General features: G+C 56.9%; 56 protein-coding genes (1 of these 56 only partly in view). 27 read left to right on the plus strand and 29 right to left on the minus strand.

The annotated features are described in order from the left end of the window. Positions 1 to 793: 793 nt before the first annotated feature. Entirely contained in the window at positions 794 to 1,771 is a 978-nt protein-coding gene (gene galE / locus ACY692_RS03905) for a UDP-glucose 4-epimerase GalE (RefSeq protein WP_462324031.1), read from the minus strand. Between the two features lie 472 nt (positions 1,772 to 2,243). On the opposite strand from galE, the gene ACY692_RS03910 reads away from it, so the two are divergent. Both ACY692_RS03910 and mgtE read left to right on the plus strand, forming a co-directional pair. After that, positions 2,244 to 5,144: an insulinase family protein gene (locus ACY692_RS03910; RefSeq protein WP_462324032.1), complete on the plus strand. Its 2,901-nt coding sequence runs from the start codon at positions 2,244 to 2,246 to the stop codon at positions 5,142 to 5,144. Between the two features lie 139 nt (positions 5,145 to 5,283). Further along, a complete protein-coding gene (gene mgtE / locus ACY692_RS03915) occupies positions 5,284 to 6,609 on the plus strand; it encodes a magnesium transporter (protein WP_462324033.1) in 1,326 nt (441 codons plus the stop codon). A 130-nt stretch (positions 6,610 to 6,739) separates the two neighbouring features. Here the strand turns inward: mgtE and ACY692_RS03920 are convergent, their stop codons facing one another. Next, positions 6,740 to 7,168, minus strand: a complete 429-nt coding sequence (locus tag ACY692_RS03920; RefSeq protein ID WP_462324034.1) for a CBS domain-containing protein — start codon at positions 7,166 to 7,168, stop codon at positions 6,740 to 6,742. Positions 7,169 to 7,376: 208 nt separating this feature from the next. Here ACY692_RS03920 and ACY692_RS03925 point away from each other — a divergent pair, with 208 nt between their 5' ends. The 11 genes from ACY692_RS03925 to ACY692_RS03975 all read left to right on the plus strand — a co-directional run bounded on the left by ACY692_RS03925 (position 7,377) and on the right by ACY692_RS03975 (position 15,842). After that, entirely contained in the window at positions 7,377 to 8,051 is a 675-nt protein-coding gene (locus tag ACY692_RS03925; protein WP_462324035.1) for a protein-L-isoaspartate(D-aspartate) O-methyltransferase, read from the plus strand. Positions 8,052 to 8,063: 12 nt separating this feature from the next. Continuing rightward, positions 8,064 to 8,648, plus strand: coding sequence for a YqaA family protein (locus ACY692_RS03930; protein WP_462324036.1), 585 nt, complete (start codon positions 8,064 to 8,066; stop codon positions 8,646 to 8,648). Between the two features lie 140 nt (positions 8,649 to 8,788). Beyond that, a complete protein-coding gene (locus tag ACY692_RS03935) occupies positions 8,789 to 9,676 on the plus strand; it encodes a P-loop NTPase (RefSeq protein WP_462324037.1) in 888 nt (295 codons plus the stop codon). 35 nt (positions 9,677 to 9,711) lie between these two features. Next, positions 9,712 to 10,293 (plus strand): lytic transglycosylase domain-containing protein, encoded by a 582-nt coding sequence (locus tag ACY692_RS03940; protein ID WP_462324038.1) that lies wholly within the window; start codon positions 9,712 to 9,714, stop codon positions 10,291 to 10,293. Positions 10,294 to 10,450: 157 nt separating this feature from the next. After that, positions 10,451 to 10,990: a CDP-diacylglycerol--glycerol-3-phosphate 3-phosphatidyltransferase gene (gene pgsA, locus ACY692_RS03945; RefSeq protein ID WP_462324039.1), complete on the plus strand. Its 540-nt coding sequence runs from the start codon at positions 10,451 to 10,453 to the stop codon at positions 10,988 to 10,990. Between the two features lie 184 nt (positions 10,991 to 11,174). Next, positions 11,175 to 12,257, plus strand: coding sequence for a type IV pilus twitching motility protein PilT (locus ACY692_RS03950; protein WP_462324040.1), 1,083 nt, complete (start codon positions 11,175 to 11,177; stop codon positions 12,255 to 12,257). Between the two features lie 12 nt (positions 12,258 to 12,269). Then, positions 12,270 to 13,436 (plus strand): type IV pilus twitching motility protein PilT, encoded by a 1,167-nt coding sequence (locus ACY692_RS03955; RefSeq protein WP_462324041.1) that lies wholly within the window; start codon positions 12,270 to 12,272, stop codon positions 13,434 to 13,436. 45 nt (positions 13,437 to 13,481) lie between these two features. Further along, positions 13,482 to 14,117: a zinc ribbon domain-containing protein gene (locus ACY692_RS03960; RefSeq protein WP_462324042.1), complete on the plus strand. Its 636-nt coding sequence runs from the start codon at positions 13,482 to 13,484 to the stop codon at positions 14,115 to 14,117. 41 nt (positions 14,118 to 14,158) lie between these two features. Next, on the plus strand, positions 14,159 to 14,395 hold the full coding sequence (locus ACY692_RS03965) for a hypothetical protein (RefSeq protein ID WP_462324043.1): 237 nt from the start codon (positions 14,159 to 14,161) through the stop codon (positions 14,393 to 14,395). Between the two features lie 7 nt (positions 14,396 to 14,402). Further along, a complete protein-coding gene (locus tag ACY692_RS03970; protein WP_462324044.1) occupies positions 14,403 to 14,690 on the plus strand; it encodes an FtsB family cell division protein in 288 nt (95 codons plus the stop codon). Between the two features lie 96 nt (positions 14,691 to 14,786). Beyond that, positions 14,787 to 15,842: a tetratricopeptide repeat protein gene (locus ACY692_RS03975; protein ID WP_462324045.1), complete on the plus strand. Its 1,056-nt coding sequence runs from the start codon at positions 14,787 to 14,789 to the stop codon at positions 15,840 to 15,842. 232 nt (positions 15,843 to 16,074) lie between these two features. On the opposite strand, the gene ACY692_RS03980 is transcribed toward ACY692_RS03975, so the two are convergent. Together ACY692_RS03980 and ACY692_RS03985 are read right to left on the minus strand one after the other, a co-directional pair. After that, positions 16,075 to 16,281, minus strand: coding sequence for a hypothetical protein (locus ACY692_RS03980; RefSeq protein ID WP_462324046.1), 207 nt, complete (start codon positions 16,279 to 16,281; stop codon positions 16,075 to 16,077). A gap of 72 nt (positions 16,282 to 16,353) precedes the next feature. Continuing rightward, positions 16,354 to 16,779 (minus strand): hypothetical protein, encoded by a 426-nt coding sequence (locus ACY692_RS03985; RefSeq protein ID WP_462324047.1) that lies wholly within the window; start codon positions 16,777 to 16,779, stop codon positions 16,354 to 16,356. A 282-nt stretch (positions 16,780 to 17,061) separates the two neighbouring features. Here ACY692_RS03985 and ACY692_RS03990 point away from each other — a divergent pair, with 282 nt between their 5' ends. The 9 genes from ACY692_RS03990 (at position 17,062) to hcp (ending at position 27,324) form a co-directional block, all read left to right on the plus strand. Further along, positions 17,062 to 17,811, plus strand: a complete 750-nt coding sequence (locus ACY692_RS03990) for a hypothetical protein (RefSeq protein WP_462324048.1) — start codon at positions 17,062 to 17,064, stop codon at positions 17,809 to 17,811. A gap of 128 nt (positions 17,812 to 17,939) precedes the next feature. After that, on the plus strand, positions 17,940 to 18,962 hold the full coding sequence (gene fbp / locus ACY692_RS03995; RefSeq protein WP_462324049.1) for a class 1 fructose-bisphosphatase: 1,023 nt from the start codon (positions 17,940 to 17,942) through the stop codon (positions 18,960 to 18,962). Position 18,963: 1 nt separating this feature from the next. Then, positions 18,964 to 20,022, plus strand: coding sequence for a tRNA (adenosine(37)-N6)-threonylcarbamoyltransferase complex transferase subunit TsaD (gene tsaD / locus ACY692_RS04000; protein ID WP_462324050.1), 1,059 nt, complete (start codon positions 18,964 to 18,966; stop codon positions 20,020 to 20,022). 103 nt (positions 20,023 to 20,125) lie between these two features. After that, the gene (trxA, locus tag ACY692_RS04005) at positions 20,126 to 20,446 is read left to right on the plus strand and encodes a thioredoxin (RefSeq protein ID WP_462324051.1); all 321 of its coding nucleotides are present in this window, start codon (positions 20,126 to 20,128) and stop codon (positions 20,444 to 20,446) included. A 2-nt stretch (positions 20,447 to 20,448) separates the two neighbouring features. After that, on the plus strand, positions 20,449 to 21,372 hold the full coding sequence (locus tag ACY692_RS04010) for an NAD(P)/FAD-dependent oxidoreductase (protein ID WP_462324052.1): 924 nt from the start codon (positions 20,449 to 20,451) through the stop codon (positions 21,370 to 21,372). Continuing rightward, positions 21,365 to 22,096 (plus strand): outer membrane protein assembly factor BamD, encoded by a 732-nt coding sequence (locus ACY692_RS04015; protein WP_462324053.1) that lies wholly within the window; start codon positions 21,365 to 21,367, stop codon positions 22,094 to 22,096. Before ACY692_RS04010 ends, ACY692_RS04015 begins: the two co-directional genes overlap by 8 nt. 318 nt (positions 22,097 to 22,414) lie before the next feature. After that, entirely contained in the window at positions 22,415 to 23,314 is a 900-nt protein-coding gene (locus tag ACY692_RS04020; RefSeq protein WP_462324054.1) for a hypothetical protein, read from the plus strand. Then, on the plus strand, positions 23,289 to 25,340 hold the full coding sequence (fusA, locus tag ACY692_RS04025) for an elongation factor G (protein WP_462324091.1): 2,052 nt from the start codon (positions 23,289 to 23,291) through the stop codon (positions 25,338 to 25,340). Before ACY692_RS04020 ends, fusA begins: the two co-directional genes overlap by 26 nt. A gap of 331 nt (positions 25,341 to 25,671) precedes the next feature. Then, positions 25,672 to 27,324 (plus strand): hydroxylamine reductase, encoded by a 1,653-nt coding sequence (hcp, locus tag ACY692_RS04030; protein WP_462324055.1) that lies wholly within the window; start codon positions 25,672 to 25,674, stop codon positions 27,322 to 27,324. A gap of 260 nt (positions 27,325 to 27,584) precedes the next feature. Here the strand turns inward: hcp and ACY692_RS04035 are convergent, their stop codons facing one another. From ACY692_RS04035 to rplM, 4 genes are all read right to left on the minus strand, one after another. Next, positions 27,585 to 28,160: a DJ-1/PfpI family protein gene (locus ACY692_RS04035; RefSeq protein ID WP_462324056.1), complete on the minus strand. Its 576-nt coding sequence runs from the start codon at positions 28,158 to 28,160 to the stop codon at positions 27,585 to 27,587. 151 nt (positions 28,161 to 28,311) lie between these two features. Further along, positions 28,312 to 29,577: a radical SAM protein gene (locus ACY692_RS04040; RefSeq protein ID WP_462324057.1), complete on the minus strand. Its 1,266-nt coding sequence runs from the start codon at positions 29,575 to 29,577 to the stop codon at positions 28,312 to 28,314. Positions 29,578 to 29,852: 275 nt separating this feature from the next. Beyond that, positions 29,853 to 30,245, minus strand: coding sequence for a 30S ribosomal protein S9 (rpsI, locus tag ACY692_RS04045; protein ID WP_462324058.1), 393 nt, complete (start codon positions 30,243 to 30,245; stop codon positions 29,853 to 29,855). 24 nt (positions 30,246 to 30,269) lie between these two features. Beyond that, on the minus strand, positions 30,270 to 30,698 hold the full coding sequence (gene rplM, locus ACY692_RS04050; protein WP_462324059.1) for a 50S ribosomal protein L13: 429 nt from the start codon (positions 30,696 to 30,698) through the stop codon (positions 30,270 to 30,272). Between the two features lie 497 nt (positions 30,699 to 31,195). Between rplM and ACY692_RS04055 the strand changes: the two genes are divergently transcribed. Next, entirely contained in the window at positions 31,196 to 32,443 is a 1,248-nt protein-coding gene (locus ACY692_RS04055; protein ID WP_462324060.1) for an HD domain-containing protein, read from the plus strand. A 75-nt stretch (positions 32,444 to 32,518) separates the two neighbouring features. Next, positions 32,519 to 33,010 (plus strand): CBS domain-containing protein, encoded by a 492-nt coding sequence (locus ACY692_RS04060; RefSeq protein ID WP_462324061.1) that lies wholly within the window; start codon positions 32,519 to 32,521, stop codon positions 33,008 to 33,010. 311 nt (positions 33,011 to 33,321) lie between these two features. Here ACY692_RS04060 and lon read toward each other — a convergent pair whose 3' ends face one another. From lon to ACY692_RS04160, 20 genes are all read right to left on the minus strand, one after another. After that, a complete protein-coding gene (gene lon / locus ACY692_RS04065) occupies positions 33,322 to 35,751 on the minus strand; it encodes an endopeptidase La (RefSeq protein WP_462324062.1) in 2,430 nt (809 codons plus the stop codon). Between the two features lie 182 nt (positions 35,752 to 35,933). Next, on the minus strand, positions 35,934 to 36,209 hold the full coding sequence (locus ACY692_RS04070; protein ID WP_462324063.1) for an acylphosphatase: 276 nt from the start codon (positions 36,207 to 36,209) through the stop codon (positions 35,934 to 35,936). Between the two features lie 90 nt (positions 36,210 to 36,299). Continuing rightward, positions 36,300 to 36,986, minus strand: coding sequence for a RadC family protein (gene radC / locus ACY692_RS04075; RefSeq protein ID WP_462324064.1), 687 nt, complete (start codon positions 36,984 to 36,986; stop codon positions 36,300 to 36,302). A gap of 46 nt (positions 36,987 to 37,032) precedes the next feature. Then, a complete protein-coding gene (locus ACY692_RS04080; protein ID WP_462324065.1) occupies positions 37,033 to 38,025 on the minus strand; it encodes a DNA polymerase III subunit delta in 993 nt (330 codons plus the stop codon). Positions 38,026 to 38,373: 348 nt separating this feature from the next. Continuing rightward, on the minus strand, positions 38,374 to 38,796 hold the full coding sequence (gene lptE / locus ACY692_RS04085; RefSeq protein ID WP_462324066.1) for an LPS assembly lipoprotein LptE: 423 nt from the start codon (positions 38,794 to 38,796) through the stop codon (positions 38,374 to 38,376). A 64-nt stretch (positions 38,797 to 38,860) separates the two neighbouring features. Continuing rightward, positions 38,861 to 41,362 carry a leucine--tRNA ligase gene (gene leuS, locus ACY692_RS04090; RefSeq protein ID WP_462324067.1) on the minus strand — a complete coding sequence of 834 codons (2,502 nt, stop codon included), beginning with the start codon at positions 41,360 to 41,362 and terminating at the stop codon, positions 38,861 to 38,863. 188 nt (positions 41,363 to 41,550) lie between these two features. Continuing rightward, positions 41,551 to 42,009, minus strand: a complete 459-nt coding sequence (gene nusB / locus ACY692_RS04095) for a transcription antitermination factor NusB (protein WP_462324068.1) — start codon at positions 42,007 to 42,009, stop codon at positions 41,551 to 41,553. 3 nt (positions 42,010 to 42,012) lie between these two features. After that, positions 42,013 to 42,483 carry a 6,7-dimethyl-8-ribityllumazine synthase gene (ribH, locus tag ACY692_RS04100; RefSeq protein WP_462324069.1) on the minus strand — a complete coding sequence of 157 codons (471 nt, stop codon included), beginning with the start codon at positions 42,481 to 42,483 and terminating at the stop codon, positions 42,013 to 42,015. 135 nt (positions 42,484 to 42,618) lie between these two features. Continuing rightward, a complete protein-coding gene (locus tag ACY692_RS04105; RefSeq protein WP_462324070.1) occupies positions 42,619 to 43,872 on the minus strand; it encodes a bifunctional 3,4-dihydroxy-2-butanone-4-phosphate synthase/GTP cyclohydrolase II in 1,254 nt (417 codons plus the stop codon). A gap of 413 nt (positions 43,873 to 44,285) precedes the next feature. Further along, entirely contained in the window at positions 44,286 to 44,942 is a 657-nt protein-coding gene (locus ACY692_RS04110; protein ID WP_462324071.1) for a riboflavin synthase, read from the minus strand. 181 nt (positions 44,943 to 45,123) lie between these two features. Further along, positions 45,124 to 46,254, minus strand: coding sequence for a bifunctional diaminohydroxyphosphoribosylaminopyrimidine deaminase/5-amino-6-(5-phosphoribosylamino)uracil reductase RibD (gene ribD / locus ACY692_RS04115; RefSeq protein ID WP_462324072.1), 1,131 nt, complete (start codon positions 46,252 to 46,254; stop codon positions 45,124 to 45,126). After that, a complete protein-coding gene (locus ACY692_RS04120) occupies positions 46,251 to 46,736 on the minus strand; it encodes a deoxycytidylate deaminase (protein ID WP_462324073.1) in 486 nt (161 codons plus the stop codon). The genes ribD and ACY692_RS04120 overlap by 4 nt, the downstream gene beginning before the upstream one ends. Positions 46,737 to 46,837: 101 nt before the next feature. Beyond that, on the minus strand, positions 46,838 to 48,076 hold the full coding sequence (glyA, locus tag ACY692_RS04125) for a serine hydroxymethyltransferase (protein WP_462324074.1): 1,239 nt from the start codon (positions 48,074 to 48,076) through the stop codon (positions 46,838 to 46,840). A 205-nt stretch (positions 48,077 to 48,281) separates the two neighbouring features. Next, positions 48,282 to 49,526 carry a beta-ketoacyl-ACP synthase II gene (gene fabF, locus ACY692_RS04130; RefSeq protein ID WP_462324075.1) on the minus strand — a complete coding sequence of 415 codons (1,245 nt, stop codon included), beginning with the start codon at positions 49,524 to 49,526 and terminating at the stop codon, positions 48,282 to 48,284. A gap of 278 nt (positions 49,527 to 49,804) precedes the next feature. Then, positions 49,805 to 50,035 (minus strand): acyl carrier protein, encoded by a 231-nt coding sequence (gene acpP / locus ACY692_RS04135; protein ID WP_462324076.1) that lies wholly within the window; start codon positions 50,033 to 50,035, stop codon positions 49,805 to 49,807. 85 nt (positions 50,036 to 50,120) lie between these two features. After that, positions 50,121 to 50,864 (minus strand): 3-oxoacyl-[acyl-carrier-protein] reductase, encoded by a 744-nt coding sequence (gene fabG / locus ACY692_RS04140; protein WP_462324077.1) that lies wholly within the window; start codon positions 50,862 to 50,864, stop codon positions 50,121 to 50,123. Between the two features lie 26 nt (positions 50,865 to 50,890). Continuing rightward, positions 50,891 to 51,883, minus strand: coding sequence for a beta-ketoacyl-ACP synthase III (locus ACY692_RS04145; RefSeq protein ID WP_462324078.1), 993 nt, complete (start codon positions 51,881 to 51,883; stop codon positions 50,891 to 50,893). A 51-nt stretch (positions 51,884 to 51,934) separates the two neighbouring features. Then, positions 51,935 to 52,981, minus strand: a complete 1,047-nt coding sequence (gene plsX / locus ACY692_RS04150) for a phosphate acyltransferase PlsX (protein ID WP_462324079.1) — start codon at positions 52,979 to 52,981, stop codon at positions 51,935 to 51,937. After that, positions 52,974 to 53,156 carry a 50S ribosomal protein L32 gene (gene rpmF / locus ACY692_RS04155; protein WP_462324080.1) on the minus strand — a complete coding sequence of 61 codons (183 nt, stop codon included), beginning with the start codon at positions 53,154 to 53,156 and terminating at the stop codon, positions 52,974 to 52,976. The genes plsX and rpmF overlap by 8 nt, the downstream gene beginning before the upstream one ends. 244 nt (positions 53,157 to 53,400) lie before the next feature. After that, positions 53,401 to 53,925: a YceD family protein gene (locus tag ACY692_RS04160; protein ID WP_462324081.1), complete on the minus strand. Its 525-nt coding sequence runs from the start codon at positions 53,923 to 53,925 to the stop codon at positions 53,401 to 53,403. Between the two features lie 189 nt (positions 53,926 to 54,114). On the opposite strand from ACY692_RS04160, the gene rpmB reads away from it, so the two are divergent. The 3 genes from rpmB (at position 54,115) to ACY692_RS04175 (ending at position 56,162) form a co-directional block, all read left to right on the plus strand. Beyond that, positions 54,115 to 54,315 carry a 50S ribosomal protein L28 gene (gene rpmB / locus ACY692_RS04165; protein ID WP_462324082.1) on the plus strand — a complete coding sequence of 67 codons (201 nt, stop codon included), beginning with the start codon at positions 54,115 to 54,117 and terminating at the stop codon, positions 54,313 to 54,315. A gap of 263 nt (positions 54,316 to 54,578) precedes the next feature. Further along, the gene (locus tag ACY692_RS04170) at positions 54,579 to 55,931 is read left to right on the plus strand and encodes an MATE family efflux transporter (RefSeq protein ID WP_462324083.1); all 1,353 of its coding nucleotides are present in this window, start codon (positions 54,579 to 54,581) and stop codon (positions 55,929 to 55,931) included. A gap of 57 nt (positions 55,932 to 55,988) precedes the next feature. Continuing rightward, positions 55,989 to 56,162: a hypothetical protein gene (locus ACY692_RS04175; RefSeq protein WP_462324084.1), complete on the plus strand. Its 174-nt coding sequence runs from the start codon at positions 55,989 to 55,991 to the stop codon at positions 56,160 to 56,162. Between the two features lie 77 nt (positions 56,163 to 56,239). Here ACY692_RS04175 and ACY692_RS04180 read toward each other — a convergent pair whose 3' ends face one another. Then, a protein-coding gene (locus ACY692_RS04180; protein ID WP_462324085.1) for a THUMP domain-containing class I SAM-dependent RNA methyltransferase crosses the window boundary here: on the minus strand, positions 56,240 to 57,084 show its 3' portion. The gene runs 358 nt beyond the window's last position; only the last 845 of its 1,203 coding nucleotides appear in the window; the start codon falls outside the window, past its right edge; the stop codon is at positions 56,240 to 56,242.

Consider the following 57,084-nt stretch of genomic DNA (forward strand, 5'->3'; position numbering starts at 1 on the left):
AAACGGAGAAACGGAGAAACGGAGAAACGGAGAAACGGAGAAACGGAGAAACGGAGAAAGGGAAAAGGGAGGCAGGAGACACGGAGACAGGAGACAGGAGACGGGAAGGCGGGAGAATACACCCGTAGGGACGGCGCGCCGTGCCCTTCTCCCGATTCCAGGCAAATCCTGATGTTCCGGGAATCAAGAAATCCGTCATCCCGTCAAAATCCGCAATGCTGTCAGAACCCGCAATCCTGACAATACCCGTCATCCCGGCGAAGGCCGGGATCTTGAACGACATGTGGACTGCCCATGACGCTGTGTAATAGAACCACCCCTCAAGATCCCGGATCACGTCCGGGATGACATGGTTTTGTCGTGTTCCCGCCTCCCGGGGATCGGTCAAAAGGGCACGGCGCGCCGTGCCCCTACGGATATTTCCGCATATATTCCCTCACCTGTTGGGTGTTCTCCACCCTGTAGGGGCGATTCACGAATCGCCCATGTAACGAATTGGACGGTGATAACCGCATTGGGGATGCCATACCGTGTTGGATGCCGATGGTGATTTCGAATGCGGTTTGCTGGTGCCGGGGCGTTTGTTTTCCCGCACCTCCCGGGGCGTTTGTTTTCCCGCACCTCCCGGGGCGTTTGTTTTCCCGCACCTCCCGGGGCGCGGGAAAACGGGCGGATATGGAATCCGCCCCTACGGGGGACGGCGATGGGTTGGATGTTTTATGGGGTGTTGTTTGTCCTTGATCCTAAAACCTAAAACATAAAACCTAAAACCGTCTTTTCCCGTCTCCCTTCCTTACAACTTATTTTCCCACAAATACGCGGACAGCGCGATCTCCTCGATATCATCGTGTTCGGGCTGCCACTCCATGGTCTGCATGAGTTTGGCAGGGTTGGAGATCAGATTGGCCGGGTCGCCGGGTCTGCGGTCCACTTCCTTTGTTACGAAATCCACCTTGCTGACCTTTTTCACCGCATCCACGATTTCTCTGACCGTATAGCCTTGCCCGTAGCCGCAATTGAAGATGCCTGAAGGCTTGCCTGCCTCCAGGTGGTTCATGGCCAGGACATGGGCATCGGCCAGGTCGGTCACGTGGATGTAATCCCTGATGCAGGTGCCGTCCTTGGTGGGGTAGTCCGTGCCGAAGATTTTCAGATGGTCGCGGCGGCCCAGGGCGGTCTGGGAGGCCACCTTGATCAGGTGGGTGGCCTTGGGGGTGCTCTGGCCGATGCGGCCCTTGGGGTCGGCACCGGCCACATTGAAATAGCGCAGGATGACGAAGGAAAAACCGGGATGGGCCGCATTGGTATCCTGGATGACCCATTCACTCATCAGTTTGCTCCGGCCGTAGGGATTGATGGGGTCCAGGGGGGATTTTTCGGTCACGGGGACGATTTCTGGCATGCCGTAGACCGCGGCCGTGGAGGAGAAGATGAACCGGGGGATCTTGTGCTTGACGGCCAGACCGATGAGCTCGGTGGTGTTGTTGGTGTTGTTGATGTAGTATTTGATGGGATTGGTCACGGATTCCGGCACCACGATGGACCCGGCGAAATGGAGGATGCCGTCGAACCGTTCCCGGGCCATGAGGGCGGCAAGTTTGTCCGTCTCGGCCAGGTCCCCCACCTCGAGGCGCGCCGGGGGCAGAACCGCGTCGGCATGGCCCGTGGAGAGGTTGTCGTAGACCACGACGTCATAGCCCCTGGAACACAGGGCCAGGGTGGTGTGGGAGCCGATATAGCCGGCACCGCCGGTAACGAGGATCTTGGGCATGGATGCCTCCTGGATATGATGGTTGGAATAACGTCGGACAGCGGACACTCCGGTACCGTTTTAACATGGATCTGCCAAGCAAGAAGAGCGCCCAAACGGTCTTCGGTCTTGCCATTTACCGGGAATTTTGAAAGGTAGAACCGGTTTGCAGGCCTTTTTTGCATGGCTATTATCCCGTATCGTTGCAGGGGACTTCTTGTCCGTCATTCATGGACCTAATCCGGGGGGGTCCGGTGCTCGAATCCTCGTTGCCTCTTGGAGAGTGCCAAGGGTGCAAAAATCCCGGACTGTGCCGGGATGACGGCACGGGCCGGAGGAATCCGGCGGCTATCGGGGCCCGGCTTGCACGTTTTCACGATTACTCACCTATATATATGACCCCCTGCATTGTTGCACGGTTGGCTGCAAGCACGGTATCAAACGGCGTGTTCAGTCAGCAGGGGATTGTTCCGACCACAAGGAGGATACAACCGTGGCCCATGGATTTGTTCTCAAGGAAGAACGTCACATCGAAGAAATAGCCGCTGTCGCCTATATATACGAACACGAAAAAACCGGGGCCCGGGTGCTTTCCATTGTCAACGACGATGAAAACAAGGTCTTTGGGATCACCTTCCGGACCCCGCCCAAGGATTCCACAGGGGTGGCCCATATTCTGGAGCACTCGGTCTTGTGCGGTTCGCGCAAGTATCCTGTCAAGGAACCCTTTGTGGAGCTGCTCAAGGGGTCGTTGCAGACCTTTTTGAACGCCATGACCTTTCCGGACAAGACCTGCTATCCCGTGGCCAGTCAGAACGTCCAGGATTTCTATAATCTGGTCGACGTGTATCTGGACGCGGTGCTCTATCCCCGGATCACACCGGAGATCTTTGAGCAGGAAGGGTGGCATTACGAGTTGGAGAACCCGGACGATCCCCTTGCCTACAAGGGCGTGGTCTTTAACGAGATGAAAGGGGTCTATTCCTCTCCGGACAGCCTGCTCGGGGAATATTCCCAGCACGCGGTTTTTCCGGACACCCTGTATGGGCTGGAATCCGGGGGGCATCCCGAGCATATTCCCGAGCTGACCTATGGGGCGTTCAAGGAATTCCACTCTACCTATTATCATCCCTCCAATGCCTGGATCTATTTTTACGGGGATGACGATCCCGAGAAACGGCTGGAGATTCTAGCTGAATATCTGGACGATTTTTCCGCCAAGGAGGTTGCGTCCTCCATTCCCCTGCAACCGGTCAAAAAGGGCGGTGGTGTCCTTTGTTATCCCTTTGCCGCGGGCGAGGGCCAGGACAAGGGCATGACCACCCTGAACTGGCTTCTGTGTGAAACGACCGATGCCCGGGAGAATCTCACCCTGCGCATCCTGGAGTATATCCTGGTGGGCATGTCCGGGTCTCCCCTGCGCAAGGCCCTGATCGATTCCGGTCTCGGAGAGGATATGGCCGGTGGAGGGCTTGAGGACGAACTCCGTCAGCTGACTTTTTCCGCCGGGCTCAAGGGGATTGATCCCAAAGATGCTCCCAGGATCAGGGGGATCATCATGGCCACCCTGGAGAGTATCCGGGATCAAGGCATTGGCGAGGATCTCATCGAGGCCGGACTGAACACGATCGAGTTTGCCCTGCGGGAAAACAATACCGGGGCCTATCCCCGGGGGCTTCTGGTCATGCTCCGGAGTCTGTCTACATGGCTGCATGATGGGGACCCCTTGAGTGCGGTCTGCTTCGAGCCGGTCCTTGGAGAGATCAAAGAGGCCTTGGGACGGGGGGAAAGGGTTTTCGAGGATCTCATCACGGTCCATCTGCTCGACAATCCCCATATGGTCCAGGTTGTTCTTGAACCCGACAAGGAATTGGGGGGAGTGATCGAGGCCAAGGAAGCAAAACGCCTCGCTAAAGTGAAGGACAAGATGACCCCGGAGGAGATCCGGGAGGTTGTGTCGAGGACTTCACGGCTCAAGGAACTCCAATCCGCCCCCGATGCCCCCGAGGATCTGGCGACCATTCCCTGCCTCACGAGGGGAGAACTCGATCCCACGGTGAAGACCGTGCCCCTTGCAGAAGAAGAAATCCAAGGTACTCCGGTCCTTTTCCACGATCTGGAGACCAGCGGGATCGTCTATCTGGACCTGGCCCTGGACCTGCACAACATGGTCCAGAAATATCTTCCCTATGTCCCCTTGTTTGGCCGGGCATTGTTCGAAATGGGTACGGATACCCAGGATTATGTTGCTTTTGGTAGGCGTATCCGGAGAAAGACCGGCGGCATGGGGGCGTCCCCCTTCACGGCGTCGGTTCTCGAGCAGCGGGATGGGTTGTGCAAGCTGATGCTCCGCGGCAAGGCCATGGCTGCAAATTTCCAGGAACTCATGGATATTGCCCGTGACGCCCTTTTGCGGGTCAACCTTGATGACAAGGACCGGTTCCGCCAGATCGTCACCGAAGAAAAAGCCGGCCTGGAAAGGGCCTTGATTCCTTCGGGGCATGTTCTGGCCACCCTCCGGGTCCGCTCCAGGTTCAACGAGGCGGACTGGGCCCAGGAACAGATGGGTGGGGTCAGTTACTTGTTTTTCTTGCGCTTTTTGTTGGATAAGATCGATACCGACTGGGAGGTGGTCCGCCGCAGCCTGCAGGAGATCCGGTTCGCCCTCGTGGACAGGGCGTCCATGGTCGTGAACGTGACCACGACCGCGTCCATCTGGGAGGGGAACCGGTCCGTCGTGCGCGGTTTTCTCGGGACCATGCCAGAAAGGGGGCTGAGCAAGAACACCTGGCTGCCCGTATGCTCACAGGATAACGAAGGGATGACAATGCCGGCCCGGGTCAACTATGTGGCCAAGGGAATGGATCTGTATGCCGGAGGGTATACCTACCATGGTTCGGTCAACGTGATCACCAGATATCTGCGGACCTCGTGGCTCTGGGAACAGATCCGGGTTCTCGGGGGGGCATATGGGGGATTCTGCGGGTTCGATCGCCAGTCGGGTTTGATGACCTTTGGCTCGTACCGGGACCCGAATATCCTTTCCACACTGGAGGCCTTTGACAAGTGCTCGGATTTTCTGGCTTCAGCGCCGCTGGACCAGGCCGAGATTGAGAAGGGGGTCATCGGGGCCGTTGGTGGAATGGACCAATATCTGTTCCCGGATGCCAAGGGGTTTACCTCCATGATCCGCTACTTGAGTGGTGTCAGCGATGGGGACCGTCAGGTTATCCGTGACCAGATTCTGGCCACGGAAAAGGAGGATTTCAGGCGTTTTGGCCAGGTACTTGGGAAATCCCTCTCCAGGGGGTTTGTCTCGGTCCTTGGCTCGGAGGAGGGAATAGAAGAGGTCAAGGATACAATCGATCTGGTGGAGGTCTTCGGGGTGCTCTAACCAACCGGCCCCTGGATCTGCACCGGGGGTGCTCCGGAACCGTTGTCACGCGGCTGTCACCAATCCATGCTAATCTGTCCGACCGGATATGCCTGATCCGAGGGCATGTAACCTATGCCGTATTGAGGGTACACGTGATATGAGCGACGACTATCCCAAGAAAGATATGGAAAGGGCGGAGAGTTCTCCGGACGATTTTTTCGACCAGTTGCATCCGGCGGACGCGGCCGATCATCTGGGGAATCTTCCCCTTGAAGAGCAGGTGGCAACCGTGGGGGATTTTTCTGCGGAGGATGCGGCCGAGTCCATCGCGGAGATGGATTCGTACGACCGGATCCCCCTGATGACCCAGCTGCCCCCCGCACAGGCCGCGGATATCCTGACCCTGATGTCCCCGGATGATGCGGCGGATACCGTGGCCGAACTCGATCCCGATGTCCGCAAGACCATCTTTCGCGAGATCCATCAGGAGGACGCCGCAGAGATCAAGGCCCTGCTGATGTATGATCCCGACTCGGCCGGCGGGGTCATGAACACGGAGATCCTGGTCCTGGACGAGAATCTGACAGCGGACCAGGCCATCGCCGTAATTCGCAGGCAGGTCGAAGAGTCCGAGATCCCCTACTACGCATATATGGTCGACCGGTACCGCCATTTGCGCGGGGTCCTTTCCCTGCGGGATATCATGGTCAGCCGTGGAGGAAAGAAGCTCCGGGAACTGCTTGTGGAGCAAAACCTCATCTCCGTTCCCTTTGATACGGACAAGGAGGAGGTGGCCCAGCTCATCGACCGGTACAATTTTTTGGCCCTTCCGGTTGTCGACCATGACCAGCGCATTCTGGGCACGGTCACGGTCGACGACGTCATCGACATCATCCAGGAGGAGGCCAGCGAGGATATGCAGCAGATGGTGGGTGCCGGTGCGGACGAGACCATCGACTCGCCGTGGGGATACTCGTTGAAAATGCGTATGCCCTGGCTTTTCGTCAATCTGCTCAACTCTGGGATATCCGCATGGGTCGTCCACCTCTTCGAGGGATCCATCGAGCAGATGGCCATCCTGGCCGTGCTCATGCCCATTGTGGCCAACCAGGCCGGGAATACGGGGCAGCAGTCTCTGGCAGTGATGATCCGTCAGCTGGCCATGGAGCGGTTCGATCGAAAAAAGGTCTGGATCGCCGTGGTCAGGGAGGCCAAAATCGGATTGGTCAACGGGTTGATTATCGGACTGGCAACATTTTTGGGGATTGCGGCCGTGTTCCAGCGTCCCTTTTTGGCCACGGTCATGGCCATGGCCCTGCTCTTTGACATGTTTCTGGGAGCGGTGGCCGGGGCATCCATCCCCCTTATCCTCAAGGAACTCGGACGAGACCCCGCCCAGGCCTCGAGTATCTTTTTGACCACCCTGACCGACAGTATGGGGTTTTTTGCCTTTCTGGGTATGGCCGGGGTTTTTCTCCTCTGAACCCGGCCATACAAGGCCGGGCTCGAGAGATCCTCATCCGGGGCGGTTGCGTCCATTCTTGACGGCAGGATTGGTTGGGAAGGGGGGCGTTTATCCACGCACGGATTTTGGTGCCCATCCCGGCGGCCTTTTACGTCTTTTCTTGAGCGGCCAGCAGGTGGATGGTCAGCATGATGAAGTCCGCCTCGGTGACGATGCCCAGCAGCCGTCCTGCTTCGACCACAGGCAGGCATCCGTATTTGTTTTTTAGGAGAATCCCGGCCGCATCGACGAGGCTGTCCCCGCTCTCGATGGTTTGGGTATCCTTGCGCATGACTTCTCGAATAGGGATACCGGCATCGATTTCCCGCTGGGTCTCCCTATCGATCCCCGCCAGCTTTGATACCGCAGCCGACAGGATGTCGCGTTGTGTGATCAGACCGCTGAATTGGTTGGACCCGTCGACGACCGGGACATGGCGTATCTTGGCCAGTTGCATGACCGAGCGGGCCGCGCTGAGGGTGTCGTTTTCCTTGAGGGTGATGACTTCCGTGGACATGACGTCTTTGACCAGTAGCATGGGGTCCTCCTGTCGCTCGAGGTTTGAGGAATGTCCGGAGAACGGATGGTTGAACTATGGCCCAAAACGGGCCATTGGGCAACCCTGCCGCAGAGCTGCCGCTCCGGTCGTGGATTGACTTGGGGGGGGAAATCTGGTTTGCACACTACTACGTCGAAGAATTGTCACACATACAATGGTCTTTTTTGAGAAGGAATTTTCTACCAAGGTGAGAACACGCGGACCGCACACTCCGACCGCCAAGGTCGGCTATAAGAGAAACCGGGAGAGGATGATCAGGGAACAGCTTATGGCCCGCGGGATCACCGACAAACACGTCTTGCGGGCCATGTGGGACGTTCCCCGGCATCTGTTCGTGGATGAGGCCCTGCAGGCCCAGTCCTATGAAGACAACGCCGTGCCCATCGGGTATGGTCAGACCATATCCCATCCTTACACCGTGGCCAAGATGACCTCGATCTTGGCCCTGGAGCCGGGAATGAAGGTTCTTGAAATCGGGACGGGCTCAGGATTCCAGGCCGCCGTTCTCGAACGGTTGGGGGCCAGTGTCTACACGGTCGAACGGATCAAGCCCCTTTTTGTGGCCGTGCGTAAGCGGTTGGTGTGTATGCGTTGTTTCAATATCCACTGCAAGCTGGACGACGGGACCATCGGATGGCCGGAAGCGGCCCCTTTTGACCGGATCATCGTCACTGCGGGGGGGCCCGAGCTGCCTCTCCCCCTTGTGGACCAATTGGCCGATCCGGGATGCATGGTCGTGCCCATCGGCAGCGAGAAACGGCAACAGCGGATGATCATGGCCTGCAAGGAGAATGGTCGGGTGACCACGAGGGATTGTGGCCAAGCGGCCTTTGTCGATCTTGTCGGTACCCATGGGTGGTGAAACGGATTCCTTATGAACATGATGCGCTCAATGCTCGACCGGTTGTGGGAGATCTCGGCCAGAAAGGGTGCCGAGCGGGTCCTCATGGGGGTCTCCTTTACCGAGGCCATCTTTTTTCCGGTCCCGCCGGATCTGCTGCTCCTTCCCATGGGGCTGGCCAACCGGGAGCGGGTCTTCAGGCTGGCATGGATCTGTCTGCTTTTTTCCCTGGCCGGTGGCGTGATCGGATACGGTATCGGTTACTACTTCATGGAGACCATCGGCACGCCGATCATCGGATTCTACGGTCTTGAAAAACAGTATGCAGAGATCCAGGTCTGGTACGATACCTATAGTGCCTGGGCCGTGACCATTGCCGGGCTGACCCCCATTCCTTACAAACTCTGCACCTTGACGGCCGGGGCCTTCAAGGTCAATTGGCCCGTGTTCATCGTTGCCTCGGCCATCAGCCGGGGGGTCCGGTTTTTCGTTATTGCCGGGCTGATCCGCTGTTTCGGAGAAACCGCCAGGGAGTTCTTGGAGAAACGGTTCAATCTGGTCGTTACGGCGGCCCTGGTTCTGGTTGTTCTGGGGTTCGTGGTTTTGAAGTATGTGTGAATGGAATCGGAAAATGTTAGAAGTGGTTGAAATTTTAGAGAGTTAAGAGATTTTGGGCCTTAGAGCGTTGGGAAGTTTTTGGCATGTAGGGATGTTCAGAGATTTCAGATTACTTACAATTAGGCAGGAGAATTATTATAATGGCTGACCAAAATTCATGCCCGGGTGGGGGCGAGGGAGGGGGGAGCGCCAATGCTTCCAAGATGATCCAGGACCGGATGATCTCTTCAACCCTTTCAAAAATACGGCACAAACTCTTTGTCATGAGCGGCAAGGGGGGCGTGGGCAAGAGCTCCCTCGCCACCAACCTGGCCGCGGCCTTGTCCGCACGGGGATTCCGTGTCGGGCTGCTTGACGTGGACATCCACGGGCCCAGCGTGCCCCATCTGCTCGGACTCAAGGGACTTTTGGATATCGACCGCGGGAGTATCCTCAAGCCCAAACGGTACAACGACAATCTTTCGGTCATCTCCATGGAATCCTTGCTCAAGGATCCGGATCAGGCCGTCTTGTGGCGGGGCCCCATGAAGACCAATGCCATCAGGCAGTTCATTGCCGATGTGGAATGGGGCGAACTCGATTTTTTGGTCATCGACTCCCCCCCGGGGACCGGGGACGAACCCATGACCGTGCTCAAGACCGTTCCCGAGGCCCTGAGTGTCGTCGTGACCACCCCGCAGGAGATATCCCTGGCCGACGTACGCAAGGCGATCAATTTTTTGCAGTACGCCCAGGCGAACATCCTCGGTGTGGTCGAGAACATGAGTGGTTTGATCTGCCCCTATTGCCAGAAGGAGATCGACCTGTTCAAGAAGGGCGGCGGCAAGGACCTGGCCGACAAATATGGGCTGGATTTTCTGGGTGCCATCCCCCTGGACCCGGCGACCGTGGTGGCCGGAGATCTTGGCAGCCCCGTCGTTTTCCTCGACGAGGACGTGCCCGCCAAGAGGGCATTTCTTGCCCTGGCCGACACCATCAGCACCCGTGCTGCGGAATGTTTCGAGTCCGTATCGTCCATCCACAAGTGATGCCATGGGGCGCATGAGCTCCCCAGGATGGAACCATGAAACAATGGATCACCGTTTTTGTTCTTTTTTGGGGGTGTCTCGCGGCCTGTATATCATGGGGTGGGACCATCTATTATTATGAAGGACCTGACGGGGTTCTCCATTTTACCGATGTTCCACTGACCCACCACTATAGACCTTTTGTCTTTTGGGGTCGGGCGACCGGCAAGGACAAGAGGCGGGTCAAGGCCCTCATAAAAAAGTATTCCTCGCATTACGGGGTGGACGAAGACCTGGTCCAGGCCCTCGCTCATGTGGAATCGCGGTACGACAGCCAGGCCGTTTCCAGGGCCGGGGCCCAGGGGGTCATGCAGATCATGCCCGGGACCCAGAAGGATCTCGGGCTGGACACGCCCTTTGATCCTGCAGCCAACGTGGAGGCGGGCATCCGGTATTTCAAACAGATGCTGGACCGGTTCGGCAATACCCGGTTGGCCCTGGCCGCCTACAATGCCGGTCCGGGGCAGGTGGACAAGTACAACGGGATCCCGCCGTTCCCGGAAACCCAAAAATATGTCCAGGATGTTTTGACCATGTATGCCAAGTTGCGTAAGAAACCTAAATTCTCGGGCGGGTAGCCCGTCCTATTGGGTAGAGGGCCCATCCCCGTTGTGTGTGACGAGGAGCCGTGGGCGATAGCCCGTCCCTCTGTCCTGCCGGACCCCCGAAAAAGAGGCGTGGCTTTTCGTCCCATCCTTATTTTTGTTCACCCCAAACCCTGTAGGAACCTCCCCCATGTTCAACGCTGCCAACATCCTGACCTTTGCCCGGATATGCGCGGTCCCCCTTATCGTTCTTATCCTCTATTTTCCCGGAAGGATTACCTGTCTGGTCGCATTGTTGCTTTTTGTTGCCGCGTGCCTGACGGACTATATCGACGGGGTGGTTGCCCGGAAATACAATCTGGTGACCAACGTGGGCAAGTTCATGGATCCCATTGCGGATAAGATTCTCATTGCCGCGGTGTTGATCATGCTCACCGAACTGCATTGGTTGCCCGGCTGGATCGCCATCGTCATCATCAGTCGGGAGATTATCGTCACCGGCCTCCGGGCCATTGCCGCGGACCAGGGAAAGGTCATTGCTGCGGACATGCTCGGCAAATCCAAGACCCTGACCCAGATGTTCGCCCTTGGCCCCCTTATCCTCCATTATACCTGGTTCGGCTTCAATCCCGCTCCCCTGGGAACGTTTATTTTGTATATCGCTCTTATCCTGACCGTACTATCCGGGGTGAACTATCTGCGTAATTTTTATAAGGTCTGGATGGAGTGAGCCGGTCCCGGATTTTCCGGAGTCGTGCGTGGAGGACGGTTTGACCGTTGTGCTGACGAGCGGTGCCGGACGAGTGGTCGGCCCATGTGTTGCGGGGCGGGACCGAACGGGGGGGAGATGGTGATCGCCCCGGGTTTGGTCTATGGTTGGGGCGTGATAAACCAGGGCAGCAAAGGAGAATCCCATGGCACAGATCGATGGCTTTTTTGAGATGATGCACAAACTCGGGGCCTCGGACCTGCACCTTTCCGCCGGGTCCCAACCCATCATCCGTTTGCGTGGGGAGATGCAGCGGATCAAATACAAGTCCATGGAGCATGACGGGCTCAAGACCATGCTTTACGAGATTTGTCCCGAGGCCAAGGTCAAGCAGTTCGAAGAGACCGGGGATATTGATTTTTCTTATGAAGTACCGGGTATCGCCAGGTACAGGGCCAATTTTTTCATGCAGCGCCGTGGGGTGGGCGCTGTTTTCAGGGAGATCCCCCAGAAGATCCTGACCATAGAGGATCTCAACCTTCCGGATATCCTCCGGAGTCTGGCCGTGCTGCCCAAGGGGCTCGTGTTGGTCACAGGGCCCACCGGGAGTGGTAAATCAACGACCCTGGCCGCGATCATCGACTACGTGAACAAGACCCGCAAGGACCATATCCTGACCATCGAAGACCCCATTGAGTTCGTCCACGAGCCCAACAGTTGTTTGATCAATCAACGTGAGGTGGGCAGGGATACCAAAAGTTTCCAGGCCGCGCTGCGCGGGGCGTTGCGTGAGGACCCTGACGTGATCCTGGTGGGAGAAATGCGGGATCTGGAAACCATCCAGCTCGCCCTGGAGGCTGCTGAAACGGGCCATCTCGTTTTTGGGACCCTGCATACCATTTCCGCGTCCAAGACCATCGACCGGATTATCGAGGTCTTTCCGGGGGATCTGCAGGGACAGATCCGGTCCGGTCTGGCCGATTCCTTGCGGGCCGTCGTCGCCCAGACCCTGTTCAAGCGGGTAGACCGGCCGGGCCGGGTCGCCGCCCTGGAGATCCTCGTTGCCACCCCTGCGGTGCGCAACCTTATCCGCGAAAGCAAAAATTTCCAGATCAATTCGGTTATCGAGACCGGCCGAAAATTCGGGATGCAGGCCCTGGACGACGCGATCATGAAGCTGGTCGAGGACCACGTTGTCGATCCCCTCGAGGCGTACAACAAGGCCGTCAACAAATCCAAGTTCAGGGATCTCCTGGCCGAACCACCCACGGACATCACCGAAATGTAGAGGAGGGAGAGTATGCAACGGTCCCAGCTCGACCGCCTGGTGGGGCAGATCATGGCCAATGGGCCGGATACGTCGGATATTATCTTCACGGTTGGCAAACCCATCCAGACGGAGGTGCACGGCCAACTGATCGACGGCGTGACCAGCCCCTCGCTGGGGCCCCTCACGCCGTTCCAGGTGGAGTCCATCGCCATGTGTATGATGGGAACCAACATGCGACTTTTCAGGGATCAGGTATCCACCGGTTCCTGTGACCTTTCCTATGAATTGCCGGGCAGATTCCGTTTCAGGGTCAATGTGCTCGGACAACGCGGTTCCCTGGCAATCGTCATGCGCAAGCTGTCAATGAACGTCCCCACCATGGACCAGCTCGGGCTGCCGGAGATATTTTCCCTGATGTCCAAGGAAAAATATGGCATGATCCTGGTCACGGGGGGGACCGGGACGGGGAAATCAACGTCGCTGGCCGCGCTCATCAACACCATCAATGGGACGTTTGCCAAGCATATCATAACGCTGGAAGATCCCGTGGAATATGTGCATCCCCACAAGAAGGGAACGGTCAACCAGCGTGAGATGGGCGTGGATTTTAACAGCTTTGCTTCCGGGTTGCGTGCCGCCCTGCGGCAGGCGCCCAAGGTCATTCTGGTCGGGGAAATCCGTGACCGGGAAACCGTGCAGATTGCCCTGGAGGCAGCGGAAACCGGCCATCTTGTATTGGGAACCCTGCACACCAGTGACGCGGGGCAGACCATCAACCGTATCATCGGGATGTTTGATCTTGCCGAAGAGCGGCTGGTCCGGTCCAGATTGTGCGAGAGCCTCAAATTTGTCGTTTCCCAGCGTCTTTTGCCCAAGCAGGGCGGAGGAAGGGTGGCCGCCTTTGAAATATTGAGGAACACCCTGCGCATCAAGGATGTGATCACCAACGGTGAGACAGAGGAAAAGACCTTCTACTCCATCCTTGAGCAGGGCGCTACCTACGGTATGGTTACCTTTGACCAATATCTGGTCAACCTGTACCAGCAGGGTCTCATCGATGAAGAGGCGGCCATGCTTTCGGGGTCGGATCGGTCCCGCCTGGGGCAGATGCTCGACAAAATCAAGTCCCAGCGAGGAGAGAAGGTCACCAATATCGAGGGGTTGGAGCTTGATCTCGAATATGGCAAGGGAGTGTGATCATGGCCCCCGGGCCCAAATTGTTTGGCAAGGAGTGAGCCGTTCATGGACGTACAATGTTCTTCGTGCCACAAGGTCATCCAGATACCGGATGCCAAGGTCCCCACGGATGCATCGTTCTCATTTGTCTGTCCCTATTGCCGTGAACGGGTAAGAGTGGACGGGACCCCATCCCCAAAAGCCGGGGAGAATGATCCGCCCACGGAAAAACGGCTGGGCCCTCCAGAGGACGCCTCTACGGTGGATCCCGACTCCATTCCCCCGAACACGGCTGTTGCCTTTGTATTTGTCGAGGACGAGGCGTGGCGGATTGGAGCGGAAAAATATTTCCAGTCCATCGGTCATTTTTGTGTTGTGCCTAAAAACGTGGAGACTGCCAGGGCCAAACTAGCGATCCAACACCACGACGTGATCCTGGTCCAGGATTCTCCGGCATCCGGAAGTCTCATGGAGGTGATCGATTCGTGGCGTGGCTTGGACCGCCGGGCGTGTGATGTTGTTCTTTTGAGCAAGGAGATAGAGAGTCTCGCGCCCGAAGAGGCCTTTTTGCGGGGTGTGAACACCTGTTTGTGTGTGGAGGACCGGGGCCGGATCGAGGAATTGCTCGGGGCATGTCTCAAGGAGTACGAGCTTTTGGTCATGCCCTGGGAGCAGGCCGGTAATGCGGAGTCGGCTGTTTGATGTGCGTTGTGGCGAGCGCGGACGGATTGCAGGCACGGGTAATGAACTGTCTGCAGACGATTCTGGATCTTGAATATGTTCTGGACCGGATCGACCCGGACGGAATGTTGGTTGATGATTTCAACGAACTCAAGGATCTCGTCGCCCATGCTGCAGAATGGGATCTTGAGGAAACGCTCGTCAACCGGATTGAACAGGCGACTGCCTCCTTCCTACACGAACTCGATCTGCCCATGGCCTTGACCGCCTCCCAAGGGACGACCAGAACGCTCCAATGAGGGTGCAATGATCTGGATGCGTATCATATTTTTGGGATTTTGTATCCTCGATGCGGCCCTGGCCCTCCAACTTGTTTTGGGTGACCATGGTGTCATGGAATATGTGCATCTGCGCAGAACCCAGGAGCGGTTGTTGGAGCGTATCGATACCGTGTCCACACACAATATGGCCCTGAGCCAGGAAATCCGTTTACTCAGGAAGGATCCTGACTATGTGCAGCGGGTTGCCAAGGCGGAACTGAATTTTGTCAGTGACGGCGAGGTGCTGTATATTTTCGAGCATGGGAGTCCGTGAGCGGGATGGTGGTTGTCGGCACTGCCCCGGTGGCCGGGACGAGAACAGGAAACGGGCTGAACAATACATCCCGTCCTATTATCCGGAGAGATGATTATGCAGGATAAAATCAAAGTATATGAAGAGATGTTGGCTCTAGAGCCCCGTTCCAAGCTTTTTTTCCCCCTGGGCAAGATGCTCGTTGCGACCGGAGAATTCACCAGGGCCAAGGAGGTGATTCTTCAGGGACTGGGGGCCCATCCGGAATATCTGGAAGCCCGTTTGCTCTTGGTCGAAGTATTGTCGAGGCTTGATGACCGGAAAGCCCTTATGGACGAGACCCGGCGGATCGTCGACGTTCTGGCGGGGTATACCGGGTTCTGGAAGGAATGGGACGGATTGCTCGCAGCGGAAGGTGAACGGGATACGCGGATCGGCTTGCGCTTTGTCCACGGCTACCTGCAGGGCACCCCACTGGCGTGGGGGGATGTCCTCGAAAGAGGGTGCGCCCAGCTTGTGCCCCAGGACCAAGACTCTTCCTTCGGGACCGAAGAGGCCGCCACGCCGGACGGGACCGGAATGGCCGTGGATGGTACGGACGCTGTTCCTGCGGACCCATCCCCTGCGGACGGAGAACCGCTGGGAACGGTGGATAGGGACCAGCGGGGTGCTGGAGACACGCCGGAACAGACGGTGGTGGCTGGAGAGGATGGGCACCCCCCAGTTGCACCTGGGGTGGATCAGGGGGGTGTGGTTGGATCTGAGGACCCGCTTGAAGAAGAGGCGGGGGCTACCGATGGGCCCCTTGAGCGTGCCGACCCCCCCGAGAGCGTGGGGGTACCCGAGGACGATGGAGATGCCGATGAGGTTACGGACATTCCCATTGAGGCCGAGGTGCGGACCAGAACAATGGCCGACCTGCTCATGCACCAGGAGGAATTTGGTCAGGCCCTGGGGGTCTATGAAGCCCTGTGGCGGGAGTGTCCCCCTGGAAAAGAACGGCGGGACCTGGAAGGGGCCATGGAGGTGGCCAGAGAAAGAGACCGTGAGACGAAGCCGGAAGAAAATCAAGGGGTTGAAACGGACGGAGCCGACCGGACCGACGACAAAGAAGATATGATCAATACCCTTTCAGCCCTTGCGGACCGGTTGGAAGAAAGGGGTGCCGGCTGAAGCTGGAACCGGCGAATGTGCGTAAGATCATCCATCCATAAAGCCCGTCCCGGCATCTCTTTTGGGGCCTTAGCCCCGTGGAGATGAGGGATGGGCACTTTTCTTGCCCCACGCTGTCGGCTCTCCATGCGTCAGGATCGTCGGGGATGCTTCTTTCCCGGCTGTCCCTGTCCGATCGTGGTACAGGCTGGTTCAGGAGCACATGGGGGGGGAGAGCGTTTGAACCGGTGGATCAGATCAGCGCGGATTTTTCCATGTTCGCCAGATAGAACGACTGCTTGTCTTTTAATGCCTGGAGTTTACGCTCCATTTCCTGCCGTTTTTTTATCTGCCAGGCCTCATGCCGGGCGATGTTGTTGCGGACGCTGAGAAATGTGTAACCCAGTCCCCAAACCGAGAGCAGGGCTGCGATGAATGTGACAATGATGATCAGTTCCATGAACGTTCCTTGGGGTTGTGGGTATTCGGCGTTGGCGGGCAATTTTGTGGGAAACACCGTATGTTCAGGCGATCAGGATGCAAGAAATTCGTCCAGGGTGTCCTGATCGAGGGAGCCCAGCAGGACGAGGATTTCCTCGATGGGTTTGCCCCGGCCAATACTTTTTTGGTATTGTTTTGCCTTTTGGAGTTGTTGCCTGGTGATGAGCGACCGCTGCAAGAGTTGCATGGCGATATTCGTCTGACTGGGTTGTTTTGGAGATTCCTTGTCCGGAGCAGGCTGACCCTGGTCTTTGGGCACGGACTGGTGTGCGGATTCCGCCTGTGATTTGAGTGTTTGGGTCTCCTGGACCATTTTTTTGTATCTGCGGACGAGCTCTTCTTCCTGGGCCTGGAGATCCGAGAGCCGTTTGGATTCCCATTGTTTGAGGCCCTTGAAGACGAAGGCGTCGATAATCCCGAAAACGAGCACTATGATGCAGGAATAAAAGATGATCATGGTGTTTTTCCTTTGGTATATTGTTGGGGTGAACAAACAGGAAGCGGAAGTTTTTTCTTCTCAAACCGATACCGCGGGAGGGGTGGATGTTCCTGGGCTCCATATGGAACGAACCCCGTCCCTCCACGACTTCTCGGCCCCGGGCCGGAACGCTGCCCCCGTCCGTTTCAATGTTTGCCAGATATTGTCACATATAAGATACATAAAAGACTTTTTACTTGCCTACACCACCGGTTATAAATAATCAAATCGATTTGTCATGCAGAGGAGGAAGTAAGACGTATGCATAGATTACTGCTTTTGGTCTGTTGCCTTTCGTGTTGCCTGGGATGTTCCATGCTCAAGACGAGTAAACGCTGGTATAAGGACTATATCAATCCCACCCCCAAGGTGGATCTGGCTGTCCAGGCCGATGAGGAATGCGCACCTACTGGGTTCGCCGATCTGTTTGTGCCCGTGGACACGAGGCTGAACGCCCTTGAGCGGGATCTTTCCACCCAGGACACCTATCCGCGGGACGAATGGTTTGATGTTTTTTTGCAGCGCTACCCATGGATCGGGAACATCGTTGCGGTCAACGTCCATGGTGAGGTCCTGGCAGAGAGGGAAATCGATCCGGGATACGGTGGTGGGATCGACTACGCTTCCCTGTGCGGCGGGGATGATTGGAAGGACCGCCTACCCAGGGCGACCATCCTGGCCTCCGATGCGGGGAATATTGTCTGCCTGGCCATGCCTTTTTTCAAGGACAGTGCTTGGAAGGGATGCCTCATCGTATCTTTTGCCTTTGAAAAACTGGCCGGTTACAGCCCGTCGCCCCAGAAGCTGGTCATCCTGGGACAAGACCGGGAGGTCCTGTGGCCCGGGGGGTATGCCAAAGACATCCAGGGACTGGCCAACCACGATTGGTCGAGCCTCTTGGAGGATCGGAGCAGCGGCAGGTTTTCAACGTCCCAGGGAACTTTTTTCTGGTTGGGACGGAGTCTTGCCGGCCGTTGGTTGGTATACATCTCACGGATCCAGGGCGGATGACCGCTCCCCGGTTGAACTGAATGTTTTTTTTCGGTATGCATAAACATGTTCCTTCAATATAAAGAGGCCCGGAAATTATGGATGGAATGAGCCAACGTCAGGACGGAACAGCGAAACAAGGAGGGTCTATGCGTCAGGTAACGGTCACGGAGCATCTTCTTGTCCATCAACGGGAATCGGACATGGCAACCGGGCGGTTCACACGTCTTCTCAACGAGATCGTTCTCTCGGCAAAACTCATTTCCCGGGACGTCACAAAGGCCGGGCTGCTCAATATTCTGGGCAAGACCGGTGAGGTGAACATCCAGGGAGAGGAGGTACGCAAAATGGATGATTACGCCAATCGCGTACTCATCCACCGTCTGGAAAGGGCCGGGGTGCTTTGTGCCATGGCCTCCGAGGAGAATGCCGATCTCGTCGAGATCCCCGAGACTTTTCCCGTTGGGGATTATTTTTTGGCCTTTGATCCCTTGGATGGATCGGCCAATATCGATGCCAATGTGAGCATCGGGACCATCTTCGGGATCTATCGCCGCAAGGGGGGGAGCGGAAGAAATGTCACCCTTGGCGAGGTGCTCCAAAAGGGCGCGGAGCAGATCGCTGCGGGATATGTCATCTATGGGTCCTCGACCATGCTCGTGTACACCTCCGGAAACGGGGTCAACGGGTTCACCCTCGATCCGAGCGTTGGTGAATTTTTGCTCTCCCATCCGAATATCCGTATCCCCGAGGAGGGGAAGATCTATTCGGTCAACGAGGGGTACTGGGATTTTTGGGACGAACCAACCCGTGAGTCGGTCCAGTATTTCAAATCCCCGGGCAACCATAACGGTAAGGTCTATTCCATGCGGTATATTGGTTCGCTCGTCTCGGATTTCCACCGTAACCTGCTCTACGGGGGAATATTCATGTATCCCAGGGACCATCGTGATCCCAAGAAATCGCGGGGAAAACTCCGGTATCTGGTCGAGGCCGCTCCCATGGCCATGATCGCTGAGCAGGCCGGAGGGATGGCCATCGACGGAACCCGCCGTATCCTGGACATTGAACCCGAGGAAATCCACGCACGTGTCCCCCTCATTGTCGGATCCAGGCATGAGGTGGCAAAGGTGCAGGAGATATATGCCAAACACCTAGGGGCCGCCAACTAGCATGCTCTGCCTTGGGATTGAAAGTTCGTGTGACGAAACCGCCATGGGGCTGGTGGAGAACGGGAGCCTTCTGGGTGAGCGGATAGCCTCTCAGGTGGATATGCATGCCGTGTTTGGAGGGGTTGTCCCGGAACTCGCATCCAGGGAACATCTCAGATGGTTGCATCCGATCATGGATGGTCTTTTGGAGCAGACCGGTCTGTCGGTAGCGGACATCGATTGCGTGGCCGTTTCCAGGGGGCCGGGGTTGCTTGGGAGTCTGCTCGTCGGACTCGGATTTGCCAAGGGGCTTGCCTATGGGCGCGGGATTCCCCTGACGGGTGTGAACCATCTTCTGGCCCATCTTTTGGCAGTGGGGCTTGAAAAAGAACCCGTCTTTCCGGCCATCGGCCTTCTCGTCTCCGGGGGGCACACCCATCTATACCACATGCGCTCTCCCCTGGACTGCGAACTCGTCGGAAGAACCCTGGACGATGCAGCGGGAGAGGCGTTTGACAAGGTGGCGAAACTTCTCAATTTTCCCTATCCCGGAGGGAGACATATCGATCGGTTGGGGCACAGAGGTCTTGCCCAGGAACGGCTTTTCCCCCGTCCCTATTTGAACAACGACAATCTCGATTTCAGCTTCAGTGGCCTCAAGACCGCTGTCCTGCAGCATGTCCGGAAGCATCCGCACCTCGTTATGCAGTCAATGGATACGGTCCTCGATCCGGAATACGAACCTCCGGCGGAGTTATCCCGGCTGTGTGCCTCGTTTACATGGACGGTTGCCGAAACATTACGGGTAAAGACGGAGCGGGCCCTGGATCGTTACCCTGACTCCAAGGCGTTGTATGTCGCCGGGGGGGTGGCCGCCAATTCCGTTGTCCGCAGGGTCATGGATTCGGTTGCCAGGAAGCGGGGGAAGGCCCTTTTGCTGCCGTCCCCCGGGCTGTGCACGGACAATGGTGCCATGATCGCCTTTTATGGAGAAATCCTGGCCCGAGCGGGACTTTTCCACTCCCTTGATCTGGAGGCTATCCCCCGGGGTAAGCCCATGGCGTGGGACTATGGGAGTTGACAGGATCCAGGTAGGCCACTATTTACAATCATTCACGCATAACCAAAACCGAAATGCCGCTTACCGCTTGGTGCGGGTGGCTACATGACCAAAGGAGAATGACATGGCAAATCAGGTAGCGGACAGCACATTCGAGACAGAAGTATTGCAGAATGACCTGCCGGTCTTGGTTGATTTCTGGGCACCTTGGTGTGGCCCCTGCAGAGCCATCGGTCCTGTTGTCGAGGAACTCGCACAGGAGTATGAAGGCAAACTGGATATCGTGAAGATGAATGTGGATGAAAATCCTTCAACTCCCAGCAAATATGGTATCCGTGCCATTCCTACTCTGATCCTTTTCAAGGGCGGTGAGGTGGTCGAACAGGTTACCGGTGCGGTCTCCAAGACGAGCCTCAAGCAGATGATAGATGAAAAGGCTCTGTAATCATGAAAGTTTATGACGCGGTAGTTATTGGGGGCGGTCCGGCAGGTGTCACGGCCGCCCTCTATCTTGCTAGGGCGGGTGTCTCTTTGGCCTGGATCGAACAACTGGCCCCGGGCGGCCAGGTCCTCAACACCGAGGTCATCGATAACTATCCAGGTTTTCCCAAGGGAATCAAGGGATACGAATTGGCCGATCTCTTTGCCGCACATGTGGAAGAATACGAAATGGACCGGCTGCATGATGAGGTGGTAGAGGTCCGTCCCGAACCTGGGAACCACCAGATCAAGGTGGGGGACACATGGATAGGTGCCAAAGCCATGGTCGTATGTACCGGGGCAAAGTGGCGCAAGCTCGGGATTGACGGTGAAGAGCGCTTGACCGGAAAGGGGGTTTCCTATTGTGCCCTGTGTGACGGGAATTTTTTCCGTGGACAGGATGTGGCCTGTATCGGCGGCGGGAATACCGCCCTTGAGGAATCCCTGTATCTGGCCAAAATTGTCAATAAACTCTATCTGGTCCATCGCCGGGAATGTTTTAGGGGCGATCGGATCTACCAGGACAAGGTCCTGGCCCATCCCAAGATAGAACTGGTGATGGACGCCGTTCCCAAACGGTTCGAAGGGGAAGACGGGGTGGACGGTCTTCAGGTCGAAGACGTCAAAACCGGTACCCAACGGACCCTGCCGGTCAGTGGCGCGTTCATTTTTATCGGGCTCGAACCGGCCGCAACGTTCCTTCCGTCCATGGTCAAGCGGGACGAAGGGGGGTTTTTGGTCACGGATATGTCCATGGCCACCAATGTACCCGGTATCTTTGCGGCCGGGGACATCTGCTCCAAAACATGCCGTCAGGTCGCCACTGCGGTCGGCGACGGTGCGACAGCCGCGCACAGCGCGGGCCTTTATCTGGAAAAACTCAATGGTTAAAAGAAGTTTGCAGTTTTTTTGCCTGAGCCTGATGGTGCTGTTTTGCTCCGGCTGTGGGGTGATAGATTACGTTTTTCTCTCCCCGCCCGAGGACACCGCCCAGGAACTGGCCGAATTGGGGAACGGGGCCATGCAGGAGAAGGAGTATGCCAAGGCCATCGAATACTTCCAAAAACTCCGGGATAGATACCCCTTCAGCCCGTTCACCACAGCGGGTGAATTGAGCCTCGGGGACGCCTATTTTCTGGACGAACAATACCGGGCAGCAGCAGAAACATACAAAGAATTCGAATCGTTGCACCCTCGTAACGAGTCTATTCCCTACGTGCTGCTCCAGATCGGTATATCGAGCTACAACCAGTTCGAGTCCATTGATCTCCCCCAGGACAATATCGCCGAGGCACTGGAATATTTCCGCCGGGTCAAGGCGGAGTATCCAGGAACCAAGTTTTCTGCCAAGGCTGATACATATATACTCAAGTGCAAGCGGTATATAGCCGAACACGAGATCTTTGTCGCCGATTTTTATTGGCGCAGTGAGCGGTACGAGTCCGCGTGGATGCGGTATGAATACGTGGTGGCCCACTTCCCGGATCTTCCGGATATCGTCGAATATGCCCTCTCCAGGGCCAAGCAGTCCTATGTCAAGTACCAGGAGACCCGTTCCACCCTTGTTCGGGAAAAGGAGCAGGGGAGCTGGAAGCGGTGGTTTGATTGGTTGTAAGAGATTGGGGCTAATATAAAATGTAGGATACAGGGAGTTCACGTTGTATGTCCTGATCCGTCCACATAGTTTGTAGGGGCACTCCTTGCGGGTGCCCCTTTTTTTGTCCTGTGTCCTGGAGATGGGCTGTGCTTTTGTACCAAGTTGCCTGATCGCAGGCCCCACGGCTGGGAGCAGGCAGCGCCATCCCGGATTTGATCCGGGACCTTTCGGGGGGCGGCTTTTTCCGAGATACCCATTGACGAACTATCCAGAATAGCAATACAAAATAGCGGCGAAAGCCGCTATTTTTGTTCCAGACACACTGCAGGGAAATCTATGGATATATCAAACGACCTAAACGTTATACCTGTTGATGACGCGCTCTTTGCCGAGGCCTATGCGGCCCTTGATCCATCAAGGCGGAGTGTACTCAAGAAATGGATCGCCCGGTTCCATCTTTACTGGGGGAGGGATAGGGTGGAGGAACGTTCCGAAACCATCCACTGGGACCAGGGGAGTGCCACCACCTCGGTCACCAAACCGCTTGACTGGTCGCTTGTGGTCCTCTCCGAGACATTTGCCTCTCCCGCTCAGCTGTTGGCATTGATCATGCCCATGCTCCTCTCCGGAACGAAACATGTTTATGTGGTTCGGGAAACCACCGGAGCCGTGTCATTCCCCGTCCCCCTGCTCGTTGCCATGGAGCTGGCCGGGCAGGAGAACGTTTTTGCTGCAGCCGCTGGAGAACTCCCCGGATTGGTTGGGACGTTTTGGCGGGGCCATGGCTCTCGCGGCAAGATTTTCTGCCTGGGTGCGCCGGCTCTCGAGTCGTTGGCAAAGGATGGAAGCTTCGGTATGGATGTATGGTCGCCCGGAGCTGAGCAGCGGGCAGGGGTTTGGGTCGATCCTGACGTGCGCAGCTGGGATTGGGAGACCCTCGCCTGGACATTGGAGGGAACCCGGGTGCATGTGGGGGGCGCTGACCCGGGGAATCTGCCCGACCATTTTACACGGCGTGGGGCATCCTTAAAGGATTTTATGCGTTGTGATTTTGGGGCGCTCTATCTACCCCGTACGCATGATTTTTCACGCATACCATTGGTCCCGACATTTGGTCCCGGGCAAGAAGGGGGATGGCTCTGGCCTGGGATCACGCCCGGGACGTTTTCCACCACCACTGTCATTTGGCATGGTAATGACCCAGAACACGATGAGGAAAGACATGGCCGCACCTAATTCCTATCTGAAAAAACTCCGTAATATCGGCATCATTGCACACATCGACGCGGGCAAGACGACCCTGACCGAGCGGATCCTGTTCTATACCGGACGGATCCACCGCATGGGTGAAGTCCATGACGGCAGTGCGACCATGGATTACATGCCCGAAGAACAGGAGCGCGGGATCACCATTGCCTCGGCATGCACGACCTGTACATGGGACAATCATGAGATCAATATCATTGATACCCCGGGCCATGTGGACTTCACTATCGAGGTGGACAGATGCTTGCGTGTTTTAGACGGTGCTGTTGGCGTTTTTTGTGCCGTAGGCGGTGTCGAACCCCAGAGCGAGACCGTTTGGCGGCAATCCGCCAAATACGGGATCCCCAAACTGGCCTTTGTGAACAAAATGGACCGGGCCGGTGCAGACTTCGCCGCGGTTCTGGAATCCATGCGTACCAAGCTGGATGTGCTCCCGCTGCCCCTGCAGATACCGGTGGGCGAAGGGAGCGGTTTCAACGCCGTCATCGATGTCCTCTCCATGCGCAAGGTTGTCTTTGACCAGGAATGCCGGGGCACCGCGTACTCGTGGCATCCACTGGACGGGGCCGAGGAGGAATTGGCCCTGCCATGGCGGGAAAGGGTCCTTGAGACCCTTGCCGAGCATGACGACGGGTTTATGGAAATCTATCTCGGCGGGGAGGACATCCAGGAGGACCTGATCCGGGAGACCATCCGCAAGGGGACGCTGGCCATGGATTTCGTTCCTGTTTTTGCGGGGTCGGCGCTCAAGAATATCGGGGTACAGACGTTCCTGGACGGAGTGAACCGGTATCTTCCGTCCCCCCTGGACGTTTTCCCGGCCCAGGGCATCGATCCCCGGTCAAAGGAGGCCAAGAGGTTCGAGGTTTCCCCCAAGGAACCGCTCTCCGCCCTTGCCTTTAAGGTCAGTATGGCTTCTGGCCGCAAGACCGTTCTCATGCGGATCTATTCGGGGACAATCGAGGCCGGTCAGACGGTTTACAACGCCACTCAGGACAGGGATGAGCGGGTGGCCAGGTTGTTCCTCCTGCATGCCGACCATAGGGAAAAGCTGACCACTGCCCGCGCGGGACAGATCGTGGCTGCGGCCGGTATGAAGAACACAAGGACCGCGGACACTCTGTGTTCCAGAAACGACCCCCTCATTCTGGAGCGGATCAGCGCGTACAAGCCGGTTATTTCTCTGGCCCTGGAGCCCAAGAACGCCACTGAGGAAGAAAAGCTGGACCAGGCCTTGAGCAAGATTCTCCAAGAAGATCCGACCCTTGTTTCGGGCAGGGACAAGGACACCGACCAGACCATCCTTTCCGGTATGGGGGAATTGCATTTGGATGTCGTCCTGGGACGGCTCAAACGTGAGTTCAAGGTGGATATGCGCGCGGGCAATCCCCAGGTTGTATTCCAGGAGACCATCGGTGGGAGCGGGGAGGCCGATGCGGTCTTTGACAAGGAACTCGGGGAGACATCACATTACGGACATGTCCGTTTGGCCGTTGCGTCCCGTGCCCGCGGAAAGGGCAACCATATTGTCAGTGAGGTGGATAATACGGTTTGCTCGGCCGCGTTCCTGGATGCTGTTTACAAGGGTGTTGAGGACGGGCTGCAAAGTGGAGTGCTCAAGGGCTATCCGGTCCAGGATGTCCGCGTAATGGTCCTGGATATAGAGGATACGGACAAGCGGTGTACCGAGGTGGGATTCCGCATGGCTGCAGTATCCGCCCTCAAACAGGCGTTGGGCCAGGCCGGCCCGCTGCTTCTGGAACCGATCATGGCCGTGGAGATCGGGGTTCCCGAGGAATTCGTGGGCGATTGCATCTCGCTTTTAGGAATAAAGGGGGCCCGGATCGAGAACATGTTCGACCGGGCCGGACAAAAGACCGTCCAGGCACTGGCCCCCCTCCGGGAGATGTTCGGCTTCTCCACGTCCCTGCGTTCCGCCACCCAGGGCCGTGCCGGGTTGTCCATGACTTTTGAAAGATTCGACGTGCTGGATTAGTCCCTCACTCGTGAACGTCTGCCATAAAAAACAAGAAAATTTTACAACCGAATGAACGTAAAACCTAAAACGTAAAACTGCGGCTTGGCCGCAGTTTTACGTTTGAAAAATCACCTTTTTTACCCCCTCCTGGATGGCTATACCCGCTCCGGGAGGGGTTTTTTCGTCCGGTGTCAGAATGATTGATTCTATACCCTGGTGTGCTAGAATCTGACAAATCCCATCGACCCCGCCACGGATTGACGCAGGTCAAGGAAGGTGTCTTGGAATGGGGTAGGTTGGGTTCCAACAGACGGACACAACCGTGGACCTATAACCAGGAGGAAGAACCATGTTTTGTTTTCAGTGCCAGGAGACCGCTAAAAACCAGGGATGTACCGTCCGCGGTATGTGCGGCAAGGTCGAGGAAACCGCGAACCTGCAGGATCTGCTTATTTTCGTGACCAAGGGCATTGCCGTCTACGGTGAAAAAGCCTGTGAACTGGGTATGGACGTGGGGCCGGAGGCGCATTTCATCGGGCAGGCCCTGTTTTCCACCATCACCAATGCAAATTGGGATGATGACCGGTTCATCGCCATGGTCCGTCAGGGTTTGGAGCTCCGGGACGACCTCAAAGCCCGCATCCTGGCCGCTCATCCCGATGCGCTTGGCGGGGAGCTTCCCGATGCCGCCACCTGGACTGCGGACCGCCCCGGGGAATTCGCGGAAAAGGCCAAGAGCGTGGGCGTACTGTCCACGGCCAACGAAGATGTACGGTCCTTGCGCGAACTCCTGGTCATCGGTCTCAAGGGGATTGCCGCCTACGGGGATCATGCCGCCGTGCTCGGGTACACCAACGAGGAGGTTTTCAACTTTTATATGGAAGCCCTGGCCTCGACCACCAAGGACTTGTCCGTGGACGAGATGGTCGCCATGGTCATGAAGGCCGGTGACGTCGCGGTGGAGGGAATGGCCCTGCTGGATAAAGCCAATACGTCCACCTACGGCAATCCCGAGATCTCCGAGGTGAACATCGGGGTACGGGACAACCCGGGTATCCTTATCAGCGGTCATGATCTAAAGGACATGGAAGAGCTCCTCAAACAGACCGAGGGCACGGGGGTGGATGTGTACACCCACGGCGAGATGCTCCCGGCCAATTATTATCCCGCATTCAAGAAATATGACCATTTCGTGGGCAACTACGGCGGGTCCTGGTGGCATCAGAATGAGGAATTCGAGTCCTTTAACGGACCCATCCTCATGACCACCAATTGTCTGATTCCGTTCAAGAAAAAGAATACCTATAATGACCGCATCTACACCACCGGCATGACCGGGTATCCCGGGATTCCCCATGTTGCGGATAGGGCCGAAGACGGGGAGAAGGATTTCTCCGCAATCATCGAACAGGCCACAACATGTCCCGCTCCCATCGAGATCGAGACCGGGAAGATCGTGGGCGGCTTTGCCCATCACCAGGTTCTGGCCCTGGCCGACAAGGTGGTGGAGGCTGTCAAGTCCGGTGCCATCAAGCGGTTCGTGGTCATGGCCGGGTGTGACGGACGTCAGAAGAGCAGAAGCTATTATACGGATGTTGCCGGGGCTCTTCCCGGGGACACGGTCATTCTCACTGCCGGTTGCGCCAAGTACCGGTACAACAAGCTGGATCTGGGCGATATCGGCGGCATCCCCCGTGTTCTGGATGCCGGACAGTGCAATGATTCCTATTCCCTGGCCGTCATCGCCCTGAAGCTCAAGGACGTTTTCGGTCTGGACGATATCAACGATCTGCCCATCTCCTACGACATTGCCTGGTACGAGCAGAAGGCCGTGGCCGTGCTTTTGGCCCTGCTGGCCCTGGGCGTCAAGGGCATCCGGCTCGGCCCGACCCTGCCCGCCTTCCTCTCCCCCAACGTGGCCAAGGTGCTGGTGGAGAATTTCGATATCAAGCCCATTGGTGATGTGGAAGGGGACGTGGCAGCCATGATGGCCGGGAAATAGCAACGAGCGATTCCCAATGAAATGGTACAACAACGGCCTGGGTAATCAAGCCGACACAGGTCCCCGGTCAGGAGAGAGAAGCGTAAAAAAGTGACAACTTTTTTTCAGGACTCGACAACAGAAGAAAATCTTGCTCTCGGACAGAGTATCTACGGGGCAGGGAACGGGACCCGTGTTTGAGGAATAATCCCACACAGGAAAAAGGCCGCTGTCCGGATCCGGACAGCGGCCTTTTTTTAGGATGGTATTTGTTTACGTGCCTACAGGGTAATGGTCGTCCCCAGCACGTCCAGAAACTTGGCCAACCATTTAGGGTGCGCGGGCCAGGCAGGGGCCGTGACCAGGTTGCCGTCCACCACCGCGTCGTCGATGGCGCAGTCCACCAGGGTGGATCCGGCGCAGGTGACGTCAGGGCCTACAGCCGGGTAGGCTGTGCTTTTGGTGCCCGAAAGAATCCCGGCAGCGGCCAGAAGCTGAGGACCGTGACAGATGGCGGCAATGGGTTTCTTGGTCTCGCCGAAATGTTTGACCATGGCGATGACGTCCTGATCCAGGCGCAGATATTCCGGTGCCCGGCCCCCGGGGATGACCAGAGCGTCGTAGTCCTCCACCCGAATGGCGTCGAAATCCGCGTTCAGCGTAAAATTATGTCCGGGCTTTTCCGAATAGGTCTGGTCCCCCTCAAAATCATGAATGGCGGTGCGCACCGCGTCGCCACTCTTCTTGTCCGGACAGACCGCATGCACCTCATGACCGACCATCAAAAGGGCTTGGAAAGGAACCATGACTTCGTAATCTTCCACAAAATCGCCAACCAACATGAGAATCTTGCTCATTGTCCAGCCTCCGCTTGTAAGGTGAAAGGTCCTTGGTTCGTCAGGGATGCGAGTTCCCCGAAGTTTTTGTGGCTATACCAATATTGACGGACAAAATCCAGGTGGGGTCCACCCCGATCTGCGGGGATGAGCAGCCTTTACGTTGGAGTCATTATCCCAGATAGGGATTGAAGTACCCGAATTTGATCCAGGGGCAATTTTTTCTGATCCGTTTCATGAAATTCTTGAGACCCATGACCGGACTGTTTGCCGAATCGGGGAGGCGGGAGAGGTAGATTTCCGGGTCCAGGCTCAGGTTGCGCATCTGGATGAAATCGGCCTTTGTCTCCTGGAGAAAGCCTATCAGGGCGTCGAGTTCGGCTTCGGTGTCGTTGATGCCCGGGAAGAAAAGGTAGTTCAGTGAGACATGGAGACCGTTGGCCTTGGCCTGGCAGATGGTCGCCTTGACGTCGGAAAAGGTGAAGGATGCCGGGCGGTAGTAAGCATTGTACATCTCTTCCCGGGCGCTGTTCATGCTCGCGCGGATGGAGGAGAGTCCGGCCTTTGCCAGGGGGGCCATTGTTTCCGGGAGACTGGCATTGGTGTTTATGTTCACCGTGCCCTTGCCGCCTCCTGCTCTGAATGTTGCAATGGATTTTTCCAGGAGCACGGCCTCGGTCAGGGGTTCGCCCTCGCAGCCCTGCCCGAATGAGTACACGGCCCGTTTTTCCCGGGCGTTGTGGTGGAGCATGACCTGGCAGACTTCTTCCGCGGTCGGTCGGAAGGAGATACGGTTCTGGGAGGAGGGGAATCCAGAGTCTTCGGGCTGCAGGGAGATGCATCCCACGCACCGGGCGTTGCAGGTTCTGGATGTAGGCAGCGGGGCTTCGGAACGGCCCAGGGCGAAGTTCTTGGCGGCAGGGCACCCGTAGGTGAGGGCGCATTTGGCCAGGTGGGTGACCAGCCGGTTGTCCGGGAAGGTTTTCATCAGCTTGTTGGCTCCGGCCTCGATACGTTCGCACGGGATATTGCAGAAGACCTGCCTTTTGTCCGTATCTACCTGTTTGGCCGTGACCCAGAATTTGCCTCCGGCATAGCCGATGGCACCGTAGGCGAACAGGGGCAGGGGGGGGACGTTCTCGCCGGCCTGCTGATAGGCCGTGGTGGCGGAAAGTGTGTAGGATGGGCAGACAAAACCGGCTACGGCTGTCCCTTCTCCGATAACTTCCATCTGCCCGATTTCCGGATCGAAACCCAATGCGTCGCGTCCGGGAAGAAGGTAGAGGTCACTTTCTGCCGGCAGGGGAATGAGCTCGTCTGGCCTGGGCAGGGTGAGCTGGTTCCCGCGACGGCAAACCATGAGCAGTTCGGGGTGGTCGTATATCTGGCCGTTCTTGTCGGCAAACAGGGCACGGGGGGAGATGTGTTTTTTGGCCATGGTGGTAGGGGGTAAACAATGGGGCTCGTCCGGTGAAGGCGTACGGCATGGATCGCAATCGTTCCCCGGTGGTCCCTCCTTGAACCTGGGAGGGGAGGATGAACTTTTCGTGGTCGGATTATATTCGCGTGTAGCGATTTTTCGTCTGCAATGGATTATGGTCGTTAAAAAACCGTGGATTGCAGGTGGATCCGTCCGGGGCGGATGAGCACAAAAAAAGGCAGGGCATGTGTGCCCTGCCTTTTTGGTACATACGTAACGACAGCCGTGACGGATTAACGCTTGGAATACTGGAAGCGTGCACGGGCACCGCGCAGACCGTATTTCTTTCTTTCCTTCTTCCTGGGATCACGGGTCAGGAAGCCGGCCTTTTTCAGGGCGGAACGCAACTCGGGATCATAGTCGAGCAGGGCGCGGCTGATGCCGTGACGGACGGCCTGGGCCTGGCCAGTGAGGCCGCCGCCTGCAACGCGGATTTTGATGTCGAATTTGTCCACGGTCTTGGTCAGCTTGAGGGGCTGACGGATGATCAACTGCAGGGTGGCCCTGGGGAAATAGTCGTCGATGGAACGGCCGTTGACGATGATCTGGCCGCTGCCGGTGTACAATCTGGTCCGGGAGACGGAGCTTTTCCGACGTCCTGTGCCATAAAAGAAATCTTGACTCATTGTGTTCTCCGAAGTGCAGGATTTTTAGATATCAAGGGAAGCGGGATTCTGGGCCGCATGGGGATGCTCGGGGCCGGCATAGACCTTGAGTTTTTTGAAGATGGCCCGTCCCAGCGCGTTCTTGGGGAGCATGCCCTTGACCGCGTGCTCGATGACCCGTTCCGGCTTGGAGCGGAGCTGGGTGCGCAGATCGGTTTCCTTGAGACCTCCGGGATACCCGGAGTGACGGTAGTATTTTTTTTGGGTGAGCTTGTTGCCGGTCACCTTGATCTTATCGGCGTTGACCACGATCACGAAATCGCCATTGTCCATGTGTGGGGCGAATTCGGGTTTGTGTTTCCCCCGCAGGTACACGGCCACTTCCGTTGCCAGACGGCCGAGGACCTTGTCCGTGGCGTCGACAACATACCAATTATGCTGCAATTCACTTGCTTTGGGACTATATGTTTTCATTGCATGAGCTCCTGTGACAGACTGAAAAGAGACCAGCTAGGCAATTTTGGGGCACATGTCAAGCATGAACCTCGCCGTAACCGGATGTCCAGCAGGTCGTTGGCCAGCCTCGTGGCTGGAGTGTATGGTTGTAAAAGGCCCGTATTTCTAGGACGGGGATCCCAAAAACGGCCTGGTTGTTCTCAAGAGAGAACCGACCGGGAGAACAAAATCTCCCGGGTACTCAGGGGGAATCGTGGGAAAGATCCATTGTAGAAGCAGGAGTGCTGATAATGGTTTTGTCTGCAAAACTCAAGGAAGAAAAATCTTTTTCTTGTTCTTGCGATTTTTTTATACCTTTCGTATGGTTATATTGTATTGTTCGTTTGCGCGCCAATCCGGGGTGGCATGGTTGCCTGGCCTGGATCCCGGCTTTCTCGTGGACCAGGCGGTGCGATCGGGAGTGGCGCAGCGGAAGACTGCCTATCTTTAACTACGGGAACGACGGGGCGAACCACATGCCGGGTATACGGAAGAGTTTGTTGCAGCTGGTTTTTTCTGGAACCTCCATGAAGCGCTGGAATGACAAGATGCGTCCTATGGAACTCATGGAGGTGGACAAGCAGGCCCATAAGATGATCATGGCCTGGATTCTGTTTATGCTCAATAGCTCGGAGGAGGACAGGGCCGGAAGGGGCGATCTTGGAGACCGTATCATCAGGGGGGGGATTTATGATTATCTCTACCGGTTGGTCATTACGGATATCAAACCACCTGTTTTCTATCAAATCAAGGCCAATCCCGCCCATTACCAGCAGCTGACACGCTGGGTTCTCGAGCAGCTCAAGCCCCGGGTGCAGTCGTTGGGTGATACGTTCTGGAATGAAATGACCCGGTACTATGAGCATGCCGACCCGCATGGGGATCCCGCACGCAGGATACTGGAGGCCGCACATCTCCTGGCCAGCCAGTGGGAATTCCACCTCATCCGCGATCTCAATCCCAAGGACGAGGAGATGGAGGAGATCGAGGAAAATTTTGTCCAGGGTATAGCTGGATTCCAGGACCTGCACGGGGTCCGGGAATTGACCCAGGGTAACAGGTCCCCCCTTGGCCGGTTTGCCCAGCTCTGCGGGCAGCTGCGGTTCCAGCAGCGCTGGTCCCAGACTCCCCGTATTCCGGAGACCGCGGTGCTCGGGCACATGTTCATCGTGGCCTGTTATGGGTACTTTTTTACACTCATGGTCGGGGGGTGTCGGGCGCGCCGGGTAAACAATTTTTTCGCCGGTCTCTTCCACGATATACCGGAACTCTTGACCCGTGATATCATATCCCCGGTAAAGTCTTCGGTGAAGCGCATCGGTGATCTTATCAAGGAGTACGAGTTCAAGGAACTGGACAGCAAGATTTTTTCGACACTGGAGCAGGGCGGATACTTCGAGCTTTCCCGGCGTCTCAAATATTTTTTGGGGGTCGAGGTGGGGTCGGAATTCGCCTCGACCATCTATAAGGGGGCTGAAACCCGGGAGGTCGAGTGGGAACAGCTCCAGCAGGAGTTCAACAAGAATGAATTCGATCCAAAAGACGGATTCATGCTCAAGATCTGTGACGATCTTGCCGCGTTCATCGAGGCGTATACCGCCACGAGAAATGGCATCACCAACGACCAACTCCAACAGGCCCTGTGGAAGATCCGCAAGAAATACCAGCAGGTTTCGTTGACCGAGACCATGCACATCGGTGGACTCTTGGCAGATTTCGATTGAGCATTGGGGCCATAACCACGTCTAATGGACGGGTCTCCGGGGCTTGTCCATAGAACACCATGCATAGGGGGAAATATGCTGCTTCGCAAACGAGCCTGGGACGTCATGCGGGAGGATTATCCCGCCGTAATTGAGGGAGCCAGTCTGACCAGCGTTATCAAGGCCCTTGAGAAGAGCCGCAAGGAATATCCGGACAATAACTTTGTCCTGGTACTCTCCAAGGACCGCAAGCGGTTCAAGGGGGTTTTGTCCATGTGGAACATCATTCAGGCCATTGGCCCCTGTCTGCTCAAGAATGTGGGCAAGGGCGAGAGGGATGTGAACTGGGACAATGCCTTTAAGCACGCCTGTGTGACCTGCGCCCAGGTGGAGATTGGGGAGTTCATGCAGGTGGATGTTCCCAGGATCAATCCCAACGAGCCCCTGGCCAGGGTCCTGGAAATATTCCTGGATTACCGCCGCGGAAGGGCTATTGTCGAAGACGGGGAGAGGATTCTCGGAGTGGTGCTTCTGGGGGATCTTTACCGGGAAATCAGCAAGGATGCCACGGCTTGGGAGGAGGAATAGGGAAAGAATCGTCAAAAGAACGGTCACCGGGGTGACAGTTTCTTGGGGGAATAGAGAGAGGCGCGGCAACGATTTGATAGTGCCGCGCCTTTTTTCGTGCATTGTTTTTGGGGGAGGGATGGTGTTTTTTCTGGGAACGCCGAGCCTCTGGTCGTCAGCAGTTTAAGGTGGCCCCCATGGGCTGGACAGCCGAAAAAGGGGGGGGCGGCGCAACGCCGGCCTGCCCGCATAAAAAAGGGGCGGACATACAGGTCCGCCCCTTGTAGAGATATACGGCAGCATATCTCGTATATCCTCTGTCCTTTTTTTCCTCAATCCGTTTGAACCTCCGGCCAGATCTCGTCGATATTTTCGACGGCCTTGACCTGTATCTTGCGCCGGAGCTCCAAGGGGATCTCCTTGAAGTCGTTTTCGTTCTGGGCTGGAATGATCACCTTTTTAAGGCCCGCACCCACAGCGGCGAGAACCTTTTCCTTGATCCCGCCAACCGGCATGACGCGGCCCCGTAAGGTTATTTCTCCGGTCATGGCCACATCGGTGCGGATGGGTTTGTCGGTCAGGGCCGAGATGAGGGCCGTGACCAGGGTGACCCCTGCCGAAGGGCCGTCTTTGGGGGTGGCCCCTGCCGGAACATGGATGTGGATATCTTTTTTTTCTGCAAAATCCTTGTCCAGGCCGAGCTCGTCGGCTTTGCTCCGGGCGTAACTCAGGGCGGCCTGGGCACTTTCCTTCATTACGTCGCCCAGTTTTCCGGTCAGGAGCAATTTGCCCTTGCCGGGGAGCAGGCTCACCTCGATGTAAAGGGTCTCCCCCCCATAGGGGGTCCAGGCCAATCCCTGGGCCACTCCGGGGGGCAATTCCTTGTCCCGGTCCTCATCCATGAATGTGGGGAGACCAAGAAATCTGGATACCCCCTTGGGGGTTATCCTGAACGGACCTTTTTTCCCTTCGGCGATCCTGCGGGCGATTTTGCGGCATAGTCCCCCTAGTTCCCGTTCCAGGTTCCGGAGTCCGGCTTCACGGGTGTATTCCTGGATGACTTTTCCTATGACGGCATCGCTCATGAGGATATCCTTTTCCTTGATCCCGTTTTCCTTGATCTGACGGGGGAGAAGATACCGCTTGGCGATCTTTATTTTTTCCTGCTGTGTGTACCCGGTAATCCGGATGACTTCCATCCGGTCGAGCAGTGCCGAGGGGATGGTGTCGAGCATGTTGGCCGTACAGATGAACATGGCCTTGGAGAGGTCATACGGGACATTCAGGTAGTGGTCAGTGAAGCTGTTATTCTGTTCGGGGTCGAGGACCTCTAGCAGGGCGGAGGACGGATCACCGCGGAAATCTTGTCCGACCTTGTCGATTTCGTCGAGCATGAAAACGGGGTTGCGTGTCTGTGCCTCCTTCATTCCCTGGACAATCCGGCCGGGCATGGCCCCGATATACGTCCGTCTATGACCACGGATTTCGGCCTCATCGCGCATGCCGCCCAGAGACATGCGGACAAATTTTCTGTTCAGTGCTCTGGCGATGGATCTTCCCAAAGAGGTTTTTCCAACACCGGGAGGACCTACAAAGCACAGGATCGGTCCCTTCATCTTGGGATTGAGTTTGCGTACACTCAGGTATTCCAGGATGCGTTCCTTGACCTTGTCCAGTCCGTAGTGGTCCTCGTCGAGGATCTTGTTTGCCTTGTTGATGTCCAGCTGATCCTTGGAAATTTTTTTCCACGGGATCTCCACGATCCAGTCCAAATAGGTCCGTATAACCGTGGCCTCTGAGGAGTCGGGGTGCATCCCTTCGAGCCGTGAGAGCTGCTTGTCGGTCTCGGCCTTGACCTTGGCCGGCAGTCCGGCCTTGTTCAGGGCTTTCCGGATGTCATCGAACTCTCCACCTTCCCCATTTTCGCCGATATCTCCGAGTTCCTTGCGGATGGCCTTGAGCTGTTCCCGCAGGAAGTACTCGCGTTGGGCCTTGTCCATGCCTTCTTTGGCCATGCTTTGGATCTTCGCCTGCATGGAGGCCACTTCGACCTCTTTGGCCAATTGTTCGTTGACCAGGACGAGACGTTCCACGGGATCTTCGCATTCGAGTATCTTTTGTGCGTCCAGGGGTTTGACGCGAAGATTGGACACAACGAGATCCGCCAACCGACCATGTTCGTTGACGCTGTTTAGTACGGACATGATTTCGCTGGTGTCGATCCCCCGCAGGGTGAGAATTTTTTCCGTTTGTTCCTTGACCGTGCGCAGCAATGCTTCCTGTTCGGGGCCGAGCTCGGAGATTTCCTGTTCCTCGATGATTTCCACGCGGGCTTCGTCATAGGGATCGTGACGGATAAATTCCGCGATTCTGGCCCTGGCGAGTCCCTGGACCAATACCTTGAGCCTACCATCGGGCATCTTGAGCATGCGCATGATCATGCCCACGGTGCCCGTAGTGAACAGATCATCGGTGGTTGGATCGTCGACGTTCTCGTCTTTTTGGGTGCAAATAAGGACGTAGCGGTTACGGTTCAGTGCCTCGTCGATGGCCTGGACACTCTTCTCTCTGCCCACGAACAGGGGAAGGATCATGTAATTGAAGACCACGATGTCCCTGACGGGAAGCACGGGCAATGAGGCCGGTATGTCAGATTCACCCGGGGTGTCCGTGTCGAGTATCTCGACATCCACGGGGGCTTTTTCCTCGGCCTCCTCCTCTTGGGGAGGGGGAGAAGGGATATCTTTTTTGTCGTCACTCATGTATCTCTCCTTGATCAAGATGATTGTAACCAATGTTCCGTAGCCCTGGTCGACGTCGGTCTGTGTTCGGGGGGAATGACCCGGCTTCGGGATAAAGGGAGGTGATCCAGTCCCATGCCGGGAAAGGTTCACCTCCCTTGTTCGGTCGTTTCGAGCGGGCCGTGCAGGTTGTCCTGGGCGGGCTATCCGCGGATTTGGAACGCGGTGTGTTCCTTGTCGTACTCGATGTACTTGGTATCGAGACTGTCGACCCGGCTGAGCTCCGAGCCCAGAATGAGCCGTTTTTTCATTTCTTCCAGTTTGTCGTCTGGTCCCTGGAGAAGGATTTCGACCTGGTTTTCCCCGATATTGCGGACCCACCCCGTCAACCCCAAGGCCTTGGCCTGGTCGTGGGTCCAGGAACGGAAATAGACACCTTGAACCTTACCGGTAACAACGCATTGTAAGCTTTTTGTCATGGATTTCCCCCTTAGGTTGTGGTGATCAAGGCATGAACATTTCTGTACACATAACCGAGTATGGGGCTTTGTTCAATGGCCGGATAAAATCTACATAAGACCGTGTTCCATGAAGCTGTAGTGGTTTTCCTCCGCGACCACCAGATGGTCGAGAACCCTGATCCCCATTTCCTTGGCCAGTGATTGTAGCTTGTTGGTCAGCTGGATGTCCTGGGATGACGGGGTGGGATCGCCGCCGGGATGGTTATGGACCAGGATGATCCCGGAAGACCGGTGTTCAAGGGCCAGGGTCATGATTTCCCTGGGGAATACCGGGGCCTGGTCGATGGTTCCCTTGCTTACCTTCTCAAAGGTTTGCAAGCGGTTTTTGTTGTCCACCAGGATGGTCCAGAACTCCTCGTGCTCACAGCGTCCCAGACGTGCAATGGCCATGTCGCTCACGTCCCCTGGGTTGGAGAAGACCGTCCTTTGGTTCAGCGGTGTTTGTGATATTCTGGCACGGCATTCTTCCAAAACCCGGAAAAAGAGTTCCGTGGACGGGCCGATGCCTTCAATGGCCCGGATTTCCGATTCCCTGGCCCGGAAAACACCACCCAAACTCTCAAACCGTTCAAGCAGAACCTTGGCCTGCGGTTTGGTATCTTTGCGGGGGATAGCATAGCCGAGCAGAAGCTCCAGGATCTCGTAGTCGTCCAGATTGGGGCCATGGTCGGCAAAGCGTTTTTTTAGGCGTTTACGGTGCTCGAGATAGTGGGGCTTTTTGGGATGGTTTTTCATATAAATACGAATTCTTTGCCGGGCAACCCCGGGTTGGGGAAAAAGATCATGAAAATACGCGCATGAGCTCCTGGACGATATGTTCCAAGGCCTGGTCCGGTGTCCTGCGCCCTGATTTGACCGATGTTTCCGCGTCCATGAGGAGATCGAATATGCGTGCCAGCCCGTTTAGGCCAAGACGGGAGGCCATCTTCTTTTTCATGGATTTGATGGAGGTGGGCAGACGGACCGCGTTGTCTTCTCCAGAGGCCAGTTGCCACATGGTCCTCGTTTCCCAGGTCAGGAGACCGAGAAAGGGAAAAAGCATGTCAGAGCCGGTGGTTCCCTGATCCACGAGAATTTTTTTCCAGGACGAAAGGGCCTGGCGTTTGTCCTGGATAGCGCGCAGAAAGGTGAACATGTCCATGTCCATGGGGTGCTCGAACAGGGTCAGATCGGAGTGGGTGACGGTCTGGCGCGGTCCCAGGTGCAGGGAGAGTTTTTCCAGTTCGTTACGCAGGGCAAATGTTTCCAGGGGCAAATTCCGGCAGAAGGCTTGGAGGACGCCCTGCTCGAAGGTGATTTGCCGGTTGTTGGCCCATTGGTTGATCTCTTTGGAAAGATTGTTCCGGGTCAGCCCCGGGTCCTGCCAGATCCATTTTTTTTGGGAAGCCACCTTCCAATACGGCCGGGCATGGATGGATTTGGCAATGGCCGGTTTGTTTTTGGTCCATGGCCCTTCAAGACAGAAAAAGGGCCAGATGGATCGTTTGAAACCCTTGAGATGGGAACTGAGATTTTTCCAAAAGTCGACCTTGAGACCATGGGCCCTCCGCAGGATCAGGGCTCTGGGCGGTCCCATAAGGTTGGGCACGGAAAGGGCTTGCCAGAAGGACGGGGGCAGATCCTCGTCGCCCCAGAATACCTTGGTTTCCCAATCCGTGCCTGTTTTTTCCAGGACGGTCCGGATATGCGTTCTGAGACGTTCGGGGTCAGGGCAGACACAGAAGGAAAACCCGGGGCGTTGGTCGCTGGAAGGGGAGGGAGAAGAAGGGTACATCACGACTCCCGGTGCTTGGAGGTTGGGAGAATGGGGAGATCCGGAAGAGGGACGGGCTTGGGAGCATGCATCCGGTCAAGGGACCCGTATCCCATGGCCGGATATTGGCATGTTGCCAATGGGACACAGGCTGTCGCCACGTATTCCGTGCGAACTACCGTCTGTCTTTTGGGTACCACCGTCACCCCGGGCTTGTCCCGGGATCTTCCTGGATCGTGCGAGGGGTGACGGTGGTATCCATCGGATATATTTATTGCCGGGAGATCCCGGATCGGGGCCGGGATGACGGTAGTACCGACATGCCCGTCTTGACGGAACCGGTACCCGGTTCCGTGGTACCGCGGCCGTTTAGAATGCCTGCCCCAAACGGTCTGCAATCCTTTCCGTAGCAAGGCTGACAGCGTCTTCCCGGGCTTTTTGTTTGTTGGATTCACCCTTGAATGATTGGGAGGCACGGACCGTTCCCGAGGTCCAGATCACGCTACGATCGGCCGCATTGTACATATCTACGGCAAGGTCCAACTGGATAGCCGAGGTTACGGTCTCGTCGTCCGCCCCCTTGAGGGTGCTCGAGGAACTGTACCGAATGACCCGGATGGTAACCAGGGTTTCGGCCTTGTTCCTGCTGACCCATCTGACCTGGCCGCGTCTGGTGAATTCGTCCCTGAGCTCCGCCCGTAGCGACGGCTCGAGCCATGCTTGTGTGGAGGGATTCACGAATTTGGTGATGCACAGCAGGGTCTGGCCCTTGGGAAGATCGATGGGGGCCATGGCACTGAATGAATATCCGCATCCCGTGAGGACGCAGACAAGGACAAAACAGCAAACGAATGTTTTAACCGACGACAACATTGACCAGTTTCTCCGGGATAACGATGACTTTGCGTATGGTTTTTCCCTCGGTGTGCTTGAGCACATTGGGGTCGGCCAGGGCCGTTTCCCGGACCGATTCCTTGGACGCGGCCGCTGGCACGGCGATCCTGCTCCTGAGTTTGCCGTTGACCTGGACAACGACAATGATCTCGTCCTTGGCCAACGCCTCGGGGTCGTGATCCGGCCAGGACTGTTCGGACAGGGGGATTGTATAGCCCATGGTCTGCCAGAGTTCTTCACAGATATGCGGGGTGATGGGCGCGAGAAGGGTCAAAACGGAGCTGATGGCCGAGGAAAGAAGGAGAGGACCGTTGGCCGAGGTCTTCATGGTTTCCTTGGATTTGTACAGATGGTTGACCATCTCCATGGCCGCGGCAATGACCGTGTTGAACTGGAATTTGTTCTGGATGTCCGTGGTCGCCTTGAGCACGGTCCAGTGTTCCTTGCGCCGAAGGTCCTTTTCCTCCTCGGATAGGTCCAACCCCTTGATCCCCTTGGTCGGGCCGCAGGGAGTGAGCAGGGGGAGCAGCTCGTCCACCAGCCGCCACAGCCGGTTCAGGAAACGATGGGCTCCCTCCACGCCGGCATCGGACCATTCCAGATCCTTTTCCGGGGGAGCGGCGAACAGACAGAAAAGGCGTGTGGTGTCCGCGCCGTATTCCTTGATAAGACTGTTCGGATCGACCACGTTCCCCTTGGATTTGGACATCTTGGCCCCGTCCTTTAGGACCATGCCCTGGGTGAGCAGGTTTTCAAAGGGTTCGTCAACGCCCTCGAGTTCCCCCAGATCCCGCAGCACCTTGACCCAGAACCGGGCGTACAACAGGTGGAGAATGGCGTGTTCGATCCCGCCGATGTACTGGTCAACGGGCATCCAATAGGAGATGGCATCCTTGTCAAAGGCCGACCCGGTGCGCCGGGCGTCCGTGTACCTGGCAAAATACCAGGATGACTCCACAAAGGTGTCCATGGTGTCGGTTTCACGCCGGGCCTTTTTTCCGCATCTGGGACAGGTGGTTGCAACGAAAGGTGCGTAGTCGGGCAGGGGAGACTTGCCGTCTTCCCGGGTGGTGATATCCCTGGGCAGTTCCACGGGCAGATCGGACAGATCCACCGGTACGGCACCGCATTCCGGGCAATAGACAATGGGGATGGGTGCGCCCCAGAACCGCTGTCTGGAGATGTTCCAGTCCCGCAATCTGTAGTTGACGGTCTTTTTGCCGGTCCCCTTGGCGTCCAGTGACAGGGCGATTTTTTCTTTGGCCTCTTCGTTGAACATCCCGTCGAATTCACCGGACGCGGTCAGGTACCCCGGATCGGCATAGGCCTCGGTCATGGAGGCGGTGTCGAGGGGTTCGTCCTTGGGCTGGATGACCACCTGCATGGGCAGGTCGTATTTGCGGGCGAATTCGAAATCCCTCTGGTCATGGGCCGGAACGGCCATGACCGCGCCGGTACCGTAGCCCATGAGCACGAAATTGGCCACAAAAATAGGCATCTTGGTCCCGGTGACCGGGTTGATGCAGTAGCTCCCCGTGAAACACCCTTCCTTTTCCAGGTCGTCGGCCGTGCGAACGATATTGTCCATGCGGTCGACCTTCTCCTTGAACGTGCGGACCGCTCCGGCCTCGGGTTTGCCCTGAATGAGCGTTTCCACCAGGGGATGTTCGGGGGCCAGACTCATGAAGGTAGCCCCGAACAGGGTGTCCTGTCTTGTGGTGAACACGGTAATGGATTCGTCCTTGCCGTCGATGGCAAAGTCGATCTCCATTCCATGGCTCTTGCCGATCCAATTACGCTGCATGGTCAGGACCCGTTCGGGCCACCCCTTGCCGAGTTCGTTCAGACAATCCAGGAGTTCGTCAGCATAGTCGGTGATCTTGAGGAACCATTGGGAGAGCTCCTTGTGCACGACCCCGGAATCACACCGCCAGCACAACCCGTCCTCGACCTGCTCGTTGGCCAGGACCGTGTGGCAGGACGGACACCAATTGACGGGGGCCTTTTTCCGATAGACCAGCCCTTTTTCAAGAAGCTTGAGAAAGAATTCCTGTTCCCATTTGTAGTACTTGGGATGGCAGGTGGCCAGCTCCCTGGTCCAGTCATAGGAGTACCCCAGCCGCTTGAGCTGGGTGCGCATGTAGTCGATGTTCTCAACGGTCCATGTGGCCGGATGGGTGTTGTGCTTGATGGCCGCGTTCTCCGCAGGGAGACCGAAGGCGTCCCAGCCCATGGGATGGAGCACGTTGCACCCCTGCATCCGCTTGAACCTGGCGACCACATCCCCGATGGAGTAGTTGCGCACATGGCCCATGTGGATGCGTCCCGACGGATAGGGGAACATTTCCAGGACATAGTACTTGGGTTTCTCGCTGACATTTTCCACATGGAAGGTCTGGTTGGTTTCCCAGGTTTCCTGCCATTTTTTTTCGATGCGTTCCGGATCGTAGTGAGAAAGAGACATGTCTGTTCCTTGCGTGGTATCGTGAAAAAAACGGGCGACCGTGAGGAGGCATGGGTTGACCGCTGCATTGCCCTTGATTGGTATCCCGGCTGGCCTCCCGGCTCGGTCAAGGAGCGATTCATGGATCGTCCCTTGGGGATTTGCCGTGATGATGAGGACGTTTTGTGGGGCATCCGGGGCGGAGTTGGTCAGCCCTTGCCCGTGGGAACGTCTTGTTTGCCCAGATCTTTGGCCACCCCGTCCAGGATGCCGTTGATAAAATTCCGGGAGTTGTCGTCCCCGAAATCTTTGGCCAATTCGATGGCCTCGTTGATGGCCACTCGAACGGGGACATCCGGGACGTGGACCATCTCAAAGACGCCCAGCCGCAGGATGGTCAGTTCCACATGGGCGATGCGCGAGAGTTTCCAATGTTTGGAGAACCGGGCGATGGTTGCGTCGAGTTCCTCAATACGACCGACCACTCCATGGACCAGGTTCCGGGCAAAGGGCATGTCCGATGGCTGCTCGGTCCGGTCGTCGGTTTCGAGAAAATTGGCAAAGGTCGCGTCCACACCGTCCATGGACGGACTGTCCTCGAAATTGACGGAATACAATACCTGGAAGGCGAATTGGCGTTCCTTACGCCGGGAAGTTTTGCCGGTCATGATCTAAATCTGCTCCAGGACGCGGATGGATTCGAGGGTGGCCGCGGCTGCTTCCACGCCCTTGTTGCCTGCCTTGCTTCCGGCGCGCTCAATGGCCTGCTCCAGGTTGTCCGTGGTCAGGATACCGAACCCGATGGGTATGTCGGTGTCCAGACAGACGTGGGCAATGCCCTTGGCGGCTTCAGAGGCCACGAAGTCGAAATGGGGCGTGGCTCCGCGGATGACCGCGCCCAGGCAGATGATCCCATCGTATTTCCCGCTTGCGGCCAGCTTCTTGGCCACCAGGGGCATCTCAAAGGCCCCGGGGATCCTGATGATGGTCAGGTCTCCACGGGAACCCCCGTTTCTGACGAGATAGTCCACGGCCCCGCCGACCAGACGGTCCACGATGAAGTCGTTGAACCGGGCGGCCACAATGGCGAACCTGAGACCCTTGGAGTCCAGGTTACCCTCGATTGTCTTGATATGTTGCATGATCTGCTCCGATGATGGATAAATTGTCGTGTAGGTATTTTCGTCCGCATGCCCACGATGTTTCCGGGGGGGTATTTCTGAGGCCGTTGCCCCCCACTCTGTGCACTGCGTACTCTTTTACAGCGTACGTTGTGTTTACTCGGATTTCTTTGCCTGCTTCTTTTTCTCCGTCTTTTCCTTGAGATGGAGCAGATGCCCCATTTTCTCCTGTTTGGTCAGGAGATAGAACTCGTTCTCGTGGCAGGGGGGGATTTCAATGGACATCCGTTCGACCACTTCGAGGCCGTACCCTTCCAACCCGATGATTTTTTTTGGGTTGTTGGTCATAATGCGCATCTTGGAAATGCCCAGATTGACCAATATCTGCGCGCCGATCCCGTAATCCCGAAGATCCGGGGCGAATCCCAGTTCCTCGTTGGCCTGGACCGTGTCCCGGCCCTGGTCCTGGAGATGGTAGGCCTTGATCTTGTTGCCCAGTCCGATGCCCCGTCCTTCCTGGCGCATATACAGGACGACCCCCTTGCCCTCGGCCTCGACCATGCGCATGGCCGTTTGCAGCTGGCCGCCGCAGTCGCAACGCAGAGAGCCGAACACATCGCCGGTCAAACATTCGCTGTGGACCCGGACCATGACCGGTTCGTCCTCTTCCCATTCCCCCTTGACCAGGGCGATATGGGTATAGTCGTCGATGTCGCTTTCAAAGGCGATGGCCCTGAAATCCCCGTAACAGGTGGGCAGGTTGGCCTCGCCCACGCGGTAGACCAGGGAATCGAACTTGGAGCGGTACCGGATGAGGTCCTCGCAGGTGAGGATTTTCAGGCCGTGCTTGGCCGCGAATTCTTCCAGGGCCGGACGTCTGGCCATGTTGCCGTCTTCGCGCATGATCTCGCAGATCACACCGGCCGGCTTCAGGCCGGCGAGGCGGGAAAGATCCACGCTCCCTTCGGTCTGGCCCGCACGGACCAGGACGCCGCCCGGTCTGGCCCTGAGGGGAAACATGTGGCCGGGAGTGGCGATGTCCTCGGGGGTGACATCGTCCTGGACCGCGGTGAGCACGGTGGTGGCCCGGTCATAGGCCGAGATGCCCGTGGTCACCCCCTGGGAGGCCTCGATGGAAACCGTGAAGTTGGTTCCGAACTTGGAAGTGTTCCGCTGGGTCATCAGGGGCAGCTGGAGTTTGTCCACCATCTCCGGAGCCAGGGCCAGGCAGATCAGCCCGCGGGCGTGGGTGGCCATAAAATTGATGGCTTCGGGAGTGACTTTTTCGGCGGCTATGTACAGATCACCTTCGTTTTCCCGGTCTTCGTCATCGACCAGGATGATCATCTTGCCCTGTTTGATATCTTCCAGGGCTTCTTCAATGGTACAGGAACATGCGTTTTTGGACATGGTTACCTCTAACGTACTGAAATTAAGTAATTTAATAAATCTCAGAAATGTAAGAAATTGTGAGTGGGAATGCTAGGTTCTTATCATTTATGACGTATTTGAAATTTTGCAGCTATTTAGCTCATTGTTTGTTGTTACAGCATGGCAGCACCTTACCCGTGGGAGTCTGCCATAAAAAACAAGAACATTTTATAACCGCTTGAACGTACGACGTAAAATCTAAAACGTAAGACTGCGGCTTGGCCGCACTAGGATATGTCACCTTTTTTGTAGGGGCGGGCACGGGGCCTGCCCCTGCGGGAGATTGTTGGGTAACGGTGGATGGTCACGAAATTTTTTTTCAGCCGGAATTTTGAAAAATGTACACGCAGCGTCATGTTGAGCACGATGGCTGGGGGACTGCTTCCGTGCTCCTAAAAACCATTTTTTTTGAGAAATTCCATGCTGATCCGGTTCGGGGCTTCCTGGCCGTTGGTGCCGGTCCAGGGGGCGGTCATGCTGCGGACATATTTGCCGATGATGTCGGTTTCCATGTTTATTGCCGAACCCGGTTTCCATGCGCCGACGGTCGTCTCCCGCTGGGTGGCGGGAATGATATTTACTGCAAGGAATCCGTTTCCGCAATCATTGATGGTCAGGCTGATTCCGTCCAGGGCCACGGAGCCCTTGGGGATGACCAGCGGGGAATGTGCGGGATCGAAGCCGATGGTGTAGGCGCGTGATTCCCCGGCCGGATCAATCTGCTTGACCGTGGCCACGCAGTCCACATGGCCGGAAACCATGTGTCCGCCCAACCGATCACCCAGGGCCAGGGCCCGTTCCAGATTGACCGGGCTGCCGACCCCGAGAGATCCCAGATTGGTCCGGGACATGGTCTCGGCCGAGGCGTAGGCGGAAAACCAGTCCGAGGAAAATATTTCCACGGTCAGACAGACCCCGTTCACGGCGATGGATTCGCCGGGAACGAAATCCCGGAGCCGGGTATCGGTGGCAATGCGAAGGCGTGTCTCCTTGCCCTTGTTTTCCAGGGCCAGGATGGTGCCGACGGCTTGGATGAGTCCGGTGAACATATGGGGGGTATCCTTGTCCGGCGTTTGTTTCCCCTTGCCTCCCGGGGCTCGGTCAAACGGGCGGTTCGTAAATCGCCCCTACGGGAGGAGGGGACAGAAAATAGAGAACAGAATACAGGAAAAAATGGTGGATCAGCGAGCGGAGGAAATCGTATATCCTATATCCTATATCATATATCGGTTAGCTTTTTTTCGGCCACAGCCGGAGAAACAGATCCTCCCCGCAATCCGACGTTTCTCCAAGACGCAGGGACACGGCATCCTTCATGGAAGCGATGTCACGGCCGGAAAAACAGGCTTTACCCTGGTTATCGCCCAACACCTTCATGGCCTGAAACATGTTGATCTCGTCGGCAAGTCCTTGGTCCAACAGGGACATGGCCAATGAGCCGCCGCCTTCGCACAGGGTGTAATGGCATCCGCATTCTTGGAACAGATGTTCAAATCCTTCCCTGAGATCCAGACCCGACGCCCTGGCAGTCAGGGGAACCAGGCGGCAGCCAAGGGCAGCAAGGTGTTCGGCCCTGTCTGAACCGGCTTCCTCGGCCGTTGTCCAGAACAGTATCTGGTTGGGGCGCTGGGTGAGGAGCGTGAAATTTTCAGGTTTCTCGGGCAGGTGGCTGGTCACGATCACGGCCAGGGGCTGGGGACCGTCGAATCCGTCCTGCCGGCATGTCAGCGAAGGGTTGTCCTGCCTGAAGGTCTCTCCCCCCACGATAACCGCATCCATCCACGACCTGAGTGCATGGACCCGGGCGCGCGAGGTTTCCCCACTGACCCAGGCGGAATGGCCGGTTCTGGTGGCTATTTTCCCGTCCAGGGTCGTGGCCAGCTTGAGGATGGAATAGGGACGGTCTGTCTTCTGCCACAGGATGAAATCGGCGATGAGGTCCGTGCATTCCTGCTCAAGAATACCGGTCTCCACCTCGACCCCGTGCTCTGCGAGATATCCGGCTCCTCCGCCCTCCACATGGGGGTTGGGGTCCATGGCCCCGATGATGACATGGGGGATGGACGCCTGCATGATGGCCCGGGTGCACGGGGGGGTCTTGCCGGTGTGGTTGCACGGTTCCAGGGTGACGAACAGGGTGCACGTGGACAGATCGATGTTTTTGGCCCGGGCATCGGCAAGGGCCTCGATCTCGGCATGGGGGTTCCCGCACATGGTGTGCCATCCTGAGGCCACGATACGACCGTCCTGGACGACCACCGCGCCCACGCAGGGGTTGGGGGCTGTGGCGCCTCTACCCTGCATGGCCTGCGTAATGGCCGCATGCATGCATTGTTCTTTGAGTGATCGATCCATGGTCATGGGGCCCCAATCGGGAGTGGGGTGTAGGTGATACCGGCTTCGTCGAGCATGTCCCGTGCGAGTTCGTCGGGATAGCCCTCGGCAAAATAGATGGCCGTGAATCGGCAGTTGATGAGCATCTTGGTACAGATCAGACAGGGCTGGGTGGTACAATAGAGTTCGGCCCCGTCAATGCTCACCCCGTGGGTGGCTGCCTGGACAATGACGTTCTGTTCGGCGTGCAGGGCCCGGCAGAGTTCGTGGCGTTCGCCCGAGGGGATGTTCATCTGTTCCCGGAGACATCCGACTTCCTTGCAGTGTTTGAGGCCGGTGGGCGCACCATTATATCCCGTGGCCAGAATGCGTTTATCACGCACCGCAACCGCCCCGACCTTGCGTCGCAGACAGGTGGAACGCTGGGCCACGAGATAGGCGATCTGCATGAAATATTGGGGCCAGGGGATGCGGTCGTCTTTGAGGGGGAGGATGTCGGAGTTGGTCACGGTGGTTTTGGTAGAGATAGAAGATATAAGATGGAAGATATACGATGAGATGGACACGACGGCATCGTGAAATGCCGTCGTGTCCATCTCATATCGCTTTTTTACCAGGCGAACAGCGGGAACTCCCGCGCAAAGGTTGCCACTTCCTTGCTGATGGCCGTGAGTCTGGTTTCGTTGTCGATACTGTCCACGGTGGCCGTGATCCATCCGGCGACCTTTTCCATGTGCTCGGGCGCCAGGCCCCGGGTGGTGATGGCCGGGGTGCCCACGCGGATGCCCGAGGTCACAAAGGGGGAACGGGTCTCAAAGGGAACCGTGTTCTTGTTCACCGTGATCCCGGCCTTGTCCAGGGCGATTTCCGTGTCCTTGCCCGTGACGTTTTTGTTGGTCAGGTCGATGAGCATGAGGTGGTTGTCCGTGCCCCGGGAGACCAGGTTGAAACCGGCGTCTTCGAGGTGCTTGGCCAGCGCCCTGGCGTTGTCCATGACCTGCTGTTGGTAGGTCTTGAATGCGGGGGCCAATGCCTCGCCAAAGGCGACGGCCTTGGCCGCGATGACGTGCATGAGCGGGCCCCCCTGGATGCCGGGGAATATCTGTGAATTGAGCACCTTGCCAAATTCTTCGGAGCTCAGGATCATGCCGCCCCGGGGACCGCGCAGGGTTTTGTGCGTGGTCGTGGTGGTGAAATGGGCGTGTTCGATGGGGGATGGGTGCAGGTCTGCGGCAATGAGCCCGGCGATGTGGGCCATGTCCACCATGAGCTTGGCATCCACGGAGTCGGCGATTTTTCGGAACCGCTTGAAATCGATGGTTCTGGGGTATGCGCTGGCACCGGCCACGATGATCTGGGGACGGTGTTCCTCGGCAAGGGCCTGGACGTGATCATAGTCGATCATTCCGGTTTCCTTTTCCACCCCGTAGAAACAGGTCTTGAAAAGTTTGCCGGAAAAATTGACCGGGCTGCCATGGGTCAGGTGGCCGCCATGGGACAGGTCCATGCCCATGATGGTGTCCCCCGGCTTGATGGCCCCGAAGTAGACCCCCATGTTGGCCTGCGAGCCGGAATGCGGCTGGACGTTGATATATTCGGCCCCGAAGAGCTGCTTGGCCCGGTCTCTGGCCAGATCCTCGGCCACGTCCACGAATTCGCATCCTCCGTAGTAGCGCTTTCCGGGATACCCTTCGGCGTACTTGTGGGTCATGATGGACCCCATGGCTTCCCTGACGCTTCCGGAGGTGAAGTTTTCCGAGGCGATGAGTTCGAGCTTGCTTTTCTGGCGGTTCTCTTCCTGTTCTATGGCGTGGAAGATTTCCGGATCAGTATGTTTGAGAGTGCCCATGAGGTTCTCCTGAAAATAAAGGGGTGGTGTACAGGGGTGTTCAACGCCGGTCGGGTATTTACCAGGGCCGGGCGAAGAAAAAAACGTGTAAACGATACGGCTCTCTTGACCGGGTGTCAAAGCAAAAGGCCCGCAGCAGGCACAGCCTGACAACGGGCCTTGGAGAGACGGTGTGCCGTGTGTCGGGGATCGTCCCGGCAGGGTACTATTTTTGATAGCGGTTGAAGAGGATGGAGGCGTTGGTGCCCCCGAACCCGAAGGAGTTGCACAGGGCGTGTTCGATGGCCTGAGCGCGGGTACCCTCGGTCACATGGTCCAGATCCGACTCTTCGTCCGGGGTATCCAGATTGATGGTTCCGGGAACCAGGGCGTTGGCGATGCTCATGGCCGTGAACGCGCTTTCCGCCCCCCCGGCCGCACCCAGAAGATGTCCGATCATGGACTTGTTGGCCGTGATGGAGACATTGGCGATATGGTCACCAAAGACGGACTTCAGGGCCCGGGATTCGCTCAGATCATTGAGCATGGTCGAGGTGCCGTGGGCGTTGACGTGGTCGATGTCCCCACGGCTGATTTCGCCGTCGGCCAAAGCCGCCTGCATGGCCAGGGCCATGCCCGCGCCGCTTTGGTCGGGAGCGGTCATGTGGTAGGCGTCCGAAGAAGCCCCGTAGCCGCCCACCTCGGCGTATATTTTGGCCCCTCTGGCCAGAGCGTGGTCCAGAGATTCCAACAGAAGCAGGCCACATCCTTCGCCGATGATAAATCCATCACGGTCGCGGTCAAAGGGACGGCTGGCCTTTTCAGGGTCGTCGTTGCGCGTGGACAATGCCTTCATCGCATTGAATCCGGAGACGCCCATGGGGGTTATGGTCGATTCCACGCCACCGGTGATCATGACGTCGGCCCGGCCGAGTTTGATGTCCGAAAAGGCGTACCCTATGCCGTGCAGGGCCGATGCACAGGCCGAGGTCGTGGTTAGATTGGGCCCCTTGGCACCGGTGAAGATGGACACCTGGCCGGCGGACATGTTGGCGATAAGTTCGGGAATATAAAAAGGAGAAATTTTATTCGGTCCGCGCTTCAAAAGACGGCTGTGGAAATCTTCGATGGTCTTGAGACCACCCAGACCGCATCCGAGAATGACACCGCACCGTGCCGCCTCTTCTCCCCTGATGGAGTAATCACCATCTTTGAGGAGTTGCTGGGCGGCCACAACGGCGATCCTGGCGAATCGGTCCATCCGTTTGAGCTGTTTTGGCGGAATGGTCTCTTCGGGATGAAAGTTTTTGAGTTCCCCGGCGATCCTGGTCTGGAAATCCGAACAGTCGAACTGGGTGATGGGTCCGATCCCTGATTTTCCCTGGATCAGATTCGACCAGCTCGTCTCAAGGTCGTTTCCAATGGGGGTGATGGCTGCAAGTCCTGTAACGACAACCCTTTTTCCAATCATGCTGTCCTCATGATAGTATGGTTATGGTGATCCATTGCGGCGGGACTCCTTGATACGGACGGATGGCCCTGTGCTGGTTGGGGCGGGTGCTGTCGGAAAGGGCGGAAATGGAGAAGAGAGGCTTGGAATCGAAGTCCCCTGCACAAGGGAACCCGGTCGTCCGCGAACAAAGCATGGTACTGATATGACAACAACGGCATGGCCGTTGCCCCTGCATCCGGTTACAAAAAGGGTGCTCGTACCTTGTGCAAACGGCACGAACACCCTCTGGCAATCAACTACATATGTGCTTCGATATATTTGACCGCGTCCTGAACCGTGGCGATGTTCTGGGCGTCTTCGTCTTCGATCTCGATGTCGAACTCTTCTTCCATGGCCATGATCAGTTCGGTCAGGTCCAGGGAATCGGCCCCGAGGTCTTCGACAAAGGAAGAGGTCGTCTTGATTTCGTCGCTGCTGACACCGAGTTGTTCGATAACGATTTCTTTGACTTTGGATTCTACGGACATATTTTCCTCCACATGCTCTATGGTGCTTGATGGTTTTGGGGACGGCAGGAAACGGAAGGGTTACCTTGCCGGACAGTGGATCGAATCAGTACATCCCGCCGTTGACACCCAGAATCTGGCCGGTGATGTATCCCGCCCCGGGTGAGGCGAGAAAGGCAACGGCTTCGGCGATATCTTCAGGGGTGCCCAGGGTTCCGGCGGGAATGTTGGACAGAAATTTTTCCTGAACCTCTTCGGGCAGGACCGAGGTCATGTCGGTCTGGATGAATCCGGGCGCAACCGCATTGACCGTGACGGAGCGTCCGGCCAGTTCCTGGGCCGCCGTCTTGGTCAGACCGATGATGCCCGCCTTGGAGGCCGCGTAGTTGGCCTGGCCTGCGTTACCCCGCTGGCCCACAACCGAGGTGATGTTGATGATTCGGCCGTGGCGCTGTTTCATCATGACCACTGCAGCCTGCTGCAGGCACACAAAGCATCCTCCGAGGTTCACGTCAAGCACTTGTTGCCATTGTTCGGGCTTCATGCGCATGATCAGCCCGTCCTTGGTGATGCCCGCGTTGTTCACGAGGACGTCCAGGCTGACTTTTTTCTTGATCTCGTTCTTGAAGAACTCCTTGACCTGATCCCAGTCACTCACGTCGACCTGGAAGCACTGGGCCTTCCCGCCCTCTGCCCGGATCGTTCGGCAGACCTCTTCGGCCTGTTCCGGTTTGCTCACATACGTCAGGTAGACCTGATATCCATCCTGGGACAGGCGCAGGGCTATGGCCTTGCCGAGACCACGGGACCCCCCCGTGACGAGAGCCGTGCTCGTGCGTTGATCGGTCATGGTGATCACCTCGATGTTGTTTGGTTCTAGAAGCGGACCAGGGCCGACGCCCAGGTGAATCCCCCGCCAAAGGATGTCAGCAGCACGGTATCGCCGGCAGAGATCCGGCCCTGCTGCTTGGCCTCGGCCAGGGCGATGGGCACGGATGCGGCAGACGTGTTCCCGTACCGGTCCACGTTGACGAAGATGTTGTCCATGGCGACATTGAGCTTTTTGCCCAATGCCTGGATGATCCGAATATTGGCCTGATGGGGAATGACCAGATCGATGTCGTTGGTGGTCAGATCGTTGCGGGAAAGGATGTCGTTGCATACGCCGGCCATGGATCTGACCGCGTGTTTGAAGACATCCCGTCCTTCCATCTGGATGAAAAAATCGGGGCCGATACGCTCGCCGCGGACGGCCGGGCATGCCGAACCGCCGCCCTTGACGGTGAGCAGGTCGCCCAGGGAGCCGTCAGCACTGAGGATGACATCCAAAACGTGACCGGGGGGTGTCTCGGTATCCGTGCTCCCGACGATGGCCGCCCCGGCTCCGTCACCAAAGAGAACACAGGTGGTCCGGTCCGTGAAATCCGTACGCGAAGAGATCACCTCGCTGGCCGCCACCAGAACGCGTGCCTCCGGGTGCAGGGAAACAAGGGCCCTTGCCTGTTCCAATCCGTAGAGAAACCCCGAACACGCTGCAAAGACGTCTAGGGCCGGAATCCCGGGGATGCCCAGCTTGTGCTGGAGAACGCACGCCGTGCTAGGGACGTAATAATCCGGCGTGAAGGTCGGAACGATGATGTGCGTGAGATCGGCGGGGGACATGCCGGCATCGGCCAATGCCTTGTGGGCTGCTTCGAAAGCCAGCTCCGAGGCCCCGGTTTCCGGGGGGGCGATGTGCCGGGTCTTGATACCTGTCCGGGACGTTATCCATTCATCACTGGTTTCGATGGTCCGCTCGAGATCCTGATTGGTCAAGATCCGTTCGGGAACATGGAAGCCGAGTCCCATAAGTGTGGTATATCGGGTCATGGAAGGGATACCTGGTTGGAGGAGATTGGGTCGGGCCGTGTAACGCAGGGGTTAGGCCTTGGCACGTTTGCCGAACAGGGCGAGTTCCTTGTTGGCCTTGAGTCCCTCGACCAGGTCGTCATTGGCCTTGCAGGCCACGAATTCGGCGGCCTTTTCTATGGCGATACGGATGGCCCGGACGTTGGATGCTCCGTGACAGACGATGGCGGTGCCGTTGAGCCCCAGCAGATGCGCTCCGCCGTATTCGGCGTAGTCGAGACGCTTGGCCAGTCGTCTAAAGGCCGGCAGGGCCAGAAGACAGCCAAGCCGGAACAGGAAGCTTTTTTTGATCTCCGCCTTGAGAATACTGGAGATGGATTTGGCGACCCCTTCACTGACCTTGAGAACCGCGTTGCCCACGAACCCGTCGCAGACAATCACATCGAAATTGCCCGCAAAAAGATCCCGGCCTTCGGCGTTGCCCACAAAATTCATGGAAGAGTGTTTGAACAGCTTATAGGCTTCCTTGGCCAGGATGTTGCCCTTGCCCTCCTCTTCTCCGATGCTCAGCAGCCCGACTTTGGGGGTGGGTATACCCAGGAGATCCTTGGCCAGAACCTCGGCCATGACCCCGAATTGCACCAGATGGTAGGGCTTGCAGTCAACGTTGCCGCCAACGTCCAGGAAGACCAGGGGGTCTTTTTCCGTGGGCAGGATGGTGGCCAGTGCTGGACGTTCCACGCCCTTGATCCGGCCCAGAACGAACATGCCGCAGGCCAGAGTGGCGCCGGAATTACCCGCGCTGACTACGCCATGGGCCTGTCCCTCCTTGACCATCCGGCAGGCCACATGGATGGATGAATCCTTTTTCCTGCGCAGGACATCGGAGGGTTTGTCCGTCATCCCGACGACTTGTGCGGCGTTGACGACCTGGATGGAGAGCTTGTCGGTCTTGTTCTTGGCAAGCTCTTTACGGATCTCCTCTTCCTGACCGACCAAAAGAAGGGAGATCCCCTTTGCCTGAGCCGCCTCGATCGCGCCCCTGACCACGACTTCGGGTCCAAAGTCGCCGCCCATGGCATCGACCGCTATGCACACGCCGGACGGATGGCTAGGCATCCGCATCCTTGGCTACATAGGTCCGGCCACGGTATTTGCCGCAACCGGGGCAGATGGTGTGGGGCATGGTCGCTTCACCACATTCGCAGTAGATGAAATTGGGCACGTCCACATGGTCGTGGGAACGGCGCATGTTTCTCTTGGACTTGGAGGTTTTCTTCTTGGGTAATGGCATGGTTCCACCTCGTAAAAAGTAATATTGTAATGTAGGGAGTAACTATCCAGGCGTATTTTCCAGAAACGAGAATCCCGGGTGTAAGAAGTCTTAGATATGTGAGAAATGACAGACGGTTAGAATGCATGTCTTCAATTTCTCCAATCCACCAATTTCTTGAAGTTGTTGATCTGCACGCAACGTTACCATTGAGTACTAAAGTGTTGTTGTAACAAAATCCGGTCCGGAATAGTCCTGTCCGGGATCATTTCTTGGAAATTTTCAGATTCCTCAGGACATTGAGCCGGGGGTCGCCGGATTCTCCAGGGCATGTGCAGGTTCCGGTGTTCAGGTTCTGACCACAATGGGGGCAGATGCCCCGGCATGACGGGGAGCACAGCACCTTGTCCGGAAGAGCCATGAGAAATTGTTCCCAGACCAGACCGATGGTATCGAATTCCATGACCCCGCCCTGTTCCCGGACCAGACTGTTTCTTGAAGCCGTGTCCTCGGTGGTCAGGGGTTCGAAGAAATCGAACGGTTCGTCAAGAACAACTTTCGCGTCTTCCAGACAACGACCGCACTCCAGGATAACCGTGCCGTGCAAAGTACCCTGGACGGAGATGCCGTCGTTCGCCGGGATGATCGTGAAGTTGACCCGGACGGGTTTCTCGGATCGGCACTTGAGACCGTAGTCGTCAAAGAGCGCGTTCCAAGTGTCCTGATCTTGAAAAGAAAATTCCCGACCGTTTGCCGGGATGTCATGAAGGGCTGTCCACTGTGTTTGCATGCTTGCCTCGAAGGAGAAGTTTCTATAGTGAGTTCATTTTCAATGTCAAGGATTTTGGGCTTGCTATTTTGGGGCGCTCCGGATAAGAGATCGTCTTTCTTGAAGCCTGCTCGGGATGTTCGCGCTGCTCAATACGTCCCGGAATTTTGTTCCTTATGAAAAATTTCAGAATTACTCCAGGAGGATATAATGTCTAAAGAATGCGCAATCTGCGGGAAAAAGCCCCAGGTCGGAAACAATGTCAGCCACGCACACAACAAGAGCAAACGCCGTTTCATGCCCAATCTTCAGGATGTCCGCGTCCAGCTTCCCTCCGGCGAGGTGAAGAAGGTGTCCGTGTGCACCCGGTGCATCCGCTCCGGTGCGGTGACCAAGCCGGTCGCTAAATAGCATTTTTCCAACGTCCACAAAAAAAAGGCGGCCTGTGAAGGCCGCCTTTTTTTGTGGGCTGTTGAGGAATAGGATGTATGTGCAAAAATATCTATCACATAATTACCCAAAATTTGTAGGGGCGATTCAAGAATCGCCCGTTTTTGCAGCCCCCCGGGAGGGGCTGCAAAAACAATCTTTGGCGTCCTGCATTTGTAACAGTTATTTTTGCGAAAGAGCGTATGACCATGCAACCAGGCCGTACCCGCCAGAAATTTTCTTTCATGTCCGGCCCACGCGGTGATGTCGTCCGCATCAGCCTGCCCCTGGTATTGAGCATGGGGGCGACCACGGTCATGGAGTTCACGGACCGGGTCTTTCTCGGGCGTTACAGCCTGGATGCCCTGGCCGCGGCGGTTCCTTCGGGCCTCATTGTTCTGCTGGTCATGACCATGTTCATCGGTACGGGCGGCTATGTGTCCGTATTCGTGGCACAGTCCACCGGGGCGGGCAGGCTGGACAAGGTGGGCAGGGTGCTCTGGCAGGGGATGTATTTTACCCTGGCGGCTGCGATTGTTCTGGTCCTTTGCAGCTTCATGGGGAACCATGTCTTCGGTCTCATGAACCACAGCCCGGCCCTCAGGGAACTCGAGGTCGGGTATTTTTCCATTCTCTGTCGTTTTGCCGGATTCCATGTTCTGGGGGCGGTGTTCAGCGGATTTTTCATGGGCCTCGGCAGGACACGGCCGGTCATGCTGGTGACCCTGCTGGGGATGTGTCTGAATATTCCTCTGGATTACTGCCTGATAAATGGAGTCTGGCTGTTTCCCGAATGGGGGATGCAGGGGGCGGCAGTGGCCACGGGCACGTCCTGGGTGGTGGTGACGACGATTCTGGGGGGACTCGTGTTTTCGCCCGGTAATGTCCGGGATTTTTCCCTGTTCGCGTCGGTCCGGTTGCATGTCCCCCTGCTCATGCGTTTGGTGCGCTTCGGTTCTCCCAACGGCTTCCAGTTCTTTCTGGACATCTTCGCCTTCACCGTGTTCACGGCCATTGTCGGGCATATCGGGGTGGAGGATCTGGCCGCCACGAATATCGTACTGAACATCAACGGGATCGCCTTCATGCCCCTGATCGGGTTTTCCCTGGGAACGAGCACCCTGGTGGGACAGGCCCTGGGTGCGGGCAGTCCCCGGCGGGCCGAGCGGGTGACCATGGCCAGCCTGCAGATCGCAGCCGTCTATACTCTGTGCGTGGCCGTGCTCTATCTGCTGTTTCCCGGGGAGCTGCTCGCCTTGTTCAAACCGGTGGGATTCACGACCGGTGAGTACGCCCATGTGATGGAAACAGGCAAGGGGCTTTTGTATATCGTGCTCGTTTACCTCGGCTTCGATGTGATGACCTTTGTCTTTGCCGGGACCCTCAAGGGCGCCGGGGATACGGCGTACATTATGAAAGTGACCGCCATTGCCGCCCTGGGGGGTATGCTCGTTCCCCTGAGTTTGGGCATCCTGTGGAAGGGGTACGGAATCTGGTTCGCCTGGTCCTGTGTGCTCTGCTATATCGTTTTTCTGAGTATGAGCATGATGTTTCGATACCGGTTTGGGAAGTGGCGGGAGATGCTGGTTATCGAGTGAAAGGCATGACTTTGGGTTCCCGATATGCTGAGCTTGTATCTGAGCTAAGCAAGGCAAATGTGTTCTTGTACAAGTACCTGGAAGTACGAGGCCGGCGAGGGAGTTCCAAAGCGTCCTGAGCGGGGATACCATCATGCCTATGGTCAGGCAGGCAGGGAGGTTGTGCTGGTGGGGATGGATTTTTCCCGGGAAGCGCGTAATCTCACCGGGTTCGGTTTTGAAAAGGGGTGATGGCAAAGCCTTGCGGCGCGAAGTTTTTCATAAAAAAAGGCGGTCACTGCATGACCGCCTTTTTTTGTGCCGTAGTATCAGGATTTTTTGGCTTTCCTGGACTTGGCATAGATCTCAATTTTGATCAGCCTGCCGTCCAGTCCGCCGCTTTTGATGGCCTTTTTGAAGCTGGTACGGAGGCCGATGGATTTGATGAGTTCCCGGTTGCCGCAATAGATATAGGCGGTGGAGTCCAGGCAGCGTTGTTTGAGGAAATCGCCGATGTCCTGGTAGAATTTTTTGAGTTCCTCTTCCTTGCCCAGGCGGATTCCATAAGGGGGATTGGTGATGATGGTGGTTCCCGAGAGATCAGGGATGGACCGGACGTCTCTGTTGGTCAGCCGTACTTTTCTGGCCGCACCCAGTACGGCCAGATTGGCCGTGGTTGCATCGATGGCCCGGGTATCCCGGTCGTTTCCTGAGACCAGGCCCGGGGGCAGATCGATGATATGACTGTCGGCCTCGGCTTTGACCCGTTGCCAGGTTGTTCGAGAAAACTCCGGCATATGTTCGAACCCGAAATGCTTGCGCAGATAGCCCGCGGGCATCCGTCGGGCGTGCATGATCGCCTCGCAGAGCAGGGTGCCCGACCCGCACATGGGGTCGCACAGGGGCGTTGTCCCGTCCCATCCCGACATGCGGACAACGGCTGCGGCCACGGTCTCCTGCATGGGGGCGTCGACGGATTTGATCCTGTAGCCCCTCCGGTGCAGGGAGCCGCCGGACAGTTCCAGGCTGATGGTTGCGTGATTCTCCCGGATATGCAGGTGGAACCAGATATCAGGGGTCTTGGCATCCACATTGGGGCGTTTGCCGGTGGTGTCCCGGAAAAAGTCCGCAATGGCGTCTTTGAGACACAGGGATGCGTAATGGGAATTGTTGA

This window comes from Desulfoplanes sp., from assembly GCF_054921335.1.

Coding starts and splice junctions, on each gene's coding strand:
- ACY692_RS03940 (WP_462324038.1), top strand. CDS start 9,712: ATGAAACAATGGATCACCGTTTTTGTTCTTTTTTGGGGGTGTCTCGCG.
- fbp (WP_462324049.1), top strand. CDS start 17,940: ATGCGTCAGGTAACGGTCACGGAGCATCTTCTTGTCCATCAACGGGAA.
- ACY692_RS04015 (WP_462324053.1), top strand. CDS start 21,365: ATGGTTAAAAGAAGTTTGCAGTTTTTTTGCCTGAGCCTGATGGTGCTG.
- ACY692_RS03980 (WP_462324046.1), bottom strand. CDS start 16,281: ATGGAACTGATCATCATTGTCACATTCATCGCAGCCCTGCTCTCGGTT.
- lon (WP_462324062.1), bottom strand. CDS start 35,751: ATGAGTGACGACAAAAAAGATATCCCTTCTCCCCCTCCCCAAGAGGAG.
- ACY692_RS04035 (WP_462324056.1), bottom strand. CDS start 28,160: ATGAGCAAGATTCTCATGTTGGTTGGCGATTTTGTGGAAGATTACGAA.
- mgtE (WP_462324033.1), top strand. CDS start 5,284: ATGAGCGACGACTATCCCAAGAAAGATATGGAAAGGGCGGAGAGTTCT.
- ACY692_RS04080 (WP_462324065.1), bottom strand. CDS start 38,025: ATGTACCCTTCTTCTCCCTCCCCTTCCAGCGACCAACGCCCCGGGTTT.
- ACY692_RS04010 (WP_462324052.1), top strand. CDS start 20,449: ATGAAAGTTTATGACGCGGTAGTTATTGGGGGCGGTCCGGCAGGTGTC.
- ACY692_RS04170 (WP_462324083.1), top strand. CDS start 54,579: ATGTCCGGCCCACGCGGTGATGTCGTCCGCATCAGCCTGCCCCTGGTA.
- rpmF (WP_462324080.1), bottom strand. CDS start 53,156: ATGCCATTACCCAAGAAGAAAACCTCCAAGTCCAAGAGAAACATGCGC.
- fabF (WP_462324075.1), bottom strand. CDS start 49,526: ATGATTGGAAAAAGGGTTGTCGTTACAGGACTTGCAGCCATCACCCCC.
- nusB (WP_462324068.1), bottom strand. CDS start 42,009: ATGACCGGCAAAACTTCCCGGCGTAAGGAACGCCAATTCGCCTTCCAG.
- ACY692_RS03975 (WP_462324045.1), top strand. CDS start 14,787: ATGCAGGATAAAATCAAAGTATATGAAGAGATGTTGGCTCTAGAGCCC.
- ACY692_RS04040 (WP_462324057.1), bottom strand. CDS start 29,577: ATGGCCAAAAAACACATCTCCCCCCGTGCCCTGTTTGCCGACAAGAAC.
- ACY692_RS03985 (WP_462324047.1), bottom strand. CDS start 16,779: ATGATCATCTTTTATTCCTGCATCATAGTGCTCGTTTTCGGGATTATC.
- ACY692_RS04145 (WP_462324078.1), bottom strand. CDS start 51,883: ATGACCCGATATACCACACTTATGGGACTCGGCTTCCATGTTCCCGAA.
- ACY692_RS04110 (WP_462324071.1), bottom strand. CDS start 44,942: ATGTTCACCGGACTCATCCAAGCCGTCGGCACCATCCTGGCCCTGGAA.
- ACY692_RS04060 (WP_462324061.1), top strand. CDS start 32,519: ATGCTGCTTCGCAAACGAGCCTGGGACGTCATGCGGGAGGATTATCCC.
- radC (WP_462324064.1), bottom strand. CDS start 36,986: ATGAAAAACCATCCCAAAAAGCCCCACTATCTCGAGCACCGTAAACGC.
- rpmB (WP_462324082.1), top strand. CDS start 54,115: ATGTCTAAAGAATGCGCAATCTGCGGGAAAAAGCCCCAGGTCGGAAAC.
- ACY692_RS04055 (WP_462324060.1), top strand. CDS start 31,196: ATGCCGGGTATACGGAAGAGTTTGTTGCAGCTGGTTTTTTCTGGAACC.
- acpP (WP_462324076.1), bottom strand. CDS start 50,035: ATGTCCGTAGAATCCAAAGTCAAAGAAATCGTTATCGAACAACTCGGT.
- ACY692_RS03970 (WP_462324044.1), top strand. CDS start 14,403: ATGATCTGGATGCGTATCATATTTTTGGGATTTTGTATCCTCGATGCG.
- pgsA (WP_462324039.1), top strand. CDS start 10,451: ATGTTCAACGCTGCCAACATCCTGACCTTTGCCCGGATATGCGCGGTC.
- ACY692_RS04175 (WP_462324084.1), top strand. CDS start 55,989: ATGTGTTCTTGTACAAGTACCTGGAAGTACGAGGCCGGCGAGGGAGTT.
- ACY692_RS04070 (WP_462324063.1), bottom strand. CDS start 36,209: ATGACAAAAAGCTTACAATGCGTTGTTACCGGTAAGGTTCAAGGTGTC.
- ribH (WP_462324069.1), bottom strand. CDS start 42,483: ATGCAACATATCAAGACAATCGAGGGTAACCTGGACTCCAAGGGTCTC.
- tsaD (WP_462324050.1), top strand. CDS start 18,964: ATGCTCTGCCTTGGGATTGAAAGTTCGTGTGACGAAACCGCCATGGGG.
- hcp (WP_462324055.1), top strand. CDS start 25,672: ATGTTTTGTTTTCAGTGCCAGGAGACCGCTAAAAACCAGGGATGTACC.
- ribD (WP_462324072.1), bottom strand. CDS start 46,254: ATGACCATGGATCGATCACTCAAAGAACAATGCATGCATGCGGCCATT.
- rpsI (WP_462324058.1), bottom strand. CDS start 30,245: ATGAGTCAAGATTTCTTTTATGGCACAGGACGTCGGAAAAGCTCCGTC.
- ACY692_RS04160 (WP_462324081.1), bottom strand. CDS start 53,925: ATGCAAACACAGTGGACAGCCCTTCATGACATCCCGGCAAACGGTCGG.
- leuS (WP_462324067.1), bottom strand. CDS start 41,362: ATGTCTCTTTCTCACTACGATCCGGAACGCATCGAAAAAAAATGGCAG.
- ACY692_RS03930 (WP_462324036.1), top strand. CDS start 8,064: ATGAACATGATGCGCTCAATGCTCGACCGGTTGTGGGAGATCTCGGCC.
- ACY692_RS04105 (WP_462324070.1), bottom strand. CDS start 43,872: ATGTCCAAAAACGCATGTTCCTGTACCATTGAAGAAGCCCTGGAAGAT.
- ACY692_RS03990 (WP_462324048.1), top strand. CDS start 17,062: ATGCATAGATTACTGCTTTTGGTCTGTTGCCTTTCGTGTTGCCTGGGA.
- ACY692_RS03960 (WP_462324042.1), top strand. CDS start 13,482: ATGGACGTACAATGTTCTTCGTGCCACAAGGTCATCCAGATACCGGAT.
- glyA (WP_462324074.1), bottom strand. CDS start 48,076: ATGGGCACTCTCAAACATACTGATCCGGAAATCTTCCACGCCATAGAA.
- ACY692_RS03955 (WP_462324041.1), top strand. CDS start 12,270: ATGCAACGGTCCCAGCTCGACCGCCTGGTGGGGCAGATCATGGCCAAT.
- trxA (WP_462324051.1), top strand. CDS start 20,126: ATGGCAAATCAGGTAGCGGACAGCACATTCGAGACAGAAGTATTGCAG.
- fusA (WP_462324091.1), top strand. CDS start 23,289: ATGAGGAAAGACATGGCCGCACCTAATTCCTATCTGAAAAAACTCCGT.
- lptE (WP_462324066.1), bottom strand. CDS start 38,796: ATGGCCCCCATCGATCTTCCCAAGGGCCAGACCCTGCTGTGCATCACC.
- plsX (WP_462324079.1), bottom strand. CDS start 52,981: ATGCCTAGCCATCCGTCCGGCGTGTGCATAGCGGTCGATGCCATGGGC.
- fabG (WP_462324077.1), bottom strand. CDS start 50,864: ATGACCGATCAACGCACGAGCACGGCTCTCGTCACGGGGGGGTCCCGT.
- ACY692_RS04020 (WP_462324054.1), top strand. CDS start 22,415: ATGGATATATCAAACGACCTAAACGTTATACCTGTTGATGACGCGCTC.
- ACY692_RS03935 (WP_462324037.1), top strand. CDS start 8,789: ATGGCTGACCAAAATTCATGCCCGGGTGGGGGCGAGGGAGGGGGGAGC.
- ACY692_RS03950 (WP_462324040.1), top strand. CDS start 11,175: ATGGCACAGATCGATGGCTTTTTTGAGATGATGCACAAACTCGGGGCC.
- ACY692_RS03920 (WP_462324034.1), bottom strand. CDS start 7,168: ATGCTACTGGTCAAAGACGTCATGTCCACGGAAGTCATCACCCTCAAG.
- galE (WP_462324031.1), bottom strand. CDS start 1,771: ATGCCCAAGATCCTCGTTACCGGCGGTGCCGGCTATATCGGCTCCCAC.
- ACY692_RS03965 (WP_462324043.1), top strand. CDS start 14,159: ATGAACTGTCTGCAGACGATTCTGGATCTTGAATATGTTCTGGACCGG.
- rplM (WP_462324059.1), bottom strand. CDS start 30,698: ATGAAAACATATAGTCCCAAAGCAAGTGAATTGCAGCATAATTGGTAT.